Annotated in this window: 55 protein-coding genes, 1 tRNA gene, 1 other RNA gene and 1 pseudogene (2 of these 58 cut by a window edge); 15 read left to right on the top strand and 43 right to left on the bottom strand. The window is 66.1% G+C overall.

The annotated features are described in order from the left end of the window. The 3 genes from hisC to FURADRAFT_RS00815 all read right to left on the bottom strand — a co-directional run. On the bottom strand, positions 1–552 hold the 5' portion of the coding sequence (gene hisC / locus FURADRAFT_RS00825; protein ID WP_008952188.1) for a histidinol-phosphate transaminase. The gene continues 507 nt to the left of window position 1, outside the view; only the first 552 of its 1,059 coding nucleotides appear in the window; the start codon lies at positions 550–552; the stop codon falls past the left edge of the window. Positions 553–637: 85 nt separating this feature from the next. Then, positions 638–1,000: a DnaJ family domain-containing protein gene (locus FURADRAFT_RS00820; RefSeq protein ID WP_008952187.1), complete on the bottom strand. Its 363-nt coding sequence runs from the start codon at positions 998–1,000 to the stop codon at positions 638–640. 280 nt (positions 1,001–1,280) lie between these two features. After that, a complete protein-coding gene (locus FURADRAFT_RS00815; protein WP_008952186.1) occupies positions 1,281–1,889 on the bottom strand; it encodes an FMN-dependent NADH-azoreductase in 609 nt (202 codons plus the stop codon). Positions 1,890–1,996: 107 nt separating this feature from the next. On the opposite strand from FURADRAFT_RS00815, the gene FURADRAFT_RS00810 reads away from it, so the two are divergent. After that, positions 1,997–2,923, top strand: coding sequence for a LysR substrate-binding domain-containing protein (locus FURADRAFT_RS00810; RefSeq protein WP_008952185.1), 927 nt, complete (start codon positions 1,997–1,999; stop codon positions 2,921–2,923). A 40-nt stretch (positions 2,924–2,963) separates the two neighbouring features. Here the strand turns inward: FURADRAFT_RS00810 and FURADRAFT_RS19925 are convergent. The 12 genes from FURADRAFT_RS19925 to FURADRAFT_RS00755 all read right to left on the bottom strand — a co-directional run bounded on the left by FURADRAFT_RS19925 (position 2,964) and on the right by FURADRAFT_RS00755 (position 14,499). Continuing rightward, a non-coding RNA gene (locus tag FURADRAFT_RS19925) (sX9 sRNA) lies at positions 2,964–3,039 on the bottom strand. 91 nt (positions 3,040–3,130) lie between these two features. Further along, the gene (locus tag FURADRAFT_RS00805; protein WP_008952184.1) at positions 3,131–4,093 is read right to left on the bottom strand and encodes a DMT family transporter; all 963 of its coding nucleotides are present in this window, start codon (positions 4,091–4,093) and stop codon (positions 3,131–3,133) included. 97 nt (positions 4,094–4,190) lie between these two features. After that, positions 4,191–4,982: an AraC family transcriptional regulator gene (locus FURADRAFT_RS21205; protein WP_008952183.1), complete on the bottom strand. Its 792-nt coding sequence runs from the start codon at positions 4,980–4,982 to the stop codon at positions 4,191–4,193. A 287-nt stretch (positions 4,983–5,269) separates the two neighbouring features. Further along, positions 5,270–6,073: an N-formylglutamate deformylase gene (gene hutG, locus FURADRAFT_RS00795; RefSeq protein WP_008952182.1), complete on the bottom strand. Its 804-nt coding sequence runs from the start codon at positions 6,071–6,073 to the stop codon at positions 5,270–5,272. Between the two features lie 30 nt (positions 6,074–6,103). Then, a complete protein-coding gene (locus FURADRAFT_RS00790) occupies positions 6,104–7,495 on the bottom strand; it encodes a formimidoylglutamate deiminase (RefSeq protein ID WP_008952181.1) in 1,392 nt (463 codons plus the stop codon). A 9-nt stretch (positions 7,496–7,504) separates the two neighbouring features. Beyond that, positions 7,505–8,161, bottom strand: a complete 657-nt coding sequence (locus tag FURADRAFT_RS00785; RefSeq protein ID WP_008952180.1) for a HutD/Ves family protein — start codon at positions 8,159–8,161, stop codon at positions 7,505–7,507. A 124-nt stretch (positions 8,162–8,285) separates the two neighbouring features. Then, positions 8,286–8,996, bottom strand: a complete 711-nt coding sequence (gene hutC, locus FURADRAFT_RS00780; protein ID WP_008952179.1) for a histidine utilization repressor — start codon at positions 8,994–8,996, stop codon at positions 8,286–8,288. Positions 8,997–9,106: 110 nt separating this feature from the next. After that, positions 9,107–10,114 (bottom strand): nucleoid-associated protein, encoded by a 1,008-nt coding sequence (locus FURADRAFT_RS00775; protein ID WP_008952178.1) that lies wholly within the window; start codon positions 10,112–10,114, stop codon positions 9,107–9,109. A 68-nt stretch (positions 10,115–10,182) separates the two neighbouring features. Further along, the gene (locus FURADRAFT_RS00770; RefSeq protein WP_236261503.1) at positions 10,183–11,385 is read right to left on the bottom strand and encodes an MFS transporter; all 1,203 of its coding nucleotides are present in this window, start codon (positions 11,383–11,385) and stop codon (positions 10,183–10,185) included. A 200-nt stretch (positions 11,386–11,585) separates the two neighbouring features. Continuing rightward, complete coding sequence (locus tag FURADRAFT_RS00765; RefSeq protein WP_008952176.1) at positions 11,586–12,143, bottom strand: DedA family protein; 558 nt, start codon at positions 12,141–12,143, stop codon at positions 11,586–11,588. A 46-nt stretch (positions 12,144–12,189) separates the two neighbouring features. Further along, positions 12,190–13,419: an MFS transporter gene (locus FURADRAFT_RS00760; protein WP_008952175.1), complete on the bottom strand. Its 1,230-nt coding sequence runs from the start codon at positions 13,417–13,419 to the stop codon at positions 12,190–12,192. 183 nt (positions 13,420–13,602) lie between these two features. Further along, positions 13,603–14,499: a LysR family transcriptional regulator gene (locus FURADRAFT_RS00755; RefSeq protein ID WP_008952174.1), complete on the bottom strand. Its 897-nt coding sequence runs from the start codon at positions 14,497–14,499 to the stop codon at positions 13,603–13,605. A gap of 99 nt (positions 14,500–14,598) precedes the next feature. Between FURADRAFT_RS00755 and FURADRAFT_RS00750 the strand changes: the two genes are divergently transcribed. After that, a complete protein-coding gene (locus FURADRAFT_RS00750; protein ID WP_008952173.1) occupies positions 14,599–15,777 on the top strand; it encodes an MFS transporter in 1,179 nt (392 codons plus the stop codon). A 43-nt stretch (positions 15,778–15,820) separates the two neighbouring features. Next, the gene (gene dkgB, locus FURADRAFT_RS00745) at positions 15,821–16,621 is read left to right on the top strand and encodes a 2,5-didehydrogluconate reductase DkgB (protein ID WP_008952172.1); all 801 of its coding nucleotides are present in this window, start codon (positions 15,821–15,823) and stop codon (positions 16,619–16,621) included. Positions 16,622–16,716: 95 nt separating this feature from the next. Here the strand turns inward: dkgB and FURADRAFT_RS00740 are convergent, their stop codons facing one another. Beyond that, positions 16,717–17,334, bottom strand: a complete 618-nt coding sequence (locus tag FURADRAFT_RS00740) for a helix-turn-helix domain-containing protein (RefSeq protein ID WP_008952171.1) — start codon at positions 17,332–17,334, stop codon at positions 16,717–16,719. Positions 17,335–17,377: 43 nt separating this feature from the next. Here FURADRAFT_RS00740 and FURADRAFT_RS00735 point away from each other — a divergent pair, with 43 nt between their 5' ends. The 3 genes from FURADRAFT_RS00735 (at position 17,378) to FURADRAFT_RS00725 (ending at position 19,440) form a co-directional block, all read left to right on the top strand. Further along, the gene (locus FURADRAFT_RS00735) at positions 17,378–18,073 is read left to right on the top strand and encodes a B3/B4 domain-containing protein (RefSeq protein WP_008952170.1); all 696 of its coding nucleotides are present in this window, start codon (positions 17,378–17,380) and stop codon (positions 18,071–18,073) included. 19 nt (positions 18,074–18,092) lie between these two features. Then, on the top strand, positions 18,093–18,713 hold the full coding sequence (locus tag FURADRAFT_RS00730) for a LysE family translocator (protein ID WP_008952169.1): 621 nt from the start codon (positions 18,093–18,095) through the stop codon (positions 18,711–18,713). 88 nt (positions 18,714–18,801) lie between these two features. Beyond that, entirely contained in the window at positions 18,802–19,440 is a 639-nt protein-coding gene (locus FURADRAFT_RS00725) for an FMN-binding negative transcriptional regulator (protein WP_008952168.1), read from the top strand. A gap of 211 nt (positions 19,441–19,651) precedes the next feature. Here the strand turns inward: FURADRAFT_RS00725 and glmS are convergent. From glmS to mnmG, 15 genes and pseudogenes are all read right to left on the bottom strand, one after another. Next, a pseudogene (gene glmS, locus FURADRAFT_RS00720) lies at positions 19,652–21,480 on the bottom strand (glutamine--fructose-6-phosphate transaminase (isomerizing)). Positions 21,481–21,587: 107 nt separating this feature from the next. Beyond that, entirely contained in the window at positions 21,588–22,952 is a 1,365-nt protein-coding gene (gene glmU / locus FURADRAFT_RS00715; protein ID WP_008952165.1) for a bifunctional UDP-N-acetylglucosamine diphosphorylase/glucosamine-1-phosphate N-acetyltransferase GlmU, read from the bottom strand. 84 nt (positions 22,953–23,036) lie between these two features. Next, entirely contained in the window at positions 23,037–23,459 is a 423-nt protein-coding gene (locus tag FURADRAFT_RS00710) for a F0F1 ATP synthase subunit epsilon (protein WP_008952164.1), read from the bottom strand. Positions 23,460–23,474: 15 nt separating this feature from the next. Continuing rightward, on the bottom strand, positions 23,475–24,869 hold the full coding sequence (gene atpD, locus FURADRAFT_RS00705; protein ID WP_008952163.1) for a F0F1 ATP synthase subunit beta: 1,395 nt from the start codon (positions 24,867–24,869) through the stop codon (positions 23,475–23,477). Between the two features lie 43 nt (positions 24,870–24,912). Then, the gene (atpG, locus tag FURADRAFT_RS00700) at positions 24,913–25,779 is read right to left on the bottom strand and encodes a F0F1 ATP synthase subunit gamma (protein ID WP_008952162.1); all 867 of its coding nucleotides are present in this window, start codon (positions 25,777–25,779) and stop codon (positions 24,913–24,915) included. A gap of 41 nt (positions 25,780–25,820) precedes the next feature. Next, positions 25,821–27,365, bottom strand: a complete 1,545-nt coding sequence (atpA, locus tag FURADRAFT_RS00695; protein WP_008952161.1) for a F0F1 ATP synthase subunit alpha — start codon at positions 27,363–27,365, stop codon at positions 25,821–25,823. An 8-nt stretch (positions 27,366–27,373) separates the two neighbouring features. Further along, positions 27,374–27,910 (bottom strand): F0F1 ATP synthase subunit delta, encoded by a 537-nt coding sequence (locus FURADRAFT_RS00690; protein WP_008952160.1) that lies wholly within the window; start codon positions 27,908–27,910, stop codon positions 27,374–27,376. 7 nt (positions 27,911–27,917) lie between these two features. Beyond that, positions 27,918–28,388, bottom strand: a complete 471-nt coding sequence (locus tag FURADRAFT_RS00685) for a F0F1 ATP synthase subunit B (RefSeq protein WP_008952159.1) — start codon at positions 28,386–28,388, stop codon at positions 27,918–27,920. Positions 28,389–28,438: 50 nt separating this feature from the next. After that, a complete protein-coding gene (gene atpE, locus FURADRAFT_RS00680; protein ID WP_008952158.1) occupies positions 28,439–28,726 on the bottom strand; it encodes a F0F1 ATP synthase subunit C in 288 nt (95 codons plus the stop codon). 60 nt (positions 28,727–28,786) lie between these two features. Then, positions 28,787–29,596: a F0F1 ATP synthase subunit A gene (gene atpB / locus FURADRAFT_RS00675; protein WP_008952157.1), complete on the bottom strand. Its 810-nt coding sequence runs from the start codon at positions 29,594–29,596 to the stop codon at positions 28,787–28,789. A 9-nt stretch (positions 29,597–29,605) separates the two neighbouring features. Further along, positions 29,606–29,968 (bottom strand): ATP synthase subunit I, encoded by a 363-nt coding sequence (locus tag FURADRAFT_RS00670; RefSeq protein ID WP_008952156.1) that lies wholly within the window; start codon positions 29,966–29,968, stop codon positions 29,606–29,608. A gap of 91 nt (positions 29,969–30,059) precedes the next feature. Further along, a complete protein-coding gene (locus tag FURADRAFT_RS00665; RefSeq protein ID WP_008952155.1) occupies positions 30,060–30,914 on the bottom strand; it encodes a ParB/RepB/Spo0J family partition protein in 855 nt (284 codons plus the stop codon). Positions 30,915–30,917: 3 nt separating this feature from the next. Next, positions 30,918–31,709, bottom strand: a complete 792-nt coding sequence (locus tag FURADRAFT_RS00660) for a ParA family protein (RefSeq protein WP_008952154.1) — start codon at positions 31,707–31,709, stop codon at positions 30,918–30,920. Then, a complete protein-coding gene (gene rsmG, locus FURADRAFT_RS00655; RefSeq protein WP_008952153.1) occupies positions 31,706–32,332 on the bottom strand; it encodes a 16S rRNA (guanine(527)-N(7))-methyltransferase RsmG in 627 nt (208 codons plus the stop codon). The genes FURADRAFT_RS00660 and rsmG overlap by 4 nt, the downstream gene beginning before the upstream one ends. Next, complete coding sequence (mnmG, locus tag FURADRAFT_RS00650; RefSeq protein WP_008952152.1) at positions 32,329–34,221, bottom strand: tRNA uridine-5-carboxymethylaminomethyl(34) synthesis enzyme MnmG; 1,893 nt, start codon at positions 34,219–34,221, stop codon at positions 32,329–32,331. The genes rsmG and mnmG overlap by 4 nt, the downstream gene beginning before the upstream one ends. 193 nt (positions 34,222–34,414) lie before the next feature. Here mnmG and FURADRAFT_RS00645 point away from each other — a divergent pair, with 193 nt between their 5' ends. The 4 genes from FURADRAFT_RS00645 (at position 34,415) to FURADRAFT_RS00630 (ending at position 38,261) form a co-directional block, all read left to right on the top strand. Continuing rightward, positions 34,415–35,164, top strand: coding sequence for a GNAT family N-acetyltransferase (locus FURADRAFT_RS00645; protein ID WP_008952151.1), 750 nt, complete (start codon positions 34,415–34,417; stop codon positions 35,162–35,164). 100 nt (positions 35,165–35,264) lie between these two features. After that, on the top strand, positions 35,265–35,966 hold the full coding sequence (tsaA, locus tag FURADRAFT_RS00640; RefSeq protein ID WP_008952150.1) for a tRNA (N6-threonylcarbamoyladenosine(37)-N6)-methyltransferase TrmO: 702 nt from the start codon (positions 35,265–35,267) through the stop codon (positions 35,964–35,966). Positions 35,967–36,023: 57 nt separating this feature from the next. Beyond that, complete coding sequence (locus FURADRAFT_RS00635) at positions 36,024–36,932, top strand: Tim44 domain-containing protein (protein WP_008952149.1); 909 nt, start codon at positions 36,024–36,026, stop codon at positions 36,930–36,932. A gap of 123 nt (positions 36,933–37,055) precedes the next feature. After that, positions 37,056–38,261: a sensor domain-containing phosphodiesterase gene (locus tag FURADRAFT_RS00630; protein ID WP_008952148.1), complete on the top strand. Its 1,206-nt coding sequence runs from the start codon at positions 37,056–37,058 to the stop codon at positions 38,259–38,261. 70 nt (positions 38,262–38,331) lie between these two features. Here the strand turns inward: FURADRAFT_RS00630 and FURADRAFT_RS00625 are convergent, their stop codons facing one another. From FURADRAFT_RS00625 to FURADRAFT_RS00610, 4 genes are read right to left on the bottom strand one after another with little or no spacing between them, the layout of a single operon-like run. After that, positions 38,332–38,913 carry a BON domain-containing protein gene (locus FURADRAFT_RS00625; RefSeq protein ID WP_008952147.1) on the bottom strand — a complete coding sequence of 194 codons (582 nt, stop codon included), beginning with the start codon at positions 38,911–38,913 and terminating at the stop codon, positions 38,332–38,334. Position 38,914: 1 nt separating this feature from the next. Further along, the gene (locus FURADRAFT_RS00620; RefSeq protein ID WP_008952146.1) at positions 38,915–39,505 is read right to left on the bottom strand and encodes a phosphoheptose isomerase; all 591 of its coding nucleotides are present in this window, start codon (positions 39,503–39,505) and stop codon (positions 38,915–38,917) included. 26 nt (positions 39,506–39,531) lie between these two features. Then, positions 39,532–39,867 (bottom strand): YraN family protein, encoded by a 336-nt coding sequence (locus FURADRAFT_RS00615; RefSeq protein ID WP_008952145.1) that lies wholly within the window; start codon positions 39,865–39,867, stop codon positions 39,532–39,534. Further along, positions 39,864–40,970, bottom strand: coding sequence for a penicillin-binding protein activator (locus tag FURADRAFT_RS00610; RefSeq protein WP_008952144.1), 1,107 nt, complete (start codon positions 40,968–40,970; stop codon positions 39,864–39,866). Before FURADRAFT_RS00610 ends, FURADRAFT_RS00615 begins: the two co-directional genes overlap by 4 nt. Positions 40,971–41,030: 60 nt before the next feature. Between FURADRAFT_RS00610 and rsmI the strand changes: the two genes are divergently transcribed. Together rsmI and FURADRAFT_RS00600 are read left to right on the top strand one after the other, a co-directional pair. Beyond that, positions 41,031–41,864, top strand: coding sequence for a 16S rRNA (cytidine(1402)-2'-O)-methyltransferase (rsmI, locus tag FURADRAFT_RS00605; protein ID WP_008952143.1), 834 nt, complete (start codon positions 41,031–41,033; stop codon positions 41,862–41,864). A gap of 54 nt (positions 41,865–41,918) precedes the next feature. Then, positions 41,919–42,003 (top strand) — tRNA-Leu (locus tag FURADRAFT_RS00600). 210 nt (positions 42,004–42,213) lie between these two features. On the opposite strand, the gene FURADRAFT_RS00595 is transcribed toward FURADRAFT_RS00600, so the two are convergent. From FURADRAFT_RS00595 to FURADRAFT_RS00580, 4 genes are all read right to left on the bottom strand, one after another. Further along, positions 42,214–42,642 (bottom strand): YciI family protein, encoded by a 429-nt coding sequence (locus tag FURADRAFT_RS00595; RefSeq protein ID WP_008952142.1) that lies wholly within the window; start codon positions 42,640–42,642, stop codon positions 42,214–42,216. A 106-nt stretch (positions 42,643–42,748) separates the two neighbouring features. Beyond that, a complete protein-coding gene (locus FURADRAFT_RS00590; RefSeq protein WP_008952141.1) occupies positions 42,749–43,162 on the bottom strand; it encodes a VOC family protein in 414 nt (137 codons plus the stop codon). A 300-nt stretch (positions 43,163–43,462) separates the two neighbouring features. After that, complete coding sequence (locus tag FURADRAFT_RS00585) at positions 43,463–44,209, bottom strand: MgtC/SapB family protein (RefSeq protein WP_008952140.1); 747 nt, start codon at positions 44,207–44,209, stop codon at positions 43,463–43,465. 88 nt (positions 44,210–44,297) lie between these two features. After that, on the bottom strand, positions 44,298–44,675 hold the full coding sequence (locus FURADRAFT_RS00580) for a hypothetical protein (protein ID WP_008952139.1): 378 nt from the start codon (positions 44,673–44,675) through the stop codon (positions 44,298–44,300). Between the two features lie 117 nt (positions 44,676–44,792). Between FURADRAFT_RS00580 and FURADRAFT_RS00575 the strand changes: the two genes are divergently transcribed. Further along, the gene (locus FURADRAFT_RS00575; protein ID WP_008952138.1) at positions 44,793–45,578 is read left to right on the top strand and encodes a TatD family hydrolase; all 786 of its coding nucleotides are present in this window, start codon (positions 44,793–44,795) and stop codon (positions 45,576–45,578) included. 128 nt (positions 45,579–45,706) lie between these two features. On the opposite strand, the gene FURADRAFT_RS00570 is transcribed toward FURADRAFT_RS00575, so the two are convergent. Further along, on the bottom strand, positions 45,707–47,206 hold the full coding sequence (locus FURADRAFT_RS00570) for a TolC family outer membrane protein (protein WP_008952137.1): 1,500 nt from the start codon (positions 47,204–47,206) through the stop codon (positions 45,707–45,709). A gap of 81 nt (positions 47,207–47,287) precedes the next feature. Here FURADRAFT_RS00570 and FURADRAFT_RS00565 point away from each other — a divergent pair, with 81 nt between their 5' ends. Further along, entirely contained in the window at positions 47,288–48,010 is a 723-nt protein-coding gene (locus tag FURADRAFT_RS00565) for a transglutaminase-like cysteine peptidase (protein ID WP_008952136.1), read from the top strand. Between the two features lie 27 nt (positions 48,011–48,037). Then, the gene (locus FURADRAFT_RS00560; RefSeq protein WP_008952135.1) at positions 48,038–49,960 is read left to right on the top strand and encodes a bifunctional diguanylate cyclase/phosphodiesterase; all 1,923 of its coding nucleotides are present in this window, start codon (positions 48,038–48,040) and stop codon (positions 49,958–49,960) included. Between the two features lie 72 nt (positions 49,961–50,032). Here FURADRAFT_RS00560 and FURADRAFT_RS19815 read toward each other — a convergent pair whose 3' ends face one another. The 3 genes in view from FURADRAFT_RS19815 to FURADRAFT_RS19805 are tightly spaced (at most 2 nt apart) and all read right to left on the bottom strand, a layout consistent with a single transcriptional unit that may run on beyond the window. Then, on the bottom strand, positions 50,033–52,366 hold the full coding sequence (locus FURADRAFT_RS19815) for a VCBS domain-containing protein (protein WP_008952134.1): 2,334 nt from the start codon (positions 52,364–52,366) through the stop codon (positions 50,033–50,035). 2 nt (positions 52,367–52,368) lie between these two features. Then, positions 52,369–52,584 (bottom strand): hypothetical protein, encoded by a 216-nt coding sequence (locus FURADRAFT_RS19810; protein WP_150104976.1) that lies wholly within the window; start codon positions 52,582–52,584, stop codon positions 52,369–52,371. A 2-nt stretch (positions 52,585–52,586) separates the two neighbouring features. Continuing rightward, on the bottom strand, positions 52,587–53,635 hold the 3' portion of the coding sequence (locus tag FURADRAFT_RS19805) for a retention module-containing protein (protein ID WP_008952132.1). The gene runs 430 nt beyond the window's last position; only the last 1,049 of its 1,479 coding nucleotides appear in the window; the start codon falls outside the window, past its right edge — the gene reads right to left on this strand; its stop codon occupies positions 52,587–52,589.

The following is a 53,635-nucleotide window of genomic DNA, read 5'->3' as shown; positions in this document are numbered from 1 at the left end:
GTAGGCCTCGTCCACCACCACCACGCGCTGCGGCTGAGCGGCCAGCAGCGTTTCGATCGCGTCCAGCGCCAGCAGGCGGCCGGTCGGGGCGTTGGGGTTGGGGAAGATGATGCCGCCGCACGGCACCCGATAGTCGTCGATCCGCAGACTGAAGTCCTCGGCCAGCGGCACGGTACGGTACTCGACGTCGTAGAGCTTGCAGTAGGTCGGGTAGAAGCTGTAGCTGATGTCCGGGAACAGGATCGGCAGTTCGTGCTTGAGCAGCGCGCAGAAGGCGTGCGCCAGCACCTCGTCCGAACCGTTGCCGACGAACACGTGGGCCGGGGTCAGGCCGTGGCGGCGCGCGATCGCGGCCTTGAGCGGCGTGGCGTCCGGGTTGGGATAGAGGCGCAGCGACGCGCCCAGCTCGCGCCCCATCGCCGCGATGGCGCGCGGCGACGGCGGGTAGGGGTTTTCGTTGGTGTTGAGCTTGATCAGGCGCTGGTGCTGCGGCTGTTCGCCGGGGGTGTACGGCGTCAGGCGGGAAACGGTGGCACTCCAGTATTGACTCATGGCGGGTCCGGGATGACGGGATGGATGGCTAGCAAACCTCCATCGTAACAAACAGCGGGCCGCTGCGGCAGCGCCGTTCGTCGCGTCAGCGCTCTAGCCGGCGCAAGAGCTTGGCGCCGTAGGCGCCGTCCGCCGCCACGGTCGGCAGCCCGGCGTCGCTCAGGCGCTGGTTGAGCAGCGCCAGGCGCTTCAGTCCGCGCGCGAGCACCTCGCCCTCGGCGCCGTCCAGCGTCAGCGCCAGTTCCACCGCCTCGCGCCGCGCCGCCAACTCCGGCGGCAGGTAGCCGGCGTTCTTCAGGATGCGCCAAGCCATGCGTTGCTCGGGCGGCACCAGCGGGCTGATGTCGTCCTCCGGCAGCGGCTGGCCCTCGCCCGCCAGGTGGCTCAGCTCGCCCTTCTCCGCCGCTTCGGCCAACCTTTGTTCCCCGATCAGCGCCAGGATGTCCATGCCACGCCCTCCTCTCCCCCTGAATGCTAGCGCGGACAGGGGCGGGAAGACAGCATGAAAAAAGGGGCCGAAGCCCCTTTGGTGATCTTGCCAACAATAGCAAACAAGAGAACCTGTCCCAGTAGGCGAGCGAGCCAAAGCAGGTTGGGCGCCGCCAGCGCGCAGGAACCGGAATGGTCATGGAGTACATGAGGATTCCTGATCGCTGAGCCAATCGAAGATTGGCACGCAGTACTGCCGGCGCTCAAGATGCACAGGCACAGCCGCCTAATGGGATGGGTTACACGGCGATGGCCGCAATCGCCGACTTGGCCGCGTGGATCGCGGTGGCGCGCTTGTCTTCGCCCATGTTGACCGCTTCGGCACGCACGAACTCGATGTCGGTGATGCCGAGGAAGCCCAGCACGGTCTTCAGGTAGTCTTCCTGGAAGTCCATCAGGCGACCCTGCTCGGTGGAGTAGACACCGCCGCGGCTGGAGGCGATCAGCACCTTCTTGCCGCCGGCGAGACCGACCGGGCCATTCTCGCCGTACTTGAAGGTGCGGCCGGCCACGGCCACGCGGTCGATCCAGGCCTTGAGCTGCGACGGGATCGAGAAGTTGTACATCGGTGCGCCGATCACGATCACGTCGGCGGCCAGGAACTCGGCGATCAGCTCTTCCGACAGCGCCTTCTCGGTGCGCTGGGTGGCGTTCCAGTCGGCTTCCGGGGTGAAGTTGGCGCCGATGATCTCGCCGGACAGGTGGGCGATCGAGGTACCAGCCAGGTCGCGGTAGCTGACCTCGATGGCCGGGTGCTGGCGACGCACGTTGTCGACCAGGGCAGCGGTCAGCTGACGCGAAACGGAGTTGCCGGCGAGGATGCTGGAATCGAGGTGAAGCAGTTTCATGGTGGTGCTCCTGTAGAAAGTGGGTACAGGTGCATGGTAGGTTTTATCGCCAATCGCCACTAGACGGCTAAAATAAGAAGCATTGTTCCACCTATAGGACAATCGCCATGCGCGATCTCAACGATCTGCTGTTCTTCGCCAAGGTAGTCGAACACGGCGGCTTCAACGCCGCCTCCCGCGTGCTGGGGATTCCCAAGTCGCGCCTGTCGCGGCGCGTGGCCGGGCTGGAGGAACAGCTCGGGGTGCGCCTGCTGCAGCGCACCACGCGCAAGCTGGCGCTGACCGAGGTCGGCGCCAGTTTCTACGACCACTGCCAGGCCATGTTGGCCGAAGCCGACGCCGCCGAAGAGAGCGTCTCGCGCGTCACCGCCGAGGCACGCGGCCTGATCCGAGTGAGCTGTCCGGAGCTGCTGGCCAAGACCGAGCTGGGTCCGCTGCTACCGCGTTTCATGCAACAGCACCCGCAGGTGCGGCTGCTCCTGGAGGCGACCAACCGCCGCGTCGACCTGATCGAGGACGGCATCGACGTGGCGATCCGGGTGCGCAGCGTGATCGAGGACAGCGCCAGCCTGGTGGCGCGCCGCCTCGGCATCGCGCGCCAGGTGCTGGTGGCGAGCCCGGCGCTGCTGCAGCAATACGGCACCCCGGCGAGCCCGGCCGACGTGGCGCGGCTGCCGGCGCTGTCGATGAACTGGCCGGACGGGCGCGGCCATTTCGCCCTGCTCGACGCGGTCGGCCACGACTACAGCGTGCAGATCGAGCAGCCGCGCCTGATCACCGACGACCTGATGGTGCTGACCGAGGCCGCCGAAGCCGGGCTGGGCGTGGCGCAACTGCCGGTGCAGCTGTGCCATGCCGCCCTCGCGGCGGGCCGGCTGGTACGGCTGCTGCCGGACTACATCATCCCCGGCGGCATCCTGCACGCGGTGTTCCCGAGCCGGCGCGGGCTGGTGCCGGCGGTGCGCGCCTTCATCGACTTCCTCGCCGCCGAACTGGTGCCGCCCGGCCATCCGGGCTACGACCGCCTCGGTTAAGGGAGCTCTATTTGCTGAATAGCATTGACCGTTCAGAACCTGCTTTCAACGTGTAACGAGCGGTCGTCAGCGAGGGGCGGCTGGAGCGCAGGAACCGGAATGGACACGGAGTCCATGAGGATTCCAGATCGCTGAGCAAATCGAAGATTTGCACGCAGTCCACCCAACCCGAGATCACAACCGCGCTGTCACGTTGAAAGCAGGTTCTCACACCGGCATCTCGTCGGCCAGCGGCTCCGCCGGCTGCAGGTGCAGCCACGACGACCACAGCACCCCTCCCAACAGCAGCAGCATCGCCACGCCCTCGAACGGACGCGGCCAGCGCGACTCGTAGAGGAAGCCGTAGAACAGCGCGAACAGCGTCTCGAACACGATCAGCTGGCCGCTCAGGGTGAGCGGCAGACGGCGGCTGGCGGCGTTCCAGAAGCCGGTGCCGAGCACCGAGGCCCCCAGCGCCACCGCCACCGTGATGCCAGCGAACAGCCCCCAGTCGCGCCCGGGCGCCGCCGGCACCGACAACGCCAGCCAGCCCGCCGGCAACGCCAGCAGCAGCGCCAGCGCGCCGGTGCACACCCCGGTCAGCAACGACCACTCGTGGCTGTTGAAGCGCGGGTGGCGGCGCAGGTAGCGCGCATTGGCCACCGCGTACCAGGTCCACGACACCAGGGCGGCGACGGCGCAGGCGAGACCGCCGAGCTTGACCAGCCAGCCGGCGCCGCCGTGGGCCGGGTCCGGCGCGTAGAGGAACACGTCGAGGTTGATCGCCGCCACCCCCGCCATGATCAGCGCCAGCGGCCAGACCAGCGCGGAGAGGCGCAAGGCGCCGTGCTCGCGGCTGCCGATCAAGGTGGTCAGCACCGGCAGCACGCCGATGATGAGCGAGGTCGGCGCGATGCCGACCAGTTGCACCGCGCTGATCAACAGCACGTAATAGATGATGTTGCCGATCAGCGAGAGGCGCAGCAGCGCCAGCCAGTCCTCGCGCTGCAGTTTCCCGCGCACGGTGCGCCACACCGGCCACAACATCAGCCACGACACCACGCCGTAGCTCAGGTAGCGGCACGAGGCCAGCTCCAGCGGCGAGAACGCCGACAGCGCGCGCGGCGCCAGAAACACCATGCCCCACAGGGCGCCGGCCGCGAGGCCGTACAGCACACCTTGAATCACCATCACTCCCATTGGTCCGTTGCGGCCCGGCGCGCGCACGCGCTCGGCCCCATTACGTCCGGCAGTGTAGTGAAGGAAAGAGAAAAAATCTGTCGCGGGGCTACGCCGGCTTGGCGCGCGACTCCGCCCGCGCCGCACGGCGCAGCGTGCTCGGGGTCTCGCCGTACTCGCGCACCAGCGCGCTGGTGAAGGCGCTCTGCGAGGCGTAGCCGGTGCGCGCCGCCACCTCGCCCACCGGCAGCGTGGTGGTGATAAGCAGCAGGCGCGCCAACCGCAGGCGGCGCCGGCGCACGTACTCCATCGGGCGCAGCCCGGTCTCGGCGAGGAAGCGTTCGTGGAAGCGCGACGGCGCCAGCCCCGCCTGCTCGGCCAGGTCGCGTACCTGCAGCGGATGGGCGCAATGGCGGTCGATGAAGGCGTCGAGCCTGGCCAGCGGCAGGCCCGGCAAGGCCAGCGTCGGTTGGGGCTGGGGCTGGGGCTGGGCCAGTCCGGCCAGCAGCAGGGCAGCGCCGTGGCGCCCGATGACCAGGTCGTCGAGCGACGGCAAGGCCGCCAGCCCGCTCACCAGCGCCCCCAGCGCCGGCGTCAGCGCCCGCGTTCCCGGGGTGTCGAGCAGGCGGCGCGCGGCGTCGGCGCCGCTGCCCAGCAGCCGCGCCAGCGCCTCGGCATCGCACGGCACGTCCAGCACCAGGCAGGAGCTGGCGCCGTCGCCGGCGAAGGCGTGACGGCAGGCAGAGGGGATCACCGCCAGCTGTTGCGCCGCGATGCGCCCGGCGCGTCCTTCCACGTCCACCTGCAACGCGCCGTCCAGCCCGAACACCAGCTGGGCGTGGTCGTGGCTGTGGGCCTGCGTTTCGGGCAGGTAATGGCGGACGGACAGCGAGGGATTCATCAGACGAACGGCGTAGCGATGGCGGATAGACGCTAGTCTGCCTGACAAGCGTGCCAAGGAGAACCGTTACGACATCGAGAACGTGACCGCAGCGGCGGCCAAGGCGTCAGCGCGGGTGGAACAAATCGTCGCGCGCGGCCCTCGACGGGGAAAAGAGCAGCGCAGCAACGCAATGGACATGGCGTACATGAGGATCAAGACCGAGCGAATCTCCACCGGAGATCCGCCCGCACAGGGCAGCGCATGCGCCCCGATCAGGGACGCGCAGCCGATTGATTCACAGGTGCTCAGGCCGGCTGATCCGCCCACTGCAACAGGCTCGCCAGCAGCGCGCGCAGCACCGGCTGCACCCGTGCCGCCCGTACCTCGTCGTAGGCGTACGGCGCCTGCTCTTCCATGTAGGCGGCGAGCGACAGCTCGAGCTGGATCGCGTGCACGCCGTCGTCCGGCTGGCCGTAGGCACGGGTGATGTAGCCGCCCTTGAAGCGGCCGTTCAGCACCGCGCTGTAGGCCGGGAAACCCTGCGCCACCGCCAGCAGGCGCTCGCCCAGGCCCGCGCCGCACGAGGCGCCGCCGGCGCTGCCCAGGTTGAAGTCGGGCAGGCGGCCCTCGAAGAAGCGCGGCACCTCGGAGCGGATCGAGTGCGCCTCCCACAACAGCGCCACGCCGTGCTCGGCCTTGAGCCGTGCCAGCTCGTCCTGCAGCGCCCGGTGGTAGGGGCGCCAGTAGCGCTCGACGCGGCGCTCGATCTCGGCGCTGTCCGGCTCTTCGCCTGCGCGGTACAGCGGCACCTTGGCGAAGGTGTCGACCGGGCACAGCCCGGTGGTGTCCTGGCCCGGGTAGAGGTTGGCGTTGTCCGGCGGGCGGTTGAGGTCGACGACGTAGCGCGAGTAGCGCGGGATCAGGATCGAGGCGCCCAGCGCGGCGGCGAAATCGTACAGCCGCGGCAGGTGCCAGTCGGTGTCGTCCAGCTCGGCCGCCACCGGCGCCAAGCGCCCGGCGAGTTCGGCCGGCAGCTCGGTGCCGACGTGCGGCATCGAGATCAGCAGCGGCGCGCTGCCGCGCTGCAGGGTGTAGATCGGGGTATCCATTATTCGAATTCCGTCCCAAATGGTTGAGGATCAGCCCAGCAGTTCGGCCAGGGCTTCCTGATAGCCCCGCGCCGCGGCCGCCTCGGAAACGTGGCGCCGCTCGGTGACGATGCGCCGCCCGCCGGCATAGACGTCGCGGATCGGCGTTTCGCCGTGCTGGCAGAACACCAGCCCGGCCAACAGCTGCGACTCCGCGCGCTGCGCCAGATTGGGGTGCTCGGCGTCGAGCACCAGCAGGTCGGCACGCTGCCCCGGCGCCAGACCGGCCACCGGCCGTCCCGTCGCCAGCGCGCCGCCAGCCACCGCCTGGGCATACAGCCGGTCCGCCACCAGCGGGGCGTCGGCGCTGGCGAGCGCATTGCGGCGCCGGTCGCGCAGGCGCTGGCTGTATTCCAACAGGCGCAGTTCCTCGACCAGCGACACGCTGACGTGGCTGTCCGAGCCGATGCCCCAGTTACCGCCGGCGGCGAGGTAGGCCACGCCGTCGAAAATGCCGTCGCCGAGGTTGGCCTCGGTGGTCGGACAGATGCCGGCCACCGCGCCGCTGGCGGCGAGATCAGCGGTCTCGTCCGGCGTCATGTGGGTGGCGTGCACCAGGCACCAGCGCTCGTCGAGCGGCTGGTTGTCGAGCAGCCAGCGCACCGGGCGCTTGCCCAGCTCGGCGACGCAGTCGTCGACCTCCTTGGTCTGCTCGGCGATGTGGATGTGGATCGGCGCGCCCGGGTCGGCGCCGTGCAGACCGCTGCGCAGGGCTTCCAGTGTGGCCGGCGTGACGGCGCGCAACGAATGCGGCGCCACGCCGTAGCGCAAGCCGGCATGCTGCGGATGATCGCGGCGCAGGCGAGCCAGCAGATCGAGCATCCAGTCGGTGCTGGCGATGAAGCGTGCCTGCTCCGGCAGCGGCGGCTTGGCGCCGAAGCCGCTTTGCTGGTACAGCACCGGCAGCAGCGTGAGGCCGATGCCGGCGTCGGCGGCGGCGGCGATCAGGCGCTCGCCATGCTCGGCCGGATTGGCGTAGGGCTTGCCGTTGGCGTCGTGGTGCACGTAGTGGAACTCGCACACCGAGGTGTAGCCGGCCTTGGCCATCTCGACGTAGAGCTGGCGCGCAACCGCCTCCAGCGTGTCCGGCTTCAGCCGCGCGGCGAAACGGTACATCAGGCTGCGCCAGCTCCAGAAGCTGTCCTGCGGGTGGCCGAGGTACTCGGTCAAGCCCGCCATGGCGCGCTGGAAGGCGTGCGAGTGCAGGTTCGGCATGCCGGCGATCACCGGCCCGGCGGCGCGCTCGACCCCGGCGGGCAGGGCCGCGTCCGGCTCGACGGCCGTCAGCAGGCCGTGCGCGTCCCAGGAGAGCAGCACGTTACGGCGCCAGCCCTCGGGCAGCAGCGCGCGTTCGGCAAACAGGGAGTGGGTGGAAAGTGTCATCGGCCAACCTCAAGAACGGTCTGAAGGGGTAAGCGGCAGCAGGCGGATGCTGACGGCGAGCAGCGCGCCGTCGCCTTCCACGCGGCAGGCGAGCGCGGCGGTGGTGACGAGGCGCAGGGTGTCGTCGGCTTCGAGCGCAATCGGCGCGTCATCGCCGAGCGATACCTCGACCCGGCCCTGCGCGCAGAACAGCAGCGCCAGGTCGCCGTCGAGCACGTGCCGGCCGGCCCCCTGCCACACCTCGACGCGGCCCCGGGCGGCGTCGCGGCGCAGCATCAGGTTGAAGTCGCGCGTGGCGCCGCCGGGCAGGGTGGCGTCGATCGGCGTCTCGCCGGCAAAGGCGGCCAGCTCGAGCGGGCGGCGTAGCGCGTGCCGCGTGCCGTCGTCCTGCTGCAACACCATGCCGTCGCCGGAGAGCAGCACCAGGGTGCGGTCGACGCCGGGAAAGCGCGAGAACGGCCCGGCCGCCGCGACGTCGGCCAGGCTCACGCGCCAGACGAAATCGTCCATGCCGGCCCCCTCGGGGAACACGGCGATCTCGCGCGTCACCCCGCCGCCGTTCTTCCACGGCCGCGCCTGCAGCGCCGCAGCGCGGATCAGCGTGTAGCGAGGGGGGCGACCCGGCACCGTCGCCGTGTCGCCGGCGTCGTGCTGCGGCTTGCTCATCTGGCTTCTCCCGTCGGGCGACCGCCTGGACGCCCTAATGTCTATACAAGTTCAGCCAGTGTAGCGCAGCTCTATTGTCTATACAAGTACACTGCCGCCGGCAGCCAGACCGGGAAAACCCGCCTCAGAAGCGCCCGCTGAACTGGAAGCGCGAGCCCGGGTGCCACAGCATGACGTCGGTCGCCACTTGATCGTGCGCCCAGGTGCGGCGGTGCAGCACCAGGCAGGGGTCGCCGATCTCCATCTGCAGGCGATGGCGCGCCACGGCGTCCGGCAGACGCGCGGTGATGACGTACTCGGCGCGCTGCAGTGCCGCCTCGCGCGTCATGTATTCGTTGGGGGTGATGGTGTGGAAGTCCTGCTCGAGGTAGTGCGGGTACAGACGCGGATTGACGAAACGGTCTTCCAGCTGGATCGGCACGCCGTTCTCGAAATGCACGATGCGCGAGTGGAAGGCGTAGGCGTCGGCCGGGAGTTCCAGCGCCGCCAGCGCCTTGGTGTCGCTGGTGCGCTCCAGGATCAGCACCTCGCTGCTGTGCTGGTCGCCGCGTCCCTTGATCTCCTCGGCGATGCTCTTGATCTCGATCAGCGTCGACTGGTACTTCTGCCCGGTGACGAAGGTGCCCGCCCCCTGCACCCGGTTGAGCACCTGCTCGGCGGTCAGCTCGCGCAGCGCGCGGTGCACCGTCATGCGCGACACCCCGAACTGCTTGACCAGCTCGTGCTCGGACGGGATCAGGCTATCCATCGGCCAGGCGCCGCTCTCGATCTGGCGGCGGACGTAGTCCTTGATTTGCGCGTAGGCGGGAACGGGTTTGGTAGCGGTGCTGGACATGGAGGCGCGCTCTCGGCGTAAGGAAACGATGTCCGACACTATAGCACGCGTCCAACTTGTCTAGACATAACCACCCCCGGCCGCCGGGCTTCGGCCAACCCGGCGCGCCGCTAGTCGCGGCGGCGCAGCTTGATCGTCAGCGTCAACCCACCCTCGCCGTCATCCAGCGAGTGGAAATTCTGCAGGCCGAGCGAGGACGGCAGCAGCATGCTCACGCCGTGCCCCACCCCCACCTTGCTCAGGGTGCGCTCCAGGCGCCGCGCCATGCCCTGCGCCGGCACCGCCGCCTCGTCGTCGAGCGCGAAGCCGTACGACTCGGCCGCGCTGTCGAAAGCCTGGTCGACCTGCTGGCGCGGCACGAAGCGCTCCGCCACCTCGCTCACCTGGCCCGCCGACACCGCCTCTTCCGCCTGGCACAGCGCCAGGCATTCGTCCTTGAAGCGCGCCTGCGCCAGCGGGTCGTCGATCTCGCCGGAGATCTGCTCCAGCACCTCGGCCACCATGCGGCTGCGCGAGGCGGTATCGGGCACGCGCAGCGCCTGCAGGAAGTCGTCGAGCCAGAACTTGGCCTGCTGGCCCAGGCGGTCCACGGCGTACACCGTCGGCCCGTGTTCCAGGAGCAGCGCGCCCTTGTCGATCAGGCGCGGGTTGATGCCGGAGGCGTGGCCGAGATCGAACACCGCCCCCGACTCGATCACGGTCAGGAAATCGTCGCGGATCTCCGACTTGAACACCCCCAGCGCGCGCTGCGGCTCGTCGCCGTCGGCAAGCCCGGAAAACAGCACCACCAGGAGGTCGCCGGCGCTGATGTTGGGATGCTGCGAGCGCGCGTAGAGGTGGCGCGCGATGCGCCGCGACAGCTCGAGAAAATCCAGCTCGTCGCGGAAGAACTGGCGCGAGTAGTGATAGAGCTCGTTGAGGTTGAGGTCGGATTCGTGCACGAACTGGTACTTCTTCTTGTCCGACACGATGCCCTTGAGGTAGCCGTCGAGGATCAGCGCCGACACCCCGTCGTCGGCCGCGGTGGTGCGCTCCGACAGCTGCAGCGGCTCGCCGCGCGCCGGATTGCCCACGCGATGCACCACCAGCCGCTCCACCCTCGCCTCACCGATCACCATGCCCGTCTCCCTGTTCGCCAACGAGCCGCGATTATTGCCGCCGCCTCCGCCCGTGGCAAGCGGCGCGCTCACGCGTCACGGGGCGACGGGCGGTACCGCGTCATGGCGGCGAGCAGGCCGAAACTCAGCACCGCCGAACAGTAGAAATAGCCTGCCGGCCCGAGTCCGTCCATGAACAGCGACACCAGCAGCGGGCCGGCGATGCCGCCGGCGGCAAACGCCAGCAGCAGCACCGAACTGGTATCGATGCGGGACTCTGGCGGCATCACGTCGTTGACGATGGCACTGGCGACGCCGTACAGGGTGAAGGTGACGCTGACGTAGGCCAGAATCAGCCACAGCATCCACGCTGTCTTGCCGCTCAGCGCAATCGCCAGGGCGATGGCGCCGATGGCCAGGCACAGCCGCGCCAGCAGCGTGCGCCGGTCCACCTTGTCGGACAAGCGCCCCACCGGCCACTGCAGCGACAGCGCCGCCAGCATCGACAAGCCCATGAACTCGGCGATGTCCGCCTCGCCGTAACCGTGACGCGCGAAGAACACCGGGATCATGGTGTAGAACGCCCCGCTCAGGCAGCCAGCCACCAGCGTCGCGCCGAGCCCGATCGGCGCCAGCCGTGCCATCTGACGCACCGTGGCAAGCAGGCGGAGGATGGTTTCGAGCAGATTGGGCGACACCCCCAGATGCGTCCCCGGCGTGGTCAGGGTCACCGGAATCGCCGACAGCGCGAACAGGATGCCCACCACGCTGAACAGGCTGCCGCTGGCCGACAACGGCACGTTCAGCAACCACTGCCCGGCGCTGATGCCGAGATAGCCCGTGATCATGTACACCGACATCACCTGGCCGCGCAGATGGTTGGCGGCGCAGCCGTTGAGCCAGCTCTCCATCACCATGAAGATGCCTACCAGCGCCATCCCGGTCAGCAGGCGGCACAAGGCCCACAACCAGGGGCTGACCCCGAGCGACTGCGCCAGCGCCACGCAGGTGATGGTCGCCGCCATCACGGCGAAGGCGCGATGATGACCCACCTGGCGAATCAAGCCGCCGCAGGCGAAGGTGCCGGCGAAGAAGCCGACGTAATACAGCGACTGGATCAGGCCGGTCAGCGTGGTAGACAGACCGCTGCCGATCAGGCGCAAGGCGGTCAGCGTGGTGAACAGGCCGTTGCCGGCCATCAGGATGGTATAGCCCAGCAGCAACGCCGCCACCGAGCGCAAGACGGTGCGCCAGCCACCCACGGCCGACGCCTGCACAGGAAAAGTCGTCATCAGGAATACAAACTCAAAGCCCCCGCCCGGGCGGGGACGCATTGCAAAGACGCGCACGCCCATCCCGCCCGCGACCACCCTCGGGCCAGCGGCGGCCGGACAGGCGTAGGCATGCCCTCATCATGGCCATTGTTTCGCCCAAGACATGTCTCAAAACGACGACTTATTGCCTTGCGACGACCTTCGTTCCCCCGCCGCGTTCACCGCCAGCGCTGCCGCAGGCGGCGCCAAAGGCCGAACGCCACCACCAGGGCGGCGATCAGCAGCAACGCCCCCTCCTCGTAACGCTTGATGTCGGCAAACAGCCATTGCAGCGCGTGCCCGAACAGGAAACCGGCACCGGCGACCAGCAGCGCCCAGAGCGCCGCGCCGATCAGGTTGAGCACGGCAAAACGCCACACCGGCACCCCGCTCATGCCGATCGCCATCGGCCCGACCACGCGCAGTCCGTACAGGAAGCGCACGCCGATGATCAGCGCGGCGTGAAACCGCTGCAGCAACCGGCTCGCCCGCTGCGCCCCCGGCTTCCAGCGCGGGAAACGCTCCAGCAGTGCCGTACCGTAGCGCCGCCCCAGCAAAAAGAAGGTCTGGTCGCCCAGCGTGCCGCCGCACAAGGCGAGCGCGACCACCCAGAAAAACGACAGATAACCCTGGTGTGCGGCAAAACCCGCCAGTACCAGCACAGTCTCGCCTTCCAGCAGCGCACCGACGAACACCGCCAGGTAACCGTACTGCGCGAGCAACTGGGGCAATGTCATCGCCTATCCCCCGCCTGGCCGCCGCCCTGCCCCGGCACCGGAAAAGTCACCCCGGCCGGACCCGCCGTCCACGCCGGCCGGCCAGTAGCAGCAAGGCCGACAGCGCGAACACCGCCCCGGCGTAGAAGGTCGTGGCCGAGCCGTGCACCTGCCACAACCAGCCCGCGATCACGCTGGCGAACAGCATACAGCCGCCGCTCACCAGGTTGAATACGCCGAACGCCGTACCCTTCAGCCCGCCCGGCGTGGTGTCGGCCACCAGCGTGGCCAGGATGCCCTGACTGAACCCCATGTGCAGCCCCCACAGCGCCACGCCGGCCAGCAGCCCCGCGACCGAGCCCGCCCGGGCCAGCACCAGGTCCGCCAGCACCAAGAACAGCAGGCCCACGCCCAGCAAGGCGGTGCGGCTCATGCGGTCCGACAGCCGGCCCACCGGATAGGCCGCCAGGCTGTAGACCAGCGACATCACCACCATCACCGCCGGCACCCAGGTGGCCGACAAGCCCAACTGCTGGGCGCGCAGCACCAGGAACGCCTCGCTGAAGCGGGCCAGCGTGAACACCGCGCCGATCCCCACCACCCACCAGTACGATGCCGGAAACTCGCGCAGCACGCGCCAGTGGATCGGCGAGCGGAAACGATGCGCCGACGGGCCGTGCCCGGGTTCGTCCACCCCGGCCACGATCAGCGCCACCGCCACGGTGGCCGGCGCCACCGCGAACCACAACACCAGCGGAATATTGCCGGCGAAAGCCGCCATCAGCGCGATCGCCAGCAGGGGGCCGAGAAACGCCCCCACCGTGTCCATCGACTGGCGCAGGCCGAAACAGGCGCCGCGAATCTCGGCCGGCGCGATATCGGCTACCAGCGCATCGCGCGGCGCTCCCCGGATACCCTTGCCGATGCGGTCGAGAAAGCGCGCGACGAACACCGTTTCGGCCGAGGTGGCGAGCGGAAACAGCGGCTTGGTCAGCGCCGCCAGCCCGTAGCCCGCCAGCAGCAGGCCCTTGCGCCGGCCGATGAAATCGCTGATGGCCCCGGAGAAGATCTTGACGATCAGGGCGGTCGCCTCGGCGATGCCTTCGATCACCCCGATGGTCAGCGCACTGGCGCCGAGCGTCCCGGCCAGGAACAGCGGCAGCAGGCTGTGGGTCAGCTCCGACGACACGTCCATGAACAGGCTGACAAAGCCCAGCGCCCACACCGTACGGGGTATCGCGGGCGTCGCCACGGGCATTTTCAGCGCGCCGGGCTGGCGCGAGGGTTGGGTCGACATGCGAGGCGCCTCGAAAAAGAAGTGGCTGCCCGGTCCGGCCACGGAAGGCCCGCCGGACCTGGCGCAGCGGTCCTCCCCGGGGCGTTCGCGGCAGCCTGCCGTTGCAGGCGAAGTGTAGGCAAGACGCGAAACGAACTCAAACACGGAAGGCGGGAGCCTGGCCACGCGGCAGCGCCCAGGCGCTCACCGTCCCTGTCCTGCCAGCTGCTGCCCCAGGAAATCCAGGAAACAGCCAATGCGCGCCGCCAGCCCGGTGTTGCGGTAGTACACCGCGTGGATCGCCTGCCAGGTCTCGATCGTCGCCTCGGCCAGCACCTGAACCAGCGCGCCACGGCGGCGGTCCTCACCGGTCATGAAATCGGACAGGCAGGCGATGCCCTGCCCGGCCAGCGCGAGCTGGCGCACGGTCTCGCCGCTCGATGCAGACAGCGCCGGGGTGATGACATAGCCCGACGACTCCTGCCGCCGCAGCGGCCAGGTGTTGAGCGACGACGGCGCGCTGAAGCCGATCAGCGCATGCCGTGCCAGCTCGTCGACCTGCTGCGGCACGCCGTGCCGTTCCAGATAGGCCGGCGCCGCCACCAGCCGCAGCCGGAACTGCCCGAGCGGCCGGGCGTGCAGCGAGGAGTCCTGCAACGTGCCGATGCGGATCGCCACGTCGGTGCGCTGCTCCAGCAGGTCGATGATCTCGTCGCTGGTATTCAGTTCCAGCTCGATCTCCGGGTAGCGGGCACGAAACGCCCCCACCAGCGGCACCACCGCGTGCAGCATAAACGGCGAGGCGGCGTTCACGCGCAGCCGCCCGGACGGCCGCTCGCGGCGGATCGCCATCTGCTCCTCGGCCTCGTCGATGGCGCCGAGGATGCCGCGGGCGTGGGACAGGAACAGCCGCCCCTCCTCGGTCAGCTCCAGCCGGCGCGTGGTGCGGTTGAGCAAGGTGGTGGCGAGCTTGCCTTCCAGCCGGCTCAAGGCCCGGCTCACCCCGGACGTGGTCTGCCCCAACTGCTCGGCCGCCGCCGTGATCGAACCGGCATCGACCACACGGACAAAGGCCAGCAGCTCTTCGGTCGTGCTCTTCATTATTGACTTTCAGTCAAATATCTTCTGCATCAGACCGTATTTTTCTGCAAGAGTAAAGCCGCGACACTCTGCACTCCTTATTCAACCGGAGTGCTCATCATGCCGATCGCCCTCTTGGCGCTGACGATCAGCGCCTTCGCCATCGGAACCACCGAATTCGTCATCGTCGGGCTGATTCCGACCATCGCCGCCGACCTCAAGGTCAGCCTGCCCTCAGCCGGCCTCTTGGTCAGCCTCTACGCGCTCGGCGTCGCCGTCGGCGCCCCGCTGTTGACCGCGCTCACCGGCCGCCTGCCGCGCAAGCAACTGCTGCTGGCGCTGATGGCGCTGTTCACCGTCGGCAACCTGCTGGCCTGGCAGGCCCCCGGCTATGCCTCGCTGATCGTCGCCCGCGTGCTGACCGGGCTGGCGCACGGCGTGTTCTTCTCCATCGGCTCCACCATCGCCACCGGCCTGGTGCCCAAGGACAAGGCCGCCAGCGCCATCGCCACCATGTTCACCGGCCTCACCGTTGCGCTGGTCAGCGGCGTGCCGCTGGGCACCTTCATCGGCCAGCACTTCGGCTGGCGCGAAACCTTCCTCGCGGTCTCCGCGCTCGGCGTGATCGCCTTCGTCGGCAGCCTGCTGTTCGTGCCCGCCACCATCCGCCACAGCCCGCCGGCCTCGCTGCTGCAACAGCTCGACGTGCTGCGCCAGCCGCGCCTGTTGATGGTGTACGCCAAGACCGCGCTCGGCTACGGCGGCTCCTTCGTCGCCTTCACCTTCCTCGCCCCCATCCTGCAGCAGGTCTCCGGCTTCAGCGCCGGCGCCGTCAGCCTGGTGATGCTGGTCTACGGCGTCTCGGTCGCCATCGGCAACATCTGGGGCGGCAAGTTGGCAGACCGCCACGGCCCGATCCACGCCCTGCAGCGCATCTTCCTGCTGCTGGCCGGCGTGCTGTTGCTGCTCACCTTCACCGCCCCCCATCCCTGGCTGGCGCTGGCCACGGTGCTGCTGTGGGGCGCGGTGGCCTTCGGCAACGTGCCCGGCCTGCAGCTCTACGTGGTGCAACAGGCCGAACGCCACGCCCCGCACGCGGTGGACGTCGCCTCCGGCCTCAACATCGCCGCCTTCAACCTGGGCATCGCCGGCGGCGCCTGGGGCGGCGGCCTGATCGTCGAACACGCCGGCCTGATGACCACGCCCTGGGTCGGCGCGCTGGTGGTGCTGCTGGCACTCGCCATCACCCACTGGAGCGGCCGCCTGGACCGCCGCGCCACCGCCGTCGCCGCGTCGTAATGCGCACCGCCACCCTCTTATCCATCACTCAAAAGGAACACTCATGACCATTCCCGTCCTCGGACTCGGCACCTTCCGCCTGCAAGGCCAGCACGTCATCGACTCGGTGTCGATGGGCCTCGAGCTGGGTTACCGCCACATCGATACCGCCCAGATCTACGGCAACGAGGCCGAGGTCGGCCAGGCGCTGGCGCACAGCGGCGTGCCGCGCAACGAGGTCTTCGTCACCACCAAGGTGTGGACCGAGCACCTGGGACGCGACCAACTGATCCCCAGCCTGAAGCAAAGCCTCGACAAGCTGCGTCTCGACCAGCTCGACCTGGCGCTGATCCACTGGCCGTCGCCCGACGACGCCATCGCGGTGGCCGAGTACATGGAAACGTTGGCCGAAGCCAAGTCGCAGGGGCTGGCGCGGCAGATCGGCGTCTCCAACTTCACCATCCGCCACCTCGAGCAGGCCATCGCCGTGGTCGGCGCCGAAGAGATCGCCACCCAGCAGATCGAGCTCCACCCCTTCCTGCAAAACCGCCAGGTGGCGGCGTTCTGCCGCGAACACGGCCTGCACCTCACCGCCTACATGCCGCTGGCCTACGGCAAGGTGATGCAGGAGCCGGTGTTGCAGCGCATCGCCGCCCGGCACGGCGCCACGCCGGCGCAGATTGCCCTCGCCTGGCTGCTGCAACAGGGCTGCTCCGTGATCCCCTCCTCGACCCAGCGCGCCAATCTGGCGGCCAACCTGCAGGCGCAGGCCCTTAGCCTGAGCGAGGAAGAGCAACGGGAAATCGCCACGCTGGAGCGCGGCGAGCGCCTCGCCAATCCGGAGTTCGCCCCGCGCTGGGACTAGCCGGCACGCCCCCGGGCCGGGCGATCACGCCCGGCTTGCCCTGTCCGTATCTCGCCCTCCCGTAAGCGGCGCGCCAGGCAAACCCGGCGCACCGACTAGAGCGTCGTCGCCAACTGGTGCAGCTCGGCCACGGTCATCGTGAACACCAGCGGGGTATCGCCCTCGTTCGCATAGTGATGGGGAACGTCCGTCCTCGCCACCGCCGAGCCCCCCGCCGGGACGATCAGGTCGGTTTTATCCACCCTCATCGTCAATTGCCCCTGCTCCACATGGAACAGCTCGAAGGTTCCCTGCGGATGCCCGGGCGACTCAAACAGCTCCCCCGGCTGCAGCTCCCAGCGCCACAGCTCGATCATGTTGGGCCCCGAGGTGCCCGCCAGCAGGCGGGCCGAGCCCCCCTTGGGGCCCGTCCACAGCGTCGGGATGTCCTGGCCCTCGATCAGTCGTGCCGCAGGAGCGCTGGCCACGTCCACGATATCCGCCACCGAAACGCCGAGCGCCGCCGCGATCTTGCAGAGAATGGCGATGCTGGGATTGGCGATGCATTTCTCGATCTCCACCAGCATGCCCTTGCTCACGCCCGCGCGCCGCGAGAGTTCGTCCAGCGACAGTTTCTGTTTTTTTCGATGTTGTTTGAGCTTGGCGGCGACCGCCTGGCTGACGGAGTGGACATCGGCACCCGAGTCGGTCGATATATTGACTTTTTTGGTCATTGGTCGGCAAAATGGAATAAATCGGTCACTAAAGGATTCTCCGATGTTCCCCGTCACGCCGTCAATCGATCCCGCCATCGCCACCCTGGCCCCCGGGTTCCGCGCCCTCAGCATCAGCGTCGAAGCGGCTCCCATCGTCAATCCAGAGCTGGCGGCCGAGGCCCTGAGCCGTGCCTGCCGGTCGCTGGCCGCCACCAGACCAGCCTGGGCCGAGGCGCATCTATCGGCCTGGGCCGAGGTGTTCCGGCAGTTCGGCGCCAAGCCGCAGCGCACCCCGAGCTCGGCCGAAGCCTTGTGCAAGCGGGTGCTGCGCGACGGCAGCCTGCCGAGCATCGACCCGGTGGTCGACCTGTACAACGCCATCAGCATCGACTACGCCGTCCCTGTCGGTGGCGAAAACTTCGCCGCCTACGTCGGCGTCCCCCGGTTGGTCATCGCGGATGGCACGGAACGCTTCGACACCCTGAAAGACGGCGCGCCGGCCCATGAATCCCCCGAGGCCGGGGAAGTCGTGTGGCGTGACGACGTCGGGGTGACGTGCCGGCGCTGGAACTGGCGCCAGGGCGTCAGAACCCGGCTGAGCGCAGAGGCAAAACAGATGTGGTTCATTCTGGAGAGCTTGCCGGCGATGCCGCTGGAAGCACTGCACGAGGCGGGCGATCGCTTGACCCAGGGGCTGCAACTCATGATGCCCGGCGCCGCCATCGAATCGACGCTGATCGGCTTCGCCCCCCGCTAACCGACACAGGAAACCGACCATGCTGCCATCCCTCACCTTCCTGCTCGCCGCCACCCTGCTCGCCATCACGCCGGGGCCCGGCATCGCCTATGTCGTCGCCCGCACCGCGGCCGGCGGCCGGGCCGAAGGCATCGCTTCTTCGCTGGGCACCGCCGTCGGCGGCATGGTGCATGTCCTGGCGGGCGCGCTGGGCTTGTCCTTGCTGATCGCCCAGTCGGCATGGGCCTACGCGGTGGTGAAATACCTTGGGGCGGCTTATCTGATGTATCTCGGCATCCGCCTGCTGGCCTCCCGAGCAGCAAGCCCGGAAGCACCGCTCGTGCAGCGGGCCGGAGCGGGCAAGGCGTTGCGGGACGGCATCATCGTCGAAGTGTTCAACGTGAAGACCGCCCTGTTCTTCCTGGCCTTCATTCCGCAGTTCGTCTCCGCCCGGCAGCCGCTGGCCCCTCAGTTCATCCTGTACGGGACCCTCTGCGTGCTGCTCAACAGCCTGGTGGACCTGATCGCCGTTGCCGCCGCCAGCCGCATTCTCGCCTCCGGCACGGCCAAGGCCGCCAAGGCGCGGCTGCTGTCCCGCCTGTCCGGCGCCACCATGCTGACGCTCGGCGTTCTGGTCGCCGTAGCGAACCGGAACGGTTAGCCCACGTTGTCCTTCTCACCCTATCGAATACAGGGCGGCGCGAGGCCGGCAGTGCGCCCGCTCGCTCAGCCCGCCATGGAGCCGATACATGTACCTGCCCGCCCATTTCAATGAGTCCCGCACCGACGCCCTGCACCAATGCATCGCGCAGCACCCGTTCGGCGCCCTGATCACGCATGGCAAGAACGGACTGGATGCCAACCATATCCCGTTCGAACTGGCGGCGAAGGAAGGCGAGCTGGGCGTACTCAAAGCCCATATCGCTCGGGCCAACCCGCTCTGGCAGGACGTCGCAAACGGCGCCGAAGTGCTGGTGGTGTTTCGGGCCGGCGCAGCGTATATCTCGCCAAACTGGTATCCAACCAAGCACGAGTCGCACCGACAGGTGCCGACCTGGAACTACATCGTCGTCCACGCCTATGGACGAATCCATTTCCACGATGACGAGAAGTACGTGCGCGGCGTGGTCGCCCGGCTGACCCGCAGGCATGAAGCGTCGCAATCCACCCCATGGAAGATGACCGACGCGCCCAGGGACTACATTGACTCCTTGCTGCAGCGGATCATCGGGCTGCAGATCGACATCACCCGCCTCGTTGGCAAGAGCAAGCTTGGCCAAGATGAAGAAGCGCGCGACATCCTGGGGGCCGCCCATGCACTCAAAGGATGTGGAAACCATGACATGGGAGACGCGATGCTCGCCGCCATGGCCGGAAACGGGGGTTAGCGTCTCCCATCCCACGGGTCTGCACGCCATGTCTCACGCATCGACTCGCAACAAAGCGTACCCAAACGTGCTCACGTCCGGAGTCTCAGCACGTCCGCCAACCTGAAAAGTAAAAAGGGGCCAATGGCCCCTTCTTTTTGGTCAGACTCCGACGAACTTTATTCGGATCCGACAGACTTTATTTGCTCCAGTCAAATCAAATATGACAAAGTCATTCTACCGTCACGGATTTGGCTAGATTGCGTGGCTTGTCGACGTCGGTGCCGCGCGCCAGCGCCGCGTGGTAGGCCAGCAGCTGCACCGGGATGGCATGCACCACCGGGCTCAGCACGCCGACGTGACGCGGGGTGCGGATCACGTGTACGCCTTCCGATTCGCTGAAGTGGCTGTCGAGGTCGGCGAACACGAACAGTTCACCGCCACGCGCGCGCACTTCTGCATATTGGACTTCACCTTTTCCAGCAGGCTGTCGTTCGGCGCGATCACCACCACCGGCATGTTGCTGTCGACCAGCGCCAGCGGGCCGTGCTTCAGTTCGCCCGCCGGGTAGGCTTCGGCGTGGATGTAGGAGATTTCCTTGAGCTTGAGCGCGCCTTCGAGGGCGATCGGGTAGTGCAGACCGCGGCCGAGGAACAGCGCGTCGTTCTTGGCGGCGAACTTGTCGGCCCAGGCCTTGATCTGCGGCTCGAGGTTGAGAGCGTGCTGCACGCTGCCCGGCAGGTGGCGCAACTCGTCCAGGTATTGTGCCTGCTGCTCGTCGCTGACGCGGCCGCGCACCTTGCCCAGCGTCACCGCCAGCGCGAACAGGGCGACCAGCTGAGTGGTGAAGGCCTTGGTCGAGGCGACGCCGATCTCGGCGCCGGCGCGGGTGTAGAACACCAGTTCGGAGGCGCGCGGGATGGCCGATTCACGCACGTTGCAAATCGACAGCGCGGCAGTGTGGCCGAGCGACTTGGCGTACTTCAGCGCCTCCATGGTATCGAGCGTTTCACCCGACTGCGAGATGGTGACGACCAGGTGCTTGGGGTTGGCCCAGGCGTCGCGGTAGCGGTATTCGCTGGCGATCTCGACATCGCACGGCACGCCGGCGATGCTCTCGATCCAGTATTTGGCGGTCAGGCCAGCGTAATAGCTGGTGCCGCAGGCAAGAATCTTGACGCCTTCCAGCGTCGGCAGCAGCGCGGCAGCGTTGGGGCCGAACAACGCCGCGGTAAAGCCGGCGTCGAGTACCGCTTCGATGGTGTCCGACAAGGCCTTGGGCTGCTCGTGGATTTCCTTCTGCATGAAGTGGCTGTACGGGCCTAGCTCGAGCGAGGCCAGCGAGACGTCGGAGACGTGCACGGCGCGCTCCACCGGCTGGTCGTCCTTGTCGATCAGCTTGACGCCGTCGCGGGTGATATAGCCCAAATCGCCCTCTTCCAGGAAAATCACGCGGCGTGTGGCGGACAGGATCGCCGAGACGTCGGAGGCGATGAAGTTCTCACCGTCGCCCAGGCCCACCAGCAGCGGACAGCCCATGCGCGCGCAGATCAGTTCGTCCGGACGGTCCAGCGCGATCACGCCGATGGCGTAAGCACCGGTCAGTTCGCGCACGGTACTGCGCACCGCCTCGAACAGGTTGGCCGAAGCCTGATAGTAGTGATGCACCAAGTGGGCGATGACCTCGGTGTCGGTCTGCGATTCGAAGCGGTAGCCCAGCTCCTTGAGCCGTTCGCGCTGCGCCTCGTGGTTTTCGATGATGCCGTTGTGGACCACGGCGATCTGGCCGTGCGAAATATGCGGGTGAGCATTGGGTTCGGTCACGCCGCCGTGCGTCGCCCAGCGGGTATGACCAATGCCGAGCTGACCATCGAGGCCTTCGGCCAGGGTCGCGCTTTCCATTTCGGCGACACGGCCGACACGGCGCACGCGGCGGATCTCGTTCCCCGCCAGCACGGCCACGCCGGCCGAGTCGTAACCACGGTATTCGAGGCGCTTCAGGCCTTCGACCAGAACCGGAACCACATTACGCGCTGCAATCGCGCCGACAATGCCACACATATCAGTCTTCCTTGCGGGGTCGCACCCCAAGCCTCCTCCGGCCATTCCCGGCCGAAGGTTACAGTTATCGCGATGTTTTCACTACCCGGGCTGCACGGTACCGTGCCTCAGCCCTTTTTCAGCGGGCGCTGCCAGCCGGCAACCGTGGTCTGACGCGCCCGCGCCACGGTCAGCGCCTCGGCCGGCGCAGTCTTGCTGATCACCGAACCGGCGCCGATGGTAGCGCCGTCCTCCACCGTCACCGGCGCCACCAGCATGGTGCCGGAGCCGACGAAGGCGTTGTCACCGATCACGGTCTTGAATTTGTTGACGCCGTCGTAGTTGCAGGTCACCGTGCCGGCACCGATGTTGCTGCCGCTGCCGATTTCGGCGTCACCGATGTAGGTCAGATGATTGACCTTGGAACCGACGCCGATGCGGCTCTTCTTCACCTCGACAAAATTGCCGATGTGCACCTGCTCGGCGAGTTCCGCCCCCGGACGCAGGCGAGCGTAGGGACCGATCTTGCAGCCAGCGCCGACCACCGCGTCTTCCAGGTGCGAGAACGGCGCGATCTTGCTGCCGGCCGCCACCTTGGCGTTCTTCAGCACGCAGTGGGCGCCGATCGAGACGCCCTCACCCAGTTCGACCTCACCCTCGAACACGCAACCGACGTCGATGCTGACGTCCTGGCCGTGGCGCAGCACGCCGCGGATGTCGATGCGCGCCGGATCGGCCAGCGTGACGCCGGCTTCCAGCAAGGCACGCGCCTGGTTCTGCTGCAGGATGCGCTCCAGCTCGGCCAGCTGCACCTTGTTGTTGACCCCCGCGGCCTGCCACGATGCCGGCACCTTGACACCGTGCACGCGCACGCCGTCGCGTACCGCCAGCTCGATCACGTCGGTCAAATAGTATTCGCCCTGCGCGTTGCCGTTGGACAGCGCGCTGAGCCAGCCGGCCAGACGGGCATTCGGCAGCACCAGCATGCCAGTGTTGATCTCGCGGATGGCCTGCTGCTCTGCCGCGCAGTCCTTGTCCTCGACGATGGCGCGAATGCTGCCTTCCTGGTCGCGCACGATGCGGCCGTAGCCGGACGGATTGTCGAGCACGTCGGTCAGCAGCGCCACCTCGTCACCGGCAGCCGCCACCAGATCCAGCAGCGTCGACTGGGTAATTAACGGAACGTCGCCGTACAGTACCAGCGTCTTGCCGTCGGCCGGCAAGGCCGGCAAGGCCATCTTCAGCGCGTGCCCGGTGCCCAACTGCTCGGCCTGCTCGGCCCAGCTCACCGCCGTTTCGCCGATCACCGCCCGTACCTTGTCGCCGCCGTGGCCGTACACCACCACCAGCGTTTCCGGGTCGAGTGAGCGGGCGGTGCGGATCACCCGCGCCAGCATCGGTTCGCCCCCGATCGGATGCAGCACCTTGGGCAGGGAGGAGTACATGCGCTTGCCTTTGCCGGCAGCGAGAATGACGATACTGAGTCGGGCCATGAGCGTTGACTATGCGTTAAACAATGAAAAAAGGCTGCCACAGATGTGGCAGCCTTGCACTATACACGATTTGCTCGCGTGCTTTTAGTGGACACGCTTTCTGAGGTAGTCGAGCGCCTTCAGCTCGGCAATCGCCACCGCCAGCGCGGCGTGGGCTTTTGCCGTGTCGAGGTCGTCGACCGACTTCTTCAACGTTTCCTCGGCGGCACGCTTGGCCTCGTTGGCACGAGCCTCGTCGATATCCTCACCGCGAATCGCCGTATCGGCCAGAACAGTGATGTGGGTCGGTTGCACTTCCATCATGCCGCCCGACACCGCCACCAGTACCTCGTCCTTGGAGCCCGGCACTGTCAGACGCAGTACGCCGGGCTTGATACGGGTCAGCAGCGGCACGTGTCGCGGATACACACCGATCTCGCCTTCCTGGGCCGGAGCCACGAGGAATTCTGCCTCACCCGAGTAGATGAGCTGTTCGGTGCTGACCACTTCCACATGCATCTTGGCCATGAGCCCTCTCCTTGGTTACAGGGACTTGGCTTTCTCAGCAGCTTCGTCGATGGAGCCAACCATGTAGAACGCTTGTTCCGGCAGGTGGTCGTACTCACCGCTGAGAATGGCCTTGAAGCCCTTGATGGTGTCACGCAGCGACACGTACTTGCCCGGCGAACCGGTAAATACTTCGGCCACGTGGAACGGCTGGGAGAGGAAGCGCTGGATCTTACGAGCACGCGCCACAACCAGCTTGTCCTCTTCGGACAGTTCATCCATACCCAGAATCGCGATGATGTCGCGCAGTTCCTTGTACTTCTGCAGGGTGGTTTGTACACCACGCGCCACAGAGTAGTGCTCGTCACCCACCACCAGCGGATCCAGCTGGCGGGAAGTGGAGTCGAGCGGATCCACCGCCGGGTAGATACCCAGCGAAGCGATGTCACGCGACAGTACCACGGTCGCATCCAGGTGGGCGAAGGTGGTGGCCGGAGACGGGTCGGTCAAGTCATCGGCAGGGACGTAAACGGCCTGGATGGAAGTAATCGAACCTTCCTTGGTCGAGGTAATACGTTCCTGCAGACGGCCCATTTCCTCGGCCAGCGTCGGCTGGTAACCCACCGCGGACGGCATACGACCCAGCAGGGCGGATACTTCGGTACCGGCCAGGGTGTAGCGGTAGATGTTGTCCACGAAGAACAGAACGTCGCGGCCCTTGCCGTTTTCGTCCTTCTCGTCACGGAACTGCTCCGCCATGGTCAGACCGGTCAGCGCCACGCGCAGACGGTTGCCCGGCGGCTCGTTCATCTGGCCGTAAACCATCGCCACTTTGTCGAGGACGTTGGAGTCCTTCATTTCGTGGTAGAAGTCGTTACCTTCACGAGTGCGCTCACCCACGCCGGCGAACACGGACAGACCCGAGTGCGCCTTGGCGATGTTGTTGATGAGCTCCATCATGTTCACGGTCTTGCCCACACCGGCACCACCGAACAGGCCCACTTTACCGCCCTTGGCGAACGGACACAGCAGGTCGATCACCTTGATGCCGGTTTCCAGCAGTTCGGTTGCGCTCGACAGTTCGTCGAACTTCGGGGCCGGCTGGTGAATGGCACGACGGGTTTCGGTCGCCACCGGGCCGGCTTCGTCCACCGGGTTACCCAGCACGTCCATGATGCGACCTAGAGTGGCGGCACCTACCGGCACGGAGATCGCTGCGCCGGTGTTGACTACTGCCATGCCACGCTTCAGGCCGTCCGAGCTACCCATTGCAATGGTGCGCACCACGCCGTCGCCCAGCTGCTGCTGGACTTCGAGCGTCAGATCGGTGTCGACCAGCTTCAGGGCATCATAAACCCTTGGCATGGCATCGCGCGGAAACTCCACGTCGAGTACCGGGCCAATGATTTGTACGATTTTGCCTTGGCTCATTATCGGTTCCTAACTCAATAAACTTTTACAGTCTGTTACCGGCTTACACCGCTGCGGCACCGGACACGATTTCGGACAATTCCTTGGTAATCGCTGCCTGGCGCGACTTGTTGTACACGAGTCGCAGCTGCTTGATGGCGTTACCCGCGTTGTCGGTGGCGGACTTCATCGCCACCATACGGGCAGCCTGTTCGGAAGCCATGTTTTCGGCTACCGACTGGTACACCACCGATTCGATGTAACGCTTGACCAGGAACTCCATGACGTCGAGCGCATTCGGCTCGTAGAGGTAATCCCACGAGTGCGTGTGCTCGACCACCATGTTGTCCGGGGACAGCGGAAGCAGCTGTTCCAGGGCCGGCTCCTGCTTCATCGTATTGATGAAGCGGGAATACACGATGTAGACCGCGTCCAGTTCGCCATCGGCGTACTGCTTCAACATCACTGTAAGCGGGCCAATCAGTTTGTCCATCTTGGGCACATCGCCCAGATGGACCGCGCTCGCCGTCACGTTCAGGCGGGTGCGCTGGGCGGCAGAAAGACCTTTCTGACCGAGGCAGCACACGTCGACCTTGACGTCGGCATCTTGCAGTTCCTTCACCTTGGAGAAGAAGCGCTTGAGGATGTTGGCGTTCAAACCGCCACACAAGCCCTTGTCCGAGGTAACGACAATGATGCCGGCACGCTTGATGACGTCGCGACGGGCAAGCAGTGGATGCTCAAGATCCGCATTAGCCTGAGCGAGGTGCGCCATGACGGTACGCACCTTCTCGGCGTAAGGACGGGCAGCGCGCATACGCTCTTGCGTTTTGCGCATCTTGGAGGTTGCCACCATCTGCATCGCGCGGGTGATCTTCTGCGTGTTCTGCACGCTTCGGATCTTGGTGAGAATCTCTTTTCCGACTGCCATTTCCTGAACCTTTCAGTTGACTACAACGTTGGCCGAAAGGCTCAGTTGAAGCTGTAGCCAGCCTTGAACGATTCGATCGCCTTGGCCAGTACCTTCTCGTGGTCGTCAGTCAAGTTACCGGAGGCGTCGGTTGCCTTCAGAACGTCGGCGTGGTTAGCACGGACGTAGGCCAGGAACGCGGCTTCGAACGCCAGCGCCTTCTTGACCGGCACGTCTTCGTAGTAACCCTTGTTCACCGCCCACAGCGTCAGCGCCATTTCGGCGGTCGACAGGGTGGCGAACTGCTTCTGCTTCATCAGTTCGGTAACGATCTCGCCGTGCTGCAGCTGCTTGCGGGTGGCTTCGTCCAGATCGGAAGCAAACTGCGAGAACGCAGCCAGTTCGCGGTACTGGGCCAGCGCCAGACGAATACCGCCGCCGAGCTTCTTGATCACCTTGGTCTGAGCCGCACCACCGACGCGCGATACCGAGATACCGGCGTTGATGGCCGGACGGATACCCGCGTTGAACAGGTCGGTTTCCAGGAAGATCTGACCGTCGGTAATCGAAATCACGTTGGTCGGAACGAAGGCGGACACGTCACCAGCCTGGGTTTCGATGATCGGCAGGGCGGTCAGCGAACCGGTCTTGCCCTTCACGGCACCCTTGGTCAGCTTCTCTACCTCTTCCTCGTTGATGCGGGAAGCGCGTTCCAGCAGACGGGAGTGGAGATAGAACACGTCGCCCGGGTAGGCTTCGCGGCCCGGCGGACGACGCAGCAGCAGCGAGATCTGACGGTAGGCAACAGCTTGCTTGGACAGGTCGTCGTACACGATCAGCGCATCTTCGCCGCTGTCGCGGAAGTATTCGCCCATGGTGCAGCCGGAGTACGGTGCAATGAACTGCAGCGCGGCAGCTTCGGAAGCGGCAGCGGCCACCACGATGGTGTGACCCATAGCGCCGTGTTCTTCCAGCTTGCGTACCACGTTGGCGATCGACGAAGCCTTCTGGCCGACGGCGACGTAAATACAAATGACGCCGGTGCCTTTCTGGTTGATGATCGCGTCCAGCGCTACGGCGGTCTTACCGGTCTGGCGGTCGCCAATGATCAGCTCACGCTGGCCGCGGCCTACCGGAACCATGGAGTCGATCGACTTCAGGCCGGTCTGCATCGGCTGGTCAACCGATTTACGGGCGATCACACCCGGGGCGATCTTTTCGATCGGGGAGGACAGCTTGGCGTTGAGCGGGCCCTTGCCGTCGATCGGCTGACCCAGCGCGTTCACCACGCGACCTACCAGTTCCGGACCAACCGGAACTTCCAGAATGCGGCCGGTACACTTGACTTCGTCGCCCTCGGAGATGTGCTCGTATTCGCCGAGAATTACGGCGCCCACGGAGTCACGCTCCAGGTTCATGGCGAGGCCAAAGGTGTTGCCCGGGAATTCGAGCATTTCGCCCTGCATCACGTCTGCCAGGCCATGGACACGAACGATACCGTCGGTCACGGAGATCACGGTACCTTTGGTACGGGTCTCGGAGCCTTCGGCCAGGTTCTGGATCTTGGCTTTGATCAGATCGCTGATCTCAGAGGGGTTCAACTGCATGATCTCTCCTAATTCTTGAGGCTAGCTGCCATGGTGTGCAGTTTGCCGCGCACGGACGCGTCGATGACGTCGTCGCCGATCAGCACCCGCACCCCGCCAATCAGCTCGGGGGCCACATGCACGTCAAGACGCACGGACTTGCCGTACTTCTTGGAAAGCATGCCGGTGAGTTCGGCCGCTTGCTCGTCGGTGAGCGGGAAAGCGCTTTCGACAGTCGCGTCGATGGCGCCTTCGGCCTCGGCCTTGAGCAGCTCGAACTGTTCGGTGATGAACGGCAGCAACGTCAGGCGATGGTTCTCGATCAGCGTGCCGACGAAGCGTTTGACGTCTTCGCTGGCGCGCTCGCCGAGTACGCCCAGCATCAGCGCCTCAACCTCTTGTGCGGTATGTTTCGGATTGGTAACCACATCGGCTACGTCCGGGTTGCTCACCATGGCAGCCAGCCAACCGAGAGCCTCGGACCAGGCATCCAGTCGCTGCTGCTCGGTGGCAAGGCTGTATACCGCTTGGGCGTAGGGCCTTGCTACGGTAATGAGTTCTGCCATGAGTTAATTAAAACTCCGCTTTGATGGAGGCAAGCAGTTCAGCGTGCTTGGCCTTGTCGATCTCGTGGCGCAGGATTTTTTCCGCACCGGCTACAGCCAGCGAGGCCACATGCTCGCGCAGGGTCTCCTTGGCACGCAGCACTTCCTGATCGATATCGGACTTGGCTTCAGCAACCAGACGGGCACCCTCGGTACGGGCCGTTTCTTTCGCTTCTTCCACGATCTGGGAGGCGCGCTTTTCGGCGGCCATCACGATTTCGGTCGCTTGCTGCTTGGCTTTGCGCAGCTCATCGCCGGCACGCTTTTCAGCAGCTTCCAGATCCTGTTTGCCACGCTCTGCCGCGGCCAAGCCATCAGCGATACGCTTGGCACGCTCGTCCATCATGTTGGTCAGCGGAGGCCAAACAAACTTCATGGTGAACCATACCAGGATGGCGAAGGTAATCGCCTGGCCCAGTAGTGTCGCGTTGAATTCCACGCTTGTTTTCCTCCAGTGTGGTGACTACAACAACCGTTTACGCTTGGGAATTAAGCGCCAGCTTTCAGGGCAGCAACAGCAGCGGCCAGGAACGGGTTGTTGAAGGTGTACAGCATGGCAACACCCACACCGATCATGGAGATCGCATCCAGCAGACCAGCGATGATGAACAGCTTGGTTTGCAGAACCGGGATCATTTCCGGCTGGCGAGCGGAGGACTCCAGGAACTTGCCGCCGAGGATGGCGAAGCCCAGAGCGGTGCCGATAGCGCCGAAGCCAATGATCAGGGCAGCAGCCAGAACGGTCATCGACTGGATCTGAGAAACGAGAGCTTCCATTTATATATCTCCTAAAAGGTATTACAAGGATGGTTGGTAAAAGGGTTTGAAAAATCGTTCTTAGTGGGCTTCGACGGCCAGGCTCAGGTACACGATGGTCAGCATCATGAACACGAAGGCCTGCAGCGTGATCACCAGGATGTGGAAGATGGCCCACGGTGCGCCGAGCAGCCACTGCGCGCCCCACGGCAGCAGTGCGATCAGGATGAAGATCAGTTCGCCGGCGTACATGTTGCCGAACAGACGCAGGGAAAGCGAAATCGGCTTGGCGGCCAGCTCAACCATTTGGAAGGCGAAGTTGACCGGAGCCAGGATCAGGGCCAGCACCGGGTTGTGCGCGTGGAACGGCGCGGTGAACAGTTCCTTGGTCCAGCCGCCGACACCCTTGGCACTGATCGAGAAACCGATGATGCACAGCATCACCGACAGCGACATGGCGAAGGTGGCGTTGACGTCGGCGGACGGTACCACGCGCAGGTAGACGTGATGCGGGTCGTGGCCCAGGGCGGCGCCGATGTTGCCGGCAACCCACGGCAGCAGGTCGACCGGCAGCATGTCCATAGCGTTCATCAGGAACACCCAGCAGAAGATGGTCAGTGCGAGAGGGGCAACCACTTTGCTCTTGGCATGAAAGATTTCCTTGACTTGGGTGTCGACCATTTCGATCAGTGATTCGACGAACAGCTGCAGACGGCCCGGGTTTTCCAGCTTGGCGTTGCGGGCGACCGAGGCGAAGACGCCAACGAAAATGAAGCCCAGCAGCAGCGAGATGGAGAAGGTGTCGACGTGGAGGCTCCAGAAGCCGCCTTCATGCGACGAGTTCCAGAACGTCAGGTGGTGCTTGATGTACTCTGTAGCGTTGCTAGCCATTGCACTTTCTCAATTTTTGATTAGAAGCCCGAACCAGTAGCCGGAAGTGGCTGTCATATATCCACCAAACAATCCGACTACGGATAAATCCTTGAAAAACACCAGGGCCGCCCCAAACATCAGGAGAGTGGTGAAAAACTTCACCGCCTCGGCCTTGAAGTGCGCCCTCATCAGCACCGCCGGAGGCTCATGCCGGCGCGCGAAGGCGATCTTGCCGTAGAGCAGGGCCGGAACAATGGCACACAGCCCGCCAATCACGACCGAAACCGGGAGAATCGGGGCAAAACCGCCGATCACCGCCGCCACCAGTACCGCCACCAGGGTCAGCACCACCTGCAGGCGCACGACTCGCTTTACTTCCCGATTGATCATGTCAGCAATGCAAAAAAATCGACCGATTATAGGCTTGGGGCTTGATGCCAGTCAACAAAATCCCCAATTGACATACCCGTGTCGTTGCGAATCAGGCGCTTGATTTTGCTTGCAGTTTTGCCAGCACGACATCCAGCTCGTCGAGACTGGCGTATTCGATCGTCAACTTGCCGTGGCCACGCGCGCCATGGCGGATGCTGACGGCGGCGCCGAGCGACTCGGACAGGGTTTCGGCGAGACGCTGGATGTCGGGGTCGAGGCGGGGCTGCGGCTTGCCCTCGGGGCGAGGCGCGTTGAGGCGCTGGATGCGGCGCTCGACTTCGCGCACCGACCAGCCCTGCTCCACCACCTGCTGCGCCAGCGCGATCTGGTCGATCACCTCGAGCGGCAACAGGGCGCGGGCGTGCCCCATTTCCAGCTGCCCCTGGTGCACCAGGGTCTGCACCGGCTCCGGCAATGCCAGCAGGCGCAGCAGGTTGGAGACGGCACTGCGCGAGCGGCCGACAGCGTCGGCGGCGGCTTCGTGGGTCAGGCCAAATTCGTCGATCAGGCGCTGCAGGCCGCGCGCCTCCTCGATCGGGTCGAGCTCCTGACGCTGGATGTTCTCGATCAGCGCCATGGCCAGCGCGGCTTCGTCCGGCACCGACTTGATCACCGCCGGCACGTCGGCAAGACCGGCCTTGCGCGAAGCGCGCCAGCGCCGCTCGCCGGCGATCAGTTCGTAATCGCCAAGCCCGATCTCGCGCACCACCACCGGCTGGATCACGCCCTGCACACGGATCGAGGCCGCCAGTTCGTCCAGCGCGTCTTCGCTCATGTGCGTGCGCGGCTGGTATTTGCCTGGGCGGATGCTGTCGATGGGCAGGGTTTGCAGGCGGTCGTCCGCTCCGTCTACGGTGGCTAAGAGCGCGTCCAAGCCGCGCCCGAGTCCTTTGAGTTTGGCCATGTGTCAGTGCGAGAGTGAGGGGGTTGCGGATTCTAGCCGAGCCGTCAGCTCGGCGGCCAGCGTCAGATAGGCCTGGGCGCCGCGCGAGTTGCGGTCGTAGATCAGCCCGGGCAGGCCGTGGCTGGGCGCTTCGGCCAACCTGACGTTGCGCGGGATGACGGTGTCGAACACCTTGTCGCCGAAATGGCGCGCCAGTTGTTGCGACACCTGCTGCGACAGGTTGCTGCGCGCATCGAACATGGTGCGCAACAGGCCGAGGATTTCGATCTTGGGATTGACCGCGACGCGCACCTTGCGCAGCGTGGTGACCAGGTCGGACAGGCCTTCCAGCGCGTAGTATTCGCACACCATCGGGATCAGCACGCTCTCGGCGGCCACCAGGCCGTTCAGGGTGAGCAGGTTGAGCGACGGCGGGCAGTCGACGAAGATGTAGTCGTACTCGCCCAGCACCTCGCCCAGGGCATTCTTCAGCCGCGCCTCGCGCGCCAGCTCGTGCACCAGTTCCAGCTCGGCACCGCCGACGTCGCGGTTGGCCGGCAGCACATGGTAGCCGCCTTCCTTGGCCGGCTGGCGCGCCTCGGCGACGCCGACGTCCCCCAGCAGCACCTGGTAGACCGAGGTGGCGAGCGAGCCCTTGGCGATGCCGCTGCCCATGGTGGCGTTGCCCTGCGGGTCGAGGTCGACGATCAGCACGCGCCGCCCCATCTCCGCCAGGCCGGCGGCCAGGTTGACCACGGTGGTGGTCTTGCCGACGCCGCCTTTCTGGTTGGCGACTGCGATCACGCGGCAGGTCATTGCGCCACGATCCTCACCAGATGACGCTCGGCGTCGAGACCCGGCACGGTGAGCGGCAGCACTTCCGCCACGGCGAAGCCTTCCGGCAACAGCGCGATTTCCTCGTAGGGGTAGACACCCTTCATCGCCACGTACTGGCCACCCGGCGCCAGCAGGTGGCGGGTGAGCTTGACGAACTCGGCGAGCTCGGCGAAGGCGCGGCTGGTGATGCGGTCGAATTTCTGTTCCGGCTGGTAGGCTTCGACGCGGTTGGTCACCACCTCGACGTTGTCGAGCTTGAGCTCGATCACCGCCTGACGCAGGAAGGTGGTCTTCTTGTGGTTGGAATCGAGCAGCACCACCTGGAGGTCGGGACGGGCGATCGCCGCCGGGATGCCGGGCATGCCGCCGCCGGAACCGACGTCCAGCAGGCGCGTTCCGCCGGCCAGCTGCGGCACCAGCGTCAGGCTGTCGAGCAGGTGGTAGCTGACCATGCGCTCTTCTTCGCGCACCGCGGTCAGGTTGTAGGTCTGGTTCCACTTGGCCAGCAGCGCGAGGTAGGACTCGAGCCGGGCGATTTGTTCTTGGGTCAGGTCGAGCTTCAGCTCGGCCAGGCCGTGAGTCAGTTCTGCAGTATGTGTCATGCGGTTTTTTTCGCGTCGGCAAAGCCGCGTTTAAGGTGAACCATGAGGAGGGCGACCGCGGCCGGGGTGATGCCCTGGATGCGCGAGGCCTGGCCCAGGGTTTCCGGGCGCTGGCTGTTGAGCTTCTGCTGCACCTCCTTCGACAGCCCCTTGACCAGGCTGTAGTCGATGTCGGCCGGCAGGCGCACGTCCTCGAGATTGTCGCGGCGGGCCAGCTCGTCGTTCTGGCGGTCGATATAGCCCTGATATTTGACCTGAATTTCCACCTGCTCGGCAACCGCGCCGTCATCCACGCCGCCACCGGCTTCGGCCAACGTCATCAGCGCGGTGTAGCTGACGTCGGGGCGCTTGAGCAGGTCGTGCAGGTTGTATTCGCGTTCGATCGGCTTGCCGAGCAACTGCGCCACGGCGGCCATGTCGACCTTGGCCGGGTGCAGGTAGGTGGTTTTCAGGCGTGTCTTTTCCGCCTCGACCGCGTCGCGCTTGCGGCAGAAGGCGTCCCATTGCGCATCGCCGACCAGGCCCAGGCGACGGCCGGCCTCGGTCAGGCGCAGGTCGGCGTTGTCCTCGCGCAGCTGCAGGCGGAATTCGGCGCGGCTGGTGAACATGCGGTAGGGCTCGGACACGCCCTTGGTGATGAGGTCGTCGACCAGCACGCCGAGGTAGGCTTCGTCGCGGCGCGGGCACCAGCCGTCCTGGTCGCGGCTGTACAGCGCGGCGTTGAGGCCGGCCAAGAGCCCTTGCGCCGCGGCCTCTTCGTAGCCGGTGGTACCGTTGATCTGGCCGGCGAAGAACAGGCCCTGGATGCTCTTGGTCTCGAGCGTCGATTTCAGGCCGCGCGGGTCGAAGTAGTCGTATTCGATGGCGTAGCCGGGGCGCAGGATGTGGGCGTTTTCCATGCCGCGGATCGAGCGCACCGCGGCCAGCTGGACGTCGAACGGCAGGCTGGTCGAGATACCGTTGGGGTAGAACTCGTGGGTGGTGAGTCCTTCCGGCTCCAGGAACACCTGGTGGCTGTCCTTGTCGGCGAAGCGGTTGATCTTGTCTTCGATCGACGGGCAGTAGCGCGGGCCAACGCCTTCGATCACCCCGGTGAACATCGGGCTGCGCTCGAAGCCGCTGCGGATGATCTCGTGAGTGCGCTCGTTGGTGTGGGTGATCCAGCACGGCAGCTGTTTAGGGTGCAGGCTGCGGCTGCCGCGGTAGGAAAACACCGGTTCCGGGGTATCGCCCGGCTGCTCTTCCATCACCGAGAAATCGACGGTGCGGCCGTCGATGCGCGGTGGGGTGCCGGTCTTGAGGCGACCCACCGGCAGGTCGAGTTCGCGCAGACGCGCGCCCAGCGTCGAGGCCGCGGCATCGCCGGCGCGGCCGCCGGTGTAGTTTTCCAGCCCGACGTGGATCTTGCCGGAGAGGAAGGTGCCGGCGGTGAGCACCACGGTTTTGGCGCGGAAGGTGATGCCGATCGCGGTGATGGCGCCGGCGACACGGTCGCCCTCGATCAAGAGGTCGTCCACCGGCTGCTGGAACAGCGTCAGGTTGTCCTGGTTTTCCAGCACGTGGCGGATCGCCGCCTTGTACAGCACGCGGTCGGCCTGGGCACGGGTAGCGCGTACCGCGGGGCCCTTGGAGGCGTTCAGGGTACGGAACTGGATGCCGCCGATATCGGTGGCCAGCGCCATGGCGCCGCCCAGCGCGTCGACTTCCTTGACCAGGTGGCCCTTGCCGATGCCGCCGATCGACGGGTTGCACGACATCTGGCCCAGCGTCTCGATATTGTGGGTCAGCAGCAGCGTGCTGCACCCCATGCGGGCCGCCGCCAGGGCCGCCTCGGTACCGGCGTGGCCGCCGCCTACCACTATTACATCGAAGGTTGTCGGATAAATCATGGCTGGTGAGCGCGCTGCGAACGAAAAACGGCCTATTTTACGTCAAAACCGCTGTTCTGATAAGTGATTGATTTGCTTGATTCTCCCTGTCACGGCGGCGACCACGCACCGTCACGCCACTGTCATCGCGACGACACGGCTTCGTCAAACAGGCGCTTTAGCATGGTCCTCACGTCACGAGGGAGACCACCCCATGCTGCTCAACGAAAGCCTCGCCACCCGCAGCAAGCCACGCCTGAGCGTGCGGCTTGCCGATAACCCGCAGGACATCCGCCGCGCCCAGAAGCTGCGCTTCGACGTGTTCGCCGGCGAAATGGGCGCTCGCCTGAGCTCCCGCCACCTCGGCATCGATTGCGACAACTACGATGCGTTGTGCGCCCACCTGATCGTCGAGGACGCCACCAGCGGCATGGTGGTCGGCACCTACCGCATGCTGCCGCCGGCGGCGGCGCGGCGCGCCCCCCGCCTCTACTCCGAACACGAGTTCGACCTCGGCCGGCTGGCGCATGTGCGCGACCGCCTGCTCGAGGTGGGCCGCTCCTGCGTGCATCCGGACTTCCGCTCCGGCGCGGTGATCGCGCTGCTGTGGGCCGGGCTCGCCGATTACGTGCAGCAGCAGGGCTGCGACTACCTGGCCGGTTGCGCCAGCGTCAGCCTGGCCGACGGCGGCCACCAGGCGGTCAGCCTGTACCGCCAGATCGAGGCCAAGCACCTGGCGCCGGCGGAATGGCGCGTCACCCCGCACCTGGCGCTGCCGCTCGACCGCGTGCGCGACGACGCCGCACCGGCGCCGCTGCCGCCGCTGATCAAGGGCTACCTGCGTGCCGGCGCCTTCGTCTGTGGCGAACCGGCCTGGGATCCGGACTTCAACTGCGCCGACTTTTTCATGCTGCTGCCGATGGACCGTCTCAACGGCCGCCACAGCCGCCACTTCGTCGGCTGAGACCGGCGCGTCAAGCTTGGCAGGTTGGCCGAAGCCGCTTCGGCCAACCTTTTGCGCCTGGGGCGATGAAAGCGCGCGCGCCAGGGCCTACAATGGCGCCATGCAGCCCTACACCTTCACCCCCATCGGCCTGATCCGCTCGCCGTTCAAGGAAAAATTCGGCATCCCGCGCCAGCCTGCGCTGGCCAAGTCGGCCCGCATGACGCTCCAGTTGCTGCCGCCGTTTGACCACCCCGACACCGTGCGCGGCCTCGAGGCGTTTTCCCACGTCTGGCTGCAGTTCGTGTTCCACGACACGCTGGCGCGCGGCTGGTCACCGCTGGTTCGCCCACCGCGCCTGGGCGGCAACGCCAAGGTCGGCGTCTTCGCCAGCCGTTCCACCCACCGCCCCAACCCGCTCGGGCTGTCGCTGGTGCCCTTGCTCGGCATCGACACCACCGACGGCGTGACGCTGCAGCTGGCCGGCGCCGACCTGCTCGACGGTACGCCGGTGCTCGACATCAAGCCCTACATCCCCTTCGTCGAGGCGGTGCCCGACGCCCTGGGCGGCTTCGTCGACGGCCCGCCGCCGACGCTGACGGTGCGCTGGAGCGACACCGCACGGCAGCAGCTCGCCAGCCAGCCGGCCGCGCCCGAACTGGCCGCCCTGATCGAGGACGTGCTGGCGCAGGACCCGCGCCCGGCCTACCAGGACGACCCGGAGCGGGTCTACGGCGTGCGCCTTTACCACAGCAACGTGCGCTTCCGCATTGCCGCGGGCGTCGCCGAAGTACTTGAAATCGCCACCGTCGCCCCGAACTAACGGTTGTTGCATTAGTCATATCGAGGCAACACACCCCCTCTCACTGGAGAAACAGACATGACACCGCGTGCGAAGACGACCGTACTCGCCTTCACCCTGGTTACCCTGCTGGCGGCCCCGTTCAGCGAAGCCGCCCGCCTCGGCAAGAGCCGCAGCTCCGGCATGATGCGCTCGGCGCCGACCCCGTCCTACCAAGCGCCCGCGCCGCGCCCGCTGCCGATCGCACCGGCGCCAGCCCCGGTCAAGAAAGGCCCGGGCATCGGCACCGCCATCGCCGCCGGTGCGGCCGGCGCCGCCGCCGGCTACATGCTCGGCTCGGCCATGCACAACAACAACGCCCCCGCCTCGGCGCCGGCCACGCAACCGGCCGGCTCCAGCATTCCGTGGGGCACCATCGCCCTGCTCGGCCTGCTGCTGGTCGGAGGCCTGATGCTGTTCCGCCGCAAGGCCGGCAATCCGGCCGGCCAGCTGCCGCAAGCGGCCGGCGTGCCGAATGGCATGGCCCAGGAAGCGGCCCGCTTCGAGCCGATTCCGAAGATCGGCTCCGGTTTTGGCACGGCGCCGTCGTACGGCGGCGCGCCGATGGCGGCTTCCAGCCTGGCCCGCCTGCCGGACGGCACTGAAACGCCGAACTTCCTGCGCCAAGCCAAGGCCACCTTCCTGCACCTACAGAGCCTGAACACGCCGGACAGCCTGGAGGAAATCCGCAAGTACCTGACGCCGGACCTGTTCGAGGCCCTGCGCGCCGACATCGCCGGCAACGACGACGTGGCCGACTTCCCGCAGCTCGATTGCCAGCTGATCGAGGCGGTCGAAGAAGGCGGCCGCTACATCGCCAGCGTGCGCTTCTCCGGCAGCGTCAGCGAGACGGTCAACGCCGCCGCGGTGCCGTTCGGCGAAACCTGGCACTACGTCAAGGACAAGAACGGCAGCCGCTGGCTGCTGGCCGGTATCCAGCAAGACTGAGCGGTCTGAATCGCCAAGCAGAACGGGCGCCATGCGGCGCCCGTTTTTCATTTGCCCCCCGACTGGGCTAGACTGGAATACCGTTTGCTTGATAGCGCAGACAGGAACCAAGGATAGTGCTCGATGACCCTCTCTGCCCCCCCGACACCCAGCTTTGCCGGCCTGACCCTCGGCAGCCACTTCCAGCCGATCTACAGCTTGCCGCACCGCCGTACCGTGGGCATGGAGGCGCTGCTGCGCGCCAGCCGCGACGACAAGCCGCTCAACCCGATTGACGCCTACCAGGGACTCGACTCGCTGGAGCAGCGCCACCAGCTGGACCTGGCCGTGTGCCAGCACCACATCCGCGGCTTCAACACTTTCCCGCACGAAAACCGCTGGCTGTTCCTCAACATGGACGCGGCCTCGCTGGAGCAGCCGGCCCATGCCGAAGCGCTGGCCAGCAGCATCATCCAGGCCGGTCTGCCGCCCGCCAGCGTGGTGCTGGAAGTCCCCGAGCACGCGCTGGAATCGCAGGAGCGGCTGATCGACTGCGTCAAGCTGCTGCGCCAGGCCGGCTTTCTGATCGCCATCGACGACTTCGGCGTCAACCACTCCAACCTGGACCGGGTGTGCATGCTCGAGCCCGACTTGGTGAAGTTCGACCGCAACCTGCTCAGGAGCGCGGCCAACCAGTCGCGCACGCGCAACCTGCTGCCCCGTCTAGTCCACTTGATGCACGAAATTGGTGCACTGGTGGTCGAGGAAGGCATCGAAACCGAGAAGGACGTGCTGATCGCGCTGGAATCCGGCTGCGACCTGGTCCAGGGCTACTACATCTCGCGCCCGCACGAACAGCCGGAAAACGATAGCGTGATCACCCCGCGCATCGATGCGCGCTGGGACGAACTGATGGTGCGCGAGCTGCTCAAGCGCAAGCTGACGCGGCGACAACTGGAGCTGGCACGGCAATCCTTCGTGCAGACCGCCATCGCGCTGATGCAGGGCACGCCGTTCCTGCACGCCGCCACGCCGATGCTGAACATGCCGGACGTGATCCGCTGCTTCCTGCTCGACAGCGCCGGCCGCCAGATCGGCCAGAACCTCAACTCGCTGCAGCCGCCGGCGCCGGAAGACCCCAAGCTGGCCCCGCTGACCGACACCACCGGGGCGATCTGGTCGCGGCGCGCCTACTTCCAGCACGCCATCGACCAGCCCGGTGTGCTGTACATGAGCGATCCCTACCTGTCGATGACCGACACCCGCAACTGCGTGACGCTGTCGATGGCGATCGAGATCGACGAGGCGATGCACGTGCTGTGCGCCGACGTGCTGGTGGCGCGCAACTGAACGGATCGGCCCTGCCGACGCAAAAACGGACCGCCACGCGGTCCGTTTTTCATGGCAAAACCGTGCCGCCTCAGGGCTGCACTTCGCTGATGTATTCGAACAGCGTCACCACTTTCTGTACCCCGGAGGTCTGGCTCACCACCTTGGCAGCGGCCTCGCCCTCGGCCTGGGTGACCAGGCCCATCATGTAGACCACGCCGCGCTCGGTCACGATCTTGATGGTCTGCGGCGAGAAGCCCTTGCCGTCGAACAGACGGGTACGAACCTTGGTGGTGATCCAGGTGTCGTTGTTGCGCTCGGACAGCGCCGAGGAACCTGCCACCACGGTATGGTTGTAGACCTTGCGTACGTTGGGCGTGCCGCGCACGATCAGCTCGGCCTGCTCGCGTGCCGCTTCCGAGGGCACTTCGCCGCTCATCAGCACGGCACGGTTGTAGCTGGCGATGTTGACGTGGGCCGAGGGCAGCTTGGCGTTCACCTGGTCGGAGGCCTTCAGCTCGATGGCCTGGTCATCGATATAGGCCCCGCTGGTACGGCGATCGGTCGCCACCGCCGCCCCCGCCGCCGCGCCGCCTACCACGAGCGGCACGCAGGCGCTCATCCCCACGCTCAGCAGGGCAACGCTGGCCAGCAGCACGAGTTTGCGTCGCATGTCATTCTCCTCCCAGCAGCATGTAGTCGATGGCGTCGCACAGGGCGTGGATCAGCAGGATGTGAACTTCCTGGATACGCGCGGTACGCGAAACCGGCACGTTGAGCTGGATGTCGTCGGCGCTGAGGATCTCGCCGATCTTGCCGCCGTCCTTGCCGGTCAGCGCGATCACCCCCATGCCACGCTCGTGGGCGGCGTAGATGGCCTCGATGACGTTGGCCGAATTGCCGGAGGTGGAAATCGCCAGCAGCAGGTCGTTGGTATGGCCCAGCGCGCGCACCTGCTTGGAGAACACCATGTCGAAGTCGTAATCGTTGCCGATGGCGGTCAACGCCGAGCTGTCGGTGGCCAGCGACAAGGCCGCCAGCCCCGGACGCTCCTTCTCGAAGCGGCCGACCATCTCGGCGGCAAAGTGCTGGGCGTCGGCCGCGGAACCGCCATTACCGCAGGCCAGAATCTTGCCTTCGTTCATCAGGCAGGCCACCATCCGCTCGGCCGCGGCGGCGACGGCCGGCGACAGCTGCTCCATCGTCTCCTGCTTGGCCGCGATGCTTTCCAGAAAGTGTCCGTTGACGCGTTCGATCAGGTCCATGTCCATCCTTTTGTATCCGACGTAGCTTACGCCAGTATGTTCTTGAGCCATTCGGGGGCTCCGTTACCGTGCGACAGCACGGCGTCAAAGCGGCAGGGGGCGTCGATACCCCTGGAACTGAGGTAGACCCCTGCCGCCAGCGTGAGTTTCCGCAATTTGGCCGGCGTGATGCTGGCGCCGGCGCCGCCGAAGCGCTGATCGGCACGGTGACGCACCTCGACGAATACCCAGTATTCGCCCTCGCGCATCACGAGGTCGATCTCACCGCCCTTGCACTGCCAGTTGCGTTCGACCAGCCGCAGCCCCTGCTGCTGCAGGAAAGCCAGCGCCCGGTCTTCTGCCTGCCGGCCCAGTTCGTTCATTGCAGGCCACCCGCGCCGAGCACCGCCAGCGGCAGCTGGCGGGTGAACTGGCGGTCGCGCCCGAGCTGGAGGTCGCCGGTCACGCCGTCCAGACGCAGCGCAGCCGGACTCGCCTTGGGGTTGGCCAGCAACACTGCCAGCCGGTAGGCGTCGATGCCCAGCGCGTAGAGGCGCTCGGTCTGCATCGTCAGCGCGCCCTCGGGACGCGGGTAGCGTCTGACCGCCTCGTGCTGCGGCAGCAGGAGCCACGGCATGTCGATCAGACGCACGTTGTTGAGCGCCGCCGGCGGATGGCGGCTGTTCAGCTGCGAGGTGGCATACACCGGCAGATCGGCAGGCAACGCCTGCTTGACTCCCGCCGCCTCGCTATCGTCGACGGCGAGAAATACCGCGTCACCCTGCGCCGCGGCGGCCGATAGTGTCGCCTGATCGGCACCGGCCAGCTCCACCACCCGAGGGCTCTTGCCACCCAGCGCCTGCCAGCGCTCGGCGAAGGCCTTGCGCAGCCGTGCCGACAAGGCATCTTGCGACGCCACCAGCAGCGGGTTGCGCCGTCCGTCGTCGTACATCACCCCGGCCATCTGCTGCGCCTCGCCCTCGACGACCAAGGCCAGGCTGTAGAGCTTGGGATTGGCCGGCATGCCGCGATCCAGCGCGTTGAGCGCCAGCGTCGGCACTTTCACCAGCGGCGCCACGGCGGCAATAGCGGGCCGCGTCAGCGGGCCGATCACGACGTTGACGCCGTCGGCCAATGCCGTCTGGTAGCGTGCGGCCACGTTGTCCTCGTCCGCGGCCACCACCACCACGTCGGCCTTGTCGTCGACCGCGGCGGCGGCTTCGATGCCCTGGCGCACCACCTCGGCGGCTTCGCCGAGACGGGCGGACCCGAGCGGCAGCAGCACGCCGATGCGCGGCCTGGTACGCGGCGCCGGCGCGACGACGGGCTTGGCCGCGGGGACGGCCACCGGGTGCGGTGCGCTGGCAGCGGCTCTGGCCTTGAGCGGCGCCGCGTTGAGTTGGATGATATAGTCCGGTACCTGTGCTTGGGCCACGCCCAGCCAGGCCGTCAACACGCCAACCAACAGCGAGGCCATTCTTTGCATACGTCGTTTGCTCACTTGCTTGAATCTGCTCGGGAAAGTTTTACTCGCGGCACATTATATGTGGTGGCCACGCCCATTGGAAATCTGGCCGACATCACCGCCCGCGCCCTGGCCGCCTTCAGCGTGGCGGATGTGATCTGCGCCGAGGATACCCGCGTGACCGGCCACCTGCTGTCGGCCTACGGCATCAGTGCCAAGCTGGTGAGCCTGCGCGAGCATAACGAGCGCGCCATGGCCGAGCAGGTGATCCGCTGGCTCGGCGAAGACAAGATCGTGGTGCAGGTGTCCGATGCGGGCACCCCGGCCGTGTCCGACCCCGGCGCCAGGTTGGCCGAAGCGGTGCACCACGCCGGGCGGCGCGTGTGCCCGATTCCCGGTCCGTCGGCAGTGGTGGCGGCGCTGTCGGCCAGCGGTCTCTCCGCGACTTCCTTCCTGTTTCACGGCTTTTTGCCGCCCAAATCGGGCGAGCGGCGCCGGGTGCTGGCGGGCTGGCGCAATGCGTCGTTCTGCGTGGCCTGCTACGAGGCGCCGCACCGCCTGCTCGACACGCTGGAGGACATCGTCGTCGAACTGGGGCCGGAGCGAAGGCTGATGCTGGCACGCGAACTGACCAAGACCTTCGAAACCATACGCCATCTGCCGGCCGGGGAGATGCGGGACTGGGTGGCTTCCGACAGCAACCAGCAGCGCGGCGAGATCGTGCTGATCATCGACGCCGCGCCGCCGCGGGAAGAACCGGAAGCCCTGGACGAACAGACCCTGCACACGCTGGCGGTGCTGGCCGCCGAGCTGCCCACCAAGCAGGCGGCGACGCTGGCGGCGCAGATCACTGGCGCCAACCGCAAATTGCTGTACGACCGCGCCCTTGCGCTGAAGAACGCGGACAAGGACTGACGCGCCACGCATTTACAAGCTTGATGGCATTGGGTAAACTGCCTTCTCTTTCCTGCCCGGGTGGCGAAATTGGTAGACGCAGGGGACTCAAAATCCCCCGCCGCAAGGTGTGCCGGTTCGAGTCCGGCCCCGGGCACCAGGCCTTACCAGATAAGGCTCGCAGGAAAACACGATCAAGCGCCGCAAGGCGCTTTTTTGTTGCCTGTCGCCTGCCGGTTCCGACACCCTGCCCTCAGCCAGCCGCCCTGCCCGGACCGCTAGAGATGCCCGGTACCGCCGGGGAAACCGGCCCAACCAATCCTCTTTCCAGCCGCCCGGCGGCGCCCATGTGCGCCGGTTGCGCAGGCGCTCACCCCTCGCGTCGTGCCGCCGGCGGTGCCTGCATTTCCGAGAAGCCGGCGGCCGCCTGTTGCACGTCCGCCGGGAAGTCCTCGAACTCCTGCACCTGGCGGATTTCGATTACCTCGTTGGCCGAAGCCGGGCAGCGCTTGGCCCAGTCGATGGCTTCTTGTCGCGACGCCACCTGGATCATCCAGTAGCCTCCGATCACCTCCTTCACCTCGGCAAAGGGGCCGTCGGTGACCGTGGGCTGACCGCCTTCGAACGAGACGCGCGCGCCCATCGAGGGCGGGTGCAGGCCGTCGAGGGCGAGCAACACGCCGGCTTTTTGCAGCGCCTCGTTGTACTTCATCATCGCCGCCACGGCCTCGGCACTCGGCATGGCGCCCGGTTCGGCGCTCTCGTAGCCCTTGGGAATCATCAGCATCATGAATCGCATCGCGTTGCTCCTTGGATGGGTTGCACAGGGAGCACGCCGCCAACGGGGTCAACCGGTCGGGTCAGCGCTCCCCGGCATGGCGATGGGGGTACGACAGAATCGACACTCACGCCGGCACGATGATCATCCACGACACGCCGAAGCGGTCGGCGACCATGCCGAAGCACGGCGAGAAGAAGGTCGGGCCCAGCGGCATCTGCACCTGGCCGCCTTCGCTCAGGGCCGCGAAGCGCTGCTCGGCCTCGCGCTGATCGACCACCGACAACGACAGGGCAAATCCCTGGAAATTCGGCTGCCCCTGGCAACGGCCGTCGGAGGCCATCACCACGCTGTCGCCGATGCGGAAGCTGGCGTGCATCACCTTGTCCTCCGACCCCGGCGGCACCCTGCCCGGTGGCAGTGGCTCGGGGCTGTCCTTGATGCGCATCAGCATCTCCACTTCGGCACCCAAGGTGCGACGATAGAACTCGACCGCTTCTTCGCAGCGGCCATCGAAAAACAGATAGGACTGGATTTGCATGACGTCTCCTTAGGGAGAGATCGAAACGATACGGGGATGTGCCGGGGCGGGGGATACCCGGCAAGCGGCACCACGGACTGGCATGGTAGCGACGGGCAAGCTCGACCCGAATCAGGCCAGCTCGAAGCGCTCGACTCACGGCTCGCCGGCGAGAGGTCAGCGCCGTGCGACCTGTGCCAGGCACTAACTATAGACGGTGAAAATGACAGTTGGCTGACTGAATTCAGGCGGAGCAAACGGCGACCCTACTCACATGGCACGGCCGCGCATGGAACGCTTGCCCGGCAGAGCGCCCCGTATTCAGTTGCGGGCGGGTGCCATGCTGAAACTTTGGACACCGTCGAAACGCGATAATTCTTCCGCCAGTTCCGACAGCGAAGCGCCCTCGTTCTTGTTCAGCACCGTGGCGGTGAAGTGCCACTCCGGCTGACCGTCCTGGTAGCTGATCGACAGGCTGCTGCCGGCGATCTCGTAGCCGCGCTCCAGCGCGGCTCGGTGCAGGGCGTGTTCCTGCGGCACGAAGCCCTTCTGGAAGCGCAGCACCACGCCAATGGCGGGATGCGAGGGCAACCATTGTTCCAGGCGCGAGACCAGGATCATCGACAGCGCGCAGATCACGGTGAGCAGGATGGCGGCGGCGTAGAAGCCGATGCCCACCAGCACCCCGATGGCGGAGCAGGCCCAGATCGAGGCGGCGGTGGTCAGGCCGCTGATGTTCAGGCCGTCCTTCATGATGACCCCGGCACCGAGAAAACCGATGCCGGTGACGATGCCCTGGATCACCCGGGTGGGGTCGCCGCTGCTGCTCATCATATGCCCGCCGTACCAATACCCCGGATAGCCGACCACCACGGTCAAGGCCGCCGAGGCCATGCATACCAGACCGTAGGTGCGCATGCCGGCGGCACGGCCGCGATAGGCCCGCTCGTAGCCGACGACGATGCCGAGCAACAGCGCGCCAACCAGGTTGAGCACGATCACGACGTTGACGTCAACCGAGGTTTCGGTCCAATAACCGGCAAACAGCGGGAGGGAGAGGAGATTCATGGCGATCAGCGTGGCACCGTGGTGTGAAGAGTCGAATTGTATACTGCCCGCCGCTGCTCCCGGCGCCGGCCAAGGTGAGTCGTGCACCTCACACGATTTTGCAGTGCACCCAGGCGTCTTCATCGACGCCATAGAGGGCGCACAGCCAGTGGTAGCCGTCGGCAATCACCACCTTGCCATTTGCCTCGTCGCGCACCAGCAGCAATGGCGAGAGACCCTCCCCCTTGCGAATCTTGGACCGGTCCTTTTCAACATGGGAATTACTGATGCCGAGCAGGGAGAGCTGAGAGGCACGGAAGATGTCCTTGGCCCTGAACTGCACCAGGGGCGCCGCCTGCAGGTGTTCCACCACCTCGGCCACGCGGTCTTCACGCCACAGCAAGGCAAGATAGGAGGCGGCGGCGGCATAGTCATGCTCTTCCACATCGGTCAGCCAGATGATGTCGGCAGTCGAAGGTTTTGCCATTGGAAACTCCGTTTGCGCCCGGTCTGGTGATGCGCCTGTGCATGCCCGTCTTGGCAAGGCACGGGCGGGCCTTGTAGGCTGATACTCAACACTCTCTCTATCCTGGTTCTGCGCACCATGTTCCGCATCCTGCCCGACGACGATTGCCTGATCGATTCGCACTGCCACCTCGACGCGGCGGAGTTCGACGGCGTGCGTGACGAGGTCGTGGCCGAGGCGGTCGGGCTCGGCATCGGCCAGATTCTGGTGCCGGCCGTCAACCAGGCCACGTTCGCCCAGACGCTGGCGATGCGCGAACGCTACGGCTGCTGGCTGGCTTTCGGGCTGCATCCGGTCTACCTGTCGCAGCACGTGGATTCGCACCTGGCCGAACTGGAACACAGGTTGGCCGAAGACCGGCCGCTGGCGGTGGGCGAAATCGGGCTCGACTTCTACCTGCCAGACCTCGACCCGGCGCGCCAGGAAGCGCTGTTCGTGGAACAGCTCAAGCTGGCACGCAAGTATGGCCTGCCGGTGGTGCTGCACGCGCGCCGCTCGCAGGACCGGCTGCTGAAATACCTGCGCCAGGTGCCGGTCGTCGGCGGCATCGTCCACGCCTTCAACGGCAGCGAGCAGCAGGCGGCGGCCTTTCTGGCGCTGGGGTTCAAGCTGGGCTTCGGCGGCGCCATGAGCTTTCGCGGCTCCCAGCGCATCCGTCGGCTGGCCGCCACCCTGCCCTTGTCCGCATTGGTACTGGAAACCGATGCGCCGGACATGCGCCCGGAATGGGCGCAAGAGGAACCCAACCGGCCCGCCAACATCGCGCGCTACGCCGGGCTATTGGCCGAACTGCGCGACACCACCACAGAGGCGGTACGCTCGGCAACCCGTCGCAACACGCTGGAGGCGCTCGGGCTCGGCTAACCGCGATGGCCCGGCCGCGTCCGTCCGGGGAGACGGCCTGCGGTCACACCCGGCCACCCGACAAAAAAACGCCCCCCGTGTGAAGTGCGTGCAACACGGGGGTGTCCAGAGAAAACAGCAGGAGGAAATCAGCCGCTCTTCTTGGTCGTGCTTTTCTTGGCGGGCGCTTTCTGCGGTTTGGTGGCTTCGGGCACGATGGCCGGCGGTGCATCCATCGTGGTGGAGGCCCCCAGCGTCACCGGCTGGATGGCATTCTTGTCGATGGTCGCACTCGGCACCAGCGAGGTATCGCAGGCCTGCCACTCGTCGGACGGGCTGCCGTCGAACGTGAGCGATTCCTTCGGCTTGACCTCCAGCGTTTCCAGCAGCAGGCCGGAGCTGGCCAGTTGCCGCGCTTGCGCCAACAGCAGGTCGCTCTCGGCATTGACCACGGCGCGCTTGGCGTCGTACAGCTCGTTCTCGCTGTCCAACAGGTCGAGCAGGGTACGCTGGCCGATCTCGAACTGGCTGCGGTAGGCGTCGCGCGCTTTCTCGGTGGAGAGCGAATGCAGGCGTAGCGGGTCGATCTGCTCGCCGATGCGACGGATGTCGTTGTAGGCGATCTGGACCGTCTGGTGGATGTCGCGACAGGCCTTCAGCTGCAGGTCGCGGGTTGCCTCGCGGCGCTCGGCGGAGGCCCGCAGTCGGGCGCGATCGGCTCCGCCACGGAACAGGTTCATGTTGAGCACCACCTCGATCACGCCGATCTTGTGCACGCCCCCCACGCCATCCAGATTGTTGGTGCGTTCATACTGGGCGCGCAGGTCGGCGGTGGGCGAGAAGGCGCCCTTGCGCACGTCCACCTCGGCCGTGGCGGCGCGCACGCTCTCCACGGCGGAGAGGTATTGCGGGTTGCGCTGGAAGGCCTGCTTGAACATGTCGCTCGGTTCCTGCTTCGCGATCGTGAACGGCGCCGGCTTGCTCAGATTCATCGGCGGCGGCATGCCGACGATGCGGGTGAAACGTACCGTCACGTCATGCAGGTTGGCTTCTTCGGTGATGAGGTTCGATTCTGCCAGCGCCAGACGACCGGTGGCCTGTTCCAGGTCGACGCGCCGCCCCACCCCGGCCGCGACCTTCTGCATCAGCTGCTGGTGAATCCCCTTGTGCACGGCGTAGTTGTACTGGGCCAGCTCGAGCAGCTGGCGGTAGCGCAGCACATCGAGGTAGGCGCGCGTCGCTTCCAGTGCCTGGTTCTCCGACTCGGAGAGGAAGTCGAAATAGCTGGCACGCCGGGTATGGTCGAGCTGGCGCACCAGGTTCACGGTGGAGAAGCCCTTGAACAGGTTCTGCTGCAGCGCCGCCGACCAGCCGTAACGGTCAAAATCCTGGTTGCCCCCCGACAGCGGCGGCTCGTTGTGGTCTTCATGGGCGTACTTGTAGTTCACGTCGACGATCGGGAAGAACTCGGAACGGCCGATGCCGATTTCCTCGGTAGACTGGCGGAAAGTGCGCCACTTCACCTGGACCTCAGGATTGTTCACCACGGTATTCTCTACGGCGCTTCTTAAATCGGTCACTTCGGCACACAATGCTCCACTAGCAAAGCCCAGGCCGAGCAACGCAAGGCATATTTTTCGCAGTTTCATGGCTACGTCCTATTATGAAGATCAGTTAAGTGCTGCAAGCTCGTCTACGCCACATGCCCATTGCAACCAGGACAACGCCAGATGGCACTTTGTCATAGCCGACACCGCCGCAACGCCCAGCCAGGTCCTCGAACATGGAGAGCGCGGTCGACCCTGCTGATCTGGGCAATCATCAGTCTGGTCTCGGCTTGCGCAACGCCGAAAAGTGACGCTGCGCTGGATTTTTCCCGGCAATTCCAGGCCATCCAGAAATTTGGCCCACGTGGAATCGAGAACTACGAAGCATGGCGATCGCTTATCTCTGTTTTAGGAAATCGTACTGAAAATGCCAAGGTAATTGAGGTCAACGGTTTTTTTAATCGCCGCATCCTGTTCCGCGACGACACAATCGTCTGGCATCAGGACGACTACTGGGCCACGCCGATCGAGACCCTGGGCAAGGGGGCCGGCGACTGCGAGGATTTCGTCATCGCCAAGTACATGACGCTGACCCTGCTGGGCATCCCCGCCGCCAAGTTCCGGCTGACCTACGTGCGCGCCTTGCTGGGCGGACCCGGCAGCACCCTCAGCCAGGCGCACATGGTGCTGGCCTACTACCCCACCCCGGAGGGGGAGCCGCTGGTGCTGGATAACCTGATTACCGACATCAAGCCCGCCTCGCAGCGCCCCGACCTGGTGCCGGTCTTCAGTTTCAACAATGATGGCGTCTGGATGCCCGGCAACAACGCTCGCCCGGCCGGCAACGTGCAGCGTCTGACGCGCTGGATGAATCTGCAGGAACGGATGCGGGCGGAAGGTTTTTGACATGGCGGCGAGACCGGAGGGAGGACGATGAAACGAGCCCACATGACGCTGATCGAACAGGTCTGGCTGCTGGTGGCGATGACGCTGTTCACCACCGTCCTCGCCAGCCTCACGGTCAGCCTGCTCACCGCGCGCGACTACCTGTCGCAGCAGCTGTACGCCCAGAGCGTCAGCGGGGCCAATGCCTTGGCGTTGTCGATCAACCAGTACCAGGCCGACCCGGCGATGAGCGAAACGCTGATCAACGCCACCTTCGACAACGCCCACTACCGTCTCATCCGCTGGACTGGGGTCGACGGCAAGACCCGCCTGGAACGGGTCAACCAGCAGCTGGAGGAACAGGTGCCGCGCTGGTTCCAGCAGCTGCTGCCGCTCAACCCTCGCCCGGCTTCGGCCAACCTCTCCAAGGGCTGGCTGCAGGCCGGCACCATCACCGTCGAGGCGCAAACCAGCTACGCCTGGATCGCGTTGTGGCAGGGCTCGCTGCGCATGCTGGCCTGGCTGTCGCTGGCGGCGCTGCTGACCGGAGCGCTGGCCACCGTGGGCATCCGCTACATTCGCCGCCAGCTCCACCAGGTGGTCCAGCAGGCCGAGGCGATCAGCGAGCGCCGCTTCGTCACCATGGCGGAGCCCGGCACCCCCGAGCTGTCGGCCGTGGCGCGCGCCATGAATACGCTCTCCGGACGCATCAAGTCGATGCTGGACGAGGCTGCACGCCATATCGACCAGCTGCGTGCCGCCACCCTGTCCGACCCGCTGACCGGCCTGGCCAACCGTTCGCGCTTCGAAGAGCGCATGATCGGTGAACTGGCCGACCCCCAGGCCGCCGCCGAAGGCGAACTGATGCTGGTGCGGCTGCCCGACCTGGCCGAAGCCAACAAGCGGCTCGGCGGCGACGCGGTCAACCGCCGGCTCAAGCACGTGGCATCGGAGCTACAGCGGTCTGCCAGCGGCCAGACCGGCTGGCAGGCCGCCCGCCTGCGCGGCGCCGAGTTCGTGTTGCTGATGCCGGGAGCCGAACCACAGGCGGCGGAACGGCTGGCCACCGAGCTGGGGGAGCGCTGGCAGGAGGCCAGCGACCCCGCCGCCGCCGGCTGGCGCGCTACGCTCGGCCTCACCCGCTATGCGCAGCACGACACCTTGCCGGCGATCCTGCTGCGCGCCAACGAGGCCGTGACCCTGGCGGAACAACAAAGCAGCAAGAGCTGGTGCCGCTACGACCCGGATGGCGGCACGCTGCCGAGCAGCGATTTCGACTGGAACAAGCGGCTGCGCGAAGCGCTGGCCGATCATGCCTTCCGCCTCGCCTTCTACCCGGTGGTGAATGGCGAGGGCGCCGTGATCCATCAGGAAGGCATGATCACGCTGCCACAGCACGGGGCCAGCACGCTGCGTGCCGGCACCCTCACCGCCCATGCCGCCCGTCTCGGCCTGAGCCCGGCGCTGGATCAGGAAGCCATCGAGCAGGCCCTGCTCTCGCTGGCCGGGCAGCGTGTCATCGCCGTCAACCTGAGCGCGCCCTCGCTGGATGTCCCCTACGCCTTCACCGAGACGGTACGTGACCGACTGCAGGCCAGCCTGCCCCAGGGCAAGCTGGCACTGGAATGGCTGGAGCCCGGCCTGGCCGAACGCTGGCCCGCGTTCCAGGGCTTCTGCCGCTCGATTCGGCCGCTGGGCGTGCGCATCGGGCTGGAGATGACCGGCGAGCACTTCAACCTGCTGGCCCGCTTGCACGAGGTGTCACTCGACTACCTGGTGATCGACGGCGCGCTGATCCGCGGTGCCGAAAGCGACCCCGGAGCGCAGCTGCTGCTGTCCAACCTGCTGCAGGTGGCACGCATGCTCGACCTCGAGGTGTACGCCAAGGGCGTGACGACCTCGGCGGAGGGCAGCCAGTTGCTGCGCGCCGGTGTGGATGGCATCACCGGGCCGGGAGTGAGCGCGGCCTGAGCCGTCAGTCGTCATCCCGGCACAGAAAACGGGCCTCCGCAAGGAGGCCCGTGACGATGAGGCTGAATCGTCTCAGATGAAGTGGGTTTGCACGGTGTTTTCGACGTTGATCGTCACCGTCGAGCCGCTGACATCGAGGTGGAACTGGACATAATCCACCCCGCCGATGTTGACCGTCGTTCCCGCCGGGGCCGTGGCCGGGTCGACAACGTCGATGTTCACCGCATCACCGCTCTGGCCACGCACAAACAGCGTGTGATCGGCGTTGTTGGTGAAGTTGAGCACATCCTCCGGCCGCAGCTGCAGCGTGGTATTGGTCGCCGCCCCATTCATCTGCAACTGCTCGACATCGCTCAGCTTGGCGCCGGTCAGGTCCACCAGCCCGGCGGTGTCGAAGCGCACGGTATCCACCCCCTGGCCGCCATCGATGGTATCGCCGATGCCGTAGATCAACAGATCGTTGCCGTCGCCCCCCACCAGCACCGCATGGCCGATCGAGCCGTCCAGGGTGTCGTCACCACCGTAGCCGAAGACGTAGGGTTGGCTCGACGTGGCCGTCAGGGTGTTGGCGCTACCATCTCCAAGCAGGCTGACGTCGGACGGATAGAGCGTGGCGTCGATCTGGCTCGCCACGGTGTCGCCGTCGCCATCGCTGGCGGTAATCCCGAACGACAGGTCGATCGGCTGTGACGGCACCGTTTCGGAGTAGGAGAAGGCGCCCAGCGAGAAGGTGTGGGTGTCGGTGGCGCCGGCCACGTTCACCGCGCTGAAGGTATCGGTCGAGGTGATCTGGTAGCTCCAGCCATCGTGCATGCCGGTGACCAGGATGCTGTTGCCGATATCCGTGATGGTCAGCCCCTGCGTGCCGTTGGCCACGACGTTGTGGTTGGCGTCGTAGATCGTGATGTTGGACACGCTGAGATCGAGCTGGCTTTCCCCGCTGTCCGTCGTGCCGTAAATCTTGTCGTTGTCGGCCACGATCGCCGTCAGGGTCAGGTTGGCGGTCGCCGACGCGCTGCCGGTGATGTACACCAACTGCTCGAAGCCGGACACCATATTGTGATCGGTGTAGCTGTACCCGTTGCCAACAACCAGCCCGTTGACGAAATCCAGCCGTACATTGTCGGTGCTGTTGAGGCTCTGGCCGCTGCCAACCCCGATGTCATTCTGGTCGGTATTGACCGTGCCCGAGGTCGACGACAGGATCACGTCCTGCGTCGTCCCGCCGACGTCCAGCAGCCCCTTGATCGTGACGTTGCCGCCGCCGACGCTGGACAGGCTGGTGACTTCCACTGCCGCCGCACCGCTCGACAGGATGCCGAAGGTGGTCAGGGTGTAGCTGTCGGTGAGCGGATCGATATCGACGGTAAAGCCGATATCGCCCGTCGCCGTCTTGGCCACCAAAATGGTCTGGTCGGCCCCGTAGAAGAGGAACAGATCCTCCCCGTCCAGCCGCAACTGATTGCCGTGCGCATCCAGCGCCGCCATGCCCTCGGTGATGTTGAACACCACGTTGCCCAGACCGTCGGCACCGGTGTGGCCGGCAAAATTCAGCTCATCGGTAACGCTATGGCTGGTAGCGGTCTGGTCGACCATATGGGCGGTGTCCGGGGTGAAAACGGACGGCACGTCGTCGACGATGGTGATGCTGAGGGTGTCGGTCGCGCTGCTGCCGTCGACGTCCCGTACCACCACACTGGTGTTGTCCAGCAGGGTATTGTTGCCGTCGCCGCTGGCGTGCGTTTCCGCCGTGTTCAACGTGTAGGTGTAGCTCACCACCCCGGTGGCCGGGTCGAACCCGGTGATGGTGATGGTGCTGCCCAGCGCCGTGGTGATGGTGGTGTTCGCCGTCAGCGCGTTGTTGTCGACCACCTTCACCCCGCCGATGACGATTTCGTCCAGGCCGTCGGCCGCCGTCACCTTGAAGGTGCCGCTCACGCTTTCGGTGGTCGCGCTCGGGTCGCTGCCGATGCTCAGCGCCGCTTCGTAGACCGTGCCTTCGCCGCCCTGCGCCGCCGGCGTCAGGTCGCTGATGGTGACGCCGTCGTCGGTGCCGTTGATGGTGATGGTGAGCGTGCTGGCCGACGGGTCGCCGTCGGCGTCCTGCATGCCGTAGCTGAAGCTGTCGGTGAGGTGCTCGCCGGCGCTCAACCCCTGCACCGTGGCGTTGCTGTTGTTCAGGGTGTAGGTGTAGCTGCCGTCGGCGTGCAGCGTCAGCGTGCCGTACAGCCCGGCGATCGCCACGCCCACGTTGGCCGAAGCGCCGTTCACGCTGGTCACCGTGGCCGGGCTGTCGGCGCCCAGCGTGTCGTTGGTCAGCACGTTGGCGCTGGCCGTCAGCGTACCGTCTTCGGTCACGCTCGCCGTGTCCGGATGCGCCGTCGGCACGTCGTCGACGATGTTCACGCTCAGCGTGCTCGTGTTGCTGCCGTCCTTGCGTCGGTCACCGTCACGTTGTCGAGCAGGCTGTTGTTGCCGTCGCCGCTGGCATGCGTTTCCGCCGTGTTCAGCGTGTAGGTGTAGCTCACCACTCCGGTGGCCGGGTCGAACCCGGTGATGGTGATGGTGCTGCCCAGCGCCGTGGTGATGGTGGTGTTCGCCGTCAGCGCGTTGTTATCGACCACCTTCACCCCGCCATGACGATTTCGTCCAGACCGTCGGCCGCCGTCACCTTGAAGGTGCCGCTCATGCTTTCGGTGGTCGCGCTCGGGTCGCTGCCGATGCTCAACGCCGCTTCGTAGACCGTGCCTTCGCCGCCCTGCGCCGCTGGCGTCAGGTCGCTGATGGTGACGCCGTCGTCGGTGCCGTTGATGGTGATGGTGAGCGTGCTGGCCGACGGGTCGCCGTCGGCGTCCTGCATGCCGTAGCTGAAGCTGTCGGTGAGGTGCTCGCCGGCACTCAACCCCTGCACCGTGGCGTTGCTGTTGTTCAGGGTGTAGGTGTAGCTGCCGTCGGCGTGCAGCGTCAGCGTGCCGTACAGCCCGGCGATCGCCACGCCCACGTTGGCCGAAGCACCGTTCACGCTGGTCACCGTGGCCGGGCTGTCGGCGCCCAGCGTGTCGTTGGTCAGCACGTTGGCGCTGGCCGTCAGCGTGCCGTCTTCGGTCACGCCCGCCGTGTCCGGATGCGCCGTCGGCACGTCGTCGACGATGTTCACGCTCAGCGTGCCGTTGGTGTTGCTGCCGTCCACATCGGTGGCGGTGACCGTCACGTTGTCGAGCAGGCTGTTGTTGCCGTCGCCGCTGGTATGCGTTTCCGCCGTGTTCAGTGTGTAGGTGTAGCTCACCACCCCGGTGGCCGGGTCGAACCCGGTGATGGTGATGGTGCTGCCCAGCGCCGTGGTGATCGTGGTGTTCGCCGTCAGCGCGTTACCCGAGACGATCGTGACCCCGCCCACCGTAATGGTGTTGAGTCCATCGAGGGCGGTCACTGCGAAGGTGCCCGTGAAGCTGGTCGCAGCCCCCGGCGTGCTGCCGCCCTCCAGACCGGCCTCGAACACCGTACCCTCGCCGCCCTGTACCGCCGGGGTCAGGTCGCTGATGGTGACACCATTGTTCACCGAGAGGGCCGGCAAGGTGCCGCCCAGATCGTTCTGCTGGACGTTGGCGATATCGAAACTACCCACCAGTCCGATATCGGTCAGCCCCTCGGTGATGCGTGCCAGGCGGATGAAGG

This window comes from Pseudogulbenkiania ferrooxidans 2002 (assembly GCF_000174355.1).
GTDB lineage: Bacteria > Pseudomonadota > Gammaproteobacteria > Burkholderiales > Chromobacteriaceae > Pseudogulbenkiania > Pseudogulbenkiania ferrooxidans.
Note: the sequence above shows the minus strand (reverse complement) of the source record. Positions and strands in the feature narration are given on the sequence as shown.

What these genes read in the sequence shown, in the direction of transcription:
- FURADRAFT_RS00635 (WP_008952149.1), top strand. Translation starts at nt 36,024, where the DNA reads ATGACACCGCGTGCGAAGACGACCGTACTCGCCTTCACCCTGGTTACC.
- FURADRAFT_RS00560 (WP_008952135.1), top strand. Translation starts at nt 48,038, where the DNA reads ATGAAACGAGCCCACATGACGCTGATCGAACAGGTCTGGCTGCTGGTG.
- FURADRAFT_RS00770 (WP_236261503.1), bottom strand. Translation starts at nt 11,385, where the DNA reads ATGACGACTTTTCCTGTGCAGGCGTCGGCCGTGGGTGGCTGGCGCACC.
- FURADRAFT_RS00805 (WP_008952184.1), bottom strand. Translation starts at nt 4,093, where the DNA reads ATGGTGATTCAAGGTGTGCTGTACGGCCTCGCGGCCGGCGCCCTGTGG.
- FURADRAFT_RS00580 (WP_008952139.1), bottom strand. Translation starts at nt 44,675, where the DNA reads ATGGCAAAACCTTCGACTGCCGACATCATCTGGCTGACCGATGTGGAA.
- FURADRAFT_RS00590 (WP_008952141.1), bottom strand. Translation starts at nt 43,162, where the DNA reads ATGCAAATCCAGTCCTATCTGTTTTTCGATGGCCGCTGCGAAGAAGCG.
- FURADRAFT_RS00710 (WP_008952164.1), bottom strand. Translation starts at nt 23,459, where the DNA reads ATGGCCAAGATGCATGTGGAAGTGGTCAGCACCGAACAGCTCATCTAC.
- FURADRAFT_RS00730 (WP_008952169.1), top strand. Translation starts at nt 18,093, where the DNA reads ATGCTGCCATCCCTCACCTTCCTGCTCGCCGCCACCCTGCTCGCCATC.
- FURADRAFT_RS00645 (WP_008952151.1), top strand. Translation starts at nt 34,415, where the DNA reads ATGCTGCTCAACGAAAGCCTCGCCACCCGCAGCAAGCCACGCCTGAGC.
- FURADRAFT_RS00815 (WP_008952186.1), bottom strand. Translation starts at nt 1,889, where the DNA reads ATGAAACTGCTTCACCTCGATTCCAGCATCCTCGCCGGCAACTCCGTT.
- rsmG (WP_008952153.1), bottom strand. Translation starts at nt 32,332, where the DNA reads ATGACACATACTGCAGAACTGACTCACGGCCTGGCCGAGCTGAAGCTC.
- FURADRAFT_RS00765 (WP_008952176.1), bottom strand. Translation starts at nt 12,143, where the DNA reads ATGACATTGCCCCAGTTGCTCGCGCAGTACGGTTACCTGGCGGTGTTC.
- FURADRAFT_RS00755 (WP_008952174.1), bottom strand. Translation starts at nt 14,499, where the DNA reads ATGAAGAGCACGACCGAAGAGCTGCTGGCCTTTGTCCGTGTGGTCGAT.
- FURADRAFT_RS00665 (WP_008952155.1), bottom strand. Translation starts at nt 30,914, where the DNA reads ATGGCCAAACTCAAAGGACTCGGGCGCGGCTTGGACGCGCTCTTAGCC.
- FURADRAFT_RS00670 (WP_008952156.1), bottom strand. Translation starts at nt 29,968, where the DNA reads ATGATCAATCGGGAAGTAAAGCGAGTCGTGCGCCTGCAGGTGGTGCTG.
- glmU (WP_008952165.1), bottom strand. Translation starts at nt 22,952, where the DNA reads ATGGCCCGACTCAGTATCGTCATTCTCGCTGCCGGCAAAGGCAAGCGC.
- FURADRAFT_RS00790 (WP_008952181.1), bottom strand. Translation starts at nt 7,495, where the DNA reads ATGACACTTTCCACCCACTCCCTGTTTGCCGAACGCGCGCTGCTGCCC.
- FURADRAFT_RS00625 (WP_008952147.1), bottom strand. Translation starts at nt 38,913, where the DNA reads ATGCGACGCAAACTCGTGCTGCTGGCCAGCGTTGCCCTGCTGAGCGTG.
- FURADRAFT_RS00760 (WP_008952175.1), bottom strand. Translation starts at nt 13,419, where the DNA reads ATGTCGACCCAACCCTCGCGCCAGCCCGGCGCGCTGAAAATGCCCGTG.
- tsaA (WP_008952150.1), top strand. Translation starts at nt 35,265, where the DNA reads ATGCAGCCCTACACCTTCACCCCCATCGGCCTGATCCGCTCGCCGTTC.
- FURADRAFT_RS00585 (WP_008952140.1), bottom strand. Translation starts at nt 44,209, where the DNA reads ATGAATCTCCTCTCCCTCCCGCTGTTTGCCGGTTATTGGACCGAAACC.
- atpA (WP_008952161.1), bottom strand. Translation starts at nt 27,365, where the DNA reads ATGCAGTTGAACCCCTCTGAGATCAGCGATCTGATCAAAGCCAAGATC.
- FURADRAFT_RS00615 (WP_008952145.1), bottom strand. Translation starts at nt 39,867, where the DNA reads ATGAACGAACTGGGCCGGCAGGCAGAAGACCGGGCGCTGGCTTTCCTG.
- atpE (WP_008952158.1), bottom strand. Translation starts at nt 28,726, where the DNA reads ATGGAAGCTCTCGTTTCTCAGATCCAGTCGATGACCGTTCTGGCTGCT.
- FURADRAFT_RS00725 (WP_008952168.1), top strand. Translation starts at nt 18,802, where the DNA reads ATGTACCTGCCCGCCCATTTCAATGAGTCCCGCACCGACGCCCTGCAC.
- hutG (WP_008952182.1), bottom strand. Translation starts at nt 6,073, where the DNA reads ATGGATACCCCGATCTACACCCTGCAGCGCGGCAGCGCGCCGCTGCTG.
- FURADRAFT_RS00595 (WP_008952142.1), bottom strand. Translation starts at nt 42,642, where the DNA reads ATGCGATTCATGATGCTGATGATTCCCAAGGGCTACGAGAGCGCCGAA.
- mnmG (WP_008952152.1), bottom strand. Translation starts at nt 34,221, where the DNA reads ATGATTTATCCGACAACCTTCGATGTAATAGTGGTAGGCGGCGGCCAC.
- hutC (WP_008952179.1), bottom strand. Translation starts at nt 8,996, where the DNA reads ATGTCCAGCACCGCTACCAAACCCGTTCCCGCCTACGCGCAAATCAAG.
- FURADRAFT_RS00785 (WP_008952180.1), bottom strand. Translation starts at nt 8,161, where the DNA reads ATGAGCAAGCCGCAGCACGACGCCGGCGACACGGCGACGGTGCCGGGT.
- dkgB (WP_008952172.1), top strand. Translation starts at nt 15,821, where the DNA reads ATGACCATTCCCGTCCTCGGACTCGGCACCTTCCGCCTGCAAGGCCAG.
- FURADRAFT_RS00610 (WP_008952144.1), bottom strand. Translation starts at nt 40,970, where the DNA reads ATGCAAAGAATGGCCTCGCTGTTGGTTGGCGTGTTGACGGCCTGGCTG.
- FURADRAFT_RS00750 (WP_008952173.1), top strand. Translation starts at nt 14,599, where the DNA reads ATGCCGATCGCCCTCTTGGCGCTGACGATCAGCGCCTTCGCCATCGGA.
- FURADRAFT_RS21205 (WP_008952183.1), bottom strand. Translation starts at nt 4,982, where the DNA reads ATGAATCCCTCGCTGTCCGTCCGCCATTACCTGCCCGAAACGCAGGCC.
- FURADRAFT_RS00820 (WP_008952187.1), bottom strand. Translation starts at nt 1,000, where the DNA reads ATGGACATCCTGGCGCTGATCGGGGAACAAAGGTTGGCCGAAGCGGCG.
- FURADRAFT_RS00690 (WP_008952160.1), bottom strand. Translation starts at nt 27,910, where the DNA reads ATGGCAGAACTCATTACCGTAGCAAGGCCCTACGCCCAAGCGGTATAC.
- atpB (WP_008952157.1), bottom strand. Translation starts at nt 29,596, where the DNA reads ATGGCTAGCAACGCTACAGAGTACATCAAGCACCACCTGACGTTCTGG.
- FURADRAFT_RS00570 (WP_008952137.1), bottom strand. Translation starts at nt 47,206, where the DNA reads ATGAAACTGCGAAAAATATGCCTTGCGTTGCTCGGCCTGGGCTTTGCT.
- FURADRAFT_RS00775 (WP_008952178.1), bottom strand. Translation starts at nt 10,114, where the DNA reads ATGGTGATCGGTGAGGCGAGGGTGGAGCGGCTGGTGGTGCATCGCGTG.
- FURADRAFT_RS00565 (WP_008952136.1), top strand. Translation starts at nt 47,288, where the DNA reads ATGGCACTTTGTCATAGCCGACACCGCCGCAACGCCCAGCCAGGTCCT.
- FURADRAFT_RS00620 (WP_008952146.1), bottom strand. Translation starts at nt 39,505, where the DNA reads ATGGACCTGATCGAACGCGTCAACGGACACTTTCTGGAAAGCATCGCG.
- FURADRAFT_RS00575 (WP_008952138.1), top strand. Translation starts at nt 44,793, where the DNA reads ATGTTCCGCATCCTGCCCGACGACGATTGCCTGATCGATTCGCACTGC.
- FURADRAFT_RS00810 (WP_008952185.1), top strand. Translation starts at nt 1,997, where the DNA reads ATGCGCGATCTCAACGATCTGCTGTTCTTCGCCAAGGTAGTCGAACAC.
- FURADRAFT_RS00660 (WP_008952154.1), bottom strand. Translation starts at nt 31,709, where the DNA reads ATGACCTGCCGCGTGATCGCAGTCGCCAACCAGAAAGGCGGCGTCGGC.
- atpG (WP_008952162.1), bottom strand. Translation starts at nt 25,779, where the DNA reads ATGGCAGTCGGAAAAGAGATTCTCACCAAGATCCGAAGCGTGCAGAAC.
- FURADRAFT_RS00735 (WP_008952170.1), top strand. Translation starts at nt 17,378, where the DNA reads ATGTTCCCCGTCACGCCGTCAATCGATCCCGCCATCGCCACCCTGGCC.
- FURADRAFT_RS00740 (WP_008952171.1), bottom strand. Translation starts at nt 17,334, where the DNA reads ATGACCAAAAAAGTCAATATATCGACCGACTCGGGTGCCGATGTCCAC.
- atpD (WP_008952163.1), bottom strand. Translation starts at nt 24,869, where the DNA reads ATGAGCCAAGGCAAAATCGTACAAATCATTGGCCCGGTACTCGACGTG.
- FURADRAFT_RS00630 (WP_008952148.1), top strand. Translation starts at nt 37,056, where the DNA reads ATGACCCTCTCTGCCCCCCCGACACCCAGCTTTGCCGGCCTGACCCTC.